The sequence below is a fragment of the Roseateles sp. DB2 genome (assembly GCF_051857535.1).
GTDB lineage: Bacteria > Pseudomonadota > Gammaproteobacteria > Burkholderiales > Burkholderiaceae_C > Roseateles_B.
The window spans coordinates 1-57671 of record NZ_JBPZGY010000010.1; the positions used below are offsets into that span (position 1 = coordinate 1).

General features: G+C 64.4%; 43 protein-coding genes and 4 tRNA genes (1 of these 47 running past the window's edge). 12 read left to right on the forward strand and 35 right to left on the reverse strand.

What is annotated here, in order from left to right; genetic code table 11:
* From ACS5PK_RS15335 to ACS5PK_RS15360, 6 genes are all read right to left on the reverse strand, one after another.
* Positions 1-3936: non-ribosomal peptide synthetase (locus ACS5PK_RS15335; RefSeq protein ID WP_439441131.1), on the reverse strand; the 3936-nt coding region annotated here is incomplete at its 3' end.
* A 1747-nt stretch (positions 3937-5683) separates the two neighbouring features.
* Positions 5684-5760, reverse strand: a tRNA-Arg gene (locus tag ACS5PK_RS15340).
* A gap of 90 nt (positions 5761-5850) precedes the next feature.
* Positions 5851-7836 carry an OPT family oligopeptide transporter gene (locus ACS5PK_RS15345; protein WP_439441132.1) on the reverse strand — a complete coding sequence of 662 codons (1986 nt, stop codon included), beginning with the start codon at positions 7834-7836 and terminating at the stop codon, positions 5851-5853.
* 297 nt (positions 7837-8133) lie between these two features.
* A tRNA-Pro gene (locus tag ACS5PK_RS15350) sits at positions 8134-8210 on the reverse strand.
* A 75-nt stretch (positions 8211-8285) separates the two neighbouring features.
* Positions 8286-11672: a UvrD-helicase domain-containing protein gene (locus ACS5PK_RS15355; RefSeq protein ID WP_439441133.1), complete on the reverse strand. Its 3387-nt coding sequence runs from the start codon at positions 11670-11672 to the stop codon at positions 8286-8288.
* The gene (locus ACS5PK_RS15360) at positions 11672-14347 is read right to left on the reverse strand and encodes a PD-(D/E)XK nuclease family protein (protein WP_439441134.1); all 2676 of its coding nucleotides are present in this window, start codon (positions 14345-14347) and stop codon (positions 11672-11674) included. Before ACS5PK_RS15360 ends, ACS5PK_RS15355 begins: the two co-directional genes overlap by 1 nt.
* Positions 14348-14534: 187 nt before the next feature.
* Here ACS5PK_RS15360 and trxA point away from each other — a divergent pair, with 187 nt between their 5' ends.
* The 4 genes from trxA to ACS5PK_RS15380 all read left to right on the forward strand — a co-directional run bounded on the left by trxA (position 14535) and on the right by ACS5PK_RS15380 (position 18587).
* Positions 14535-14864: a thioredoxin TrxA gene (gene trxA, locus ACS5PK_RS15365; RefSeq protein WP_439441135.1), complete on the forward strand. Its 330-nt coding sequence runs from the start codon at positions 14535-14537 to the stop codon at positions 14862-14864.
* Positions 14865-15087: 223 nt separating this feature from the next.
* Positions 15088-16350 (forward strand): transcription termination factor Rho, encoded by a 1263-nt coding sequence (rho, locus tag ACS5PK_RS15370; protein WP_439441136.1) that lies wholly within the window; start codon positions 15088-15090, stop codon positions 16348-16350.
* Between the two features lie 144 nt (positions 16351-16494).
* Positions 16495-16752, forward strand: a complete 258-nt coding sequence (locus ACS5PK_RS15375) for a type B 50S ribosomal protein L31 (protein ID WP_183104304.1) — start codon at positions 16495-16497, stop codon at positions 16750-16752.
* 173 nt (positions 16753-16925) lie between these two features.
* The gene (locus tag ACS5PK_RS15380; protein ID WP_439441137.1) at positions 16926-18587 is read left to right on the forward strand and encodes a hypothetical protein; all 1662 of its coding nucleotides are present in this window, start codon (positions 16926-16928) and stop codon (positions 18585-18587) included.
* A 142-nt stretch (positions 18588-18729) separates the two neighbouring features.
* On the opposite strand, the gene phoR is transcribed toward ACS5PK_RS15380, so the two are convergent.
* The 7 genes from phoR to pstS form a co-directional block, all read right to left on the reverse strand.
* Complete coding sequence (gene phoR / locus ACS5PK_RS15385; RefSeq protein WP_439441138.1) at positions 18730-20088, reverse strand: phosphate regulon sensor histidine kinase PhoR; 1359 nt, start codon at positions 20086-20088, stop codon at positions 18730-18732.
* A gap of 181 nt (positions 20089-20269) precedes the next feature.
* The gene (gene phoB / locus ACS5PK_RS15390) at positions 20270-20971 is read right to left on the reverse strand and encodes a phosphate regulon transcriptional regulator PhoB (protein WP_439441139.1); all 702 of its coding nucleotides are present in this window, start codon (positions 20969-20971) and stop codon (positions 20270-20272) included.
* A gap of 25 nt (positions 20972-20996) precedes the next feature.
* A complete protein-coding gene (gene phoU, locus ACS5PK_RS15395; protein ID WP_439441140.1) occupies positions 20997-21707 on the reverse strand; it encodes a phosphate signaling complex protein PhoU in 711 nt (236 codons plus the stop codon).
* 98 nt (positions 21708-21805) lie between these two features.
* On the reverse strand, positions 21806-22591 hold the full coding sequence (gene pstB / locus ACS5PK_RS15400) for a phosphate ABC transporter ATP-binding protein PstB (RefSeq protein WP_439441141.1): 786 nt from the start codon (positions 22589-22591) through the stop codon (positions 21806-21808).
* A gap of 12 nt (positions 22592-22603) precedes the next feature.
* Positions 22604-23479, reverse strand: a complete 876-nt coding sequence (pstA, locus tag ACS5PK_RS15405; protein WP_439441142.1) for a phosphate ABC transporter permease PstA — start codon at positions 23477-23479, stop codon at positions 22604-22606.
* On the reverse strand, positions 23476-24483 hold the full coding sequence (pstC, locus tag ACS5PK_RS15410) for a phosphate ABC transporter permease subunit PstC (RefSeq protein WP_439441143.1): 1008 nt from the start codon (positions 24481-24483) through the stop codon (positions 23476-23478). Before pstC ends, pstA begins: the two co-directional genes overlap by 4 nt.
* A 129-nt stretch (positions 24484-24612) precedes the next feature.
* Positions 24613-25653: a phosphate ABC transporter substrate-binding protein PstS gene (gene pstS, locus ACS5PK_RS15415; protein WP_439441144.1), complete on the reverse strand. Its 1041-nt coding sequence runs from the start codon at positions 25651-25653 to the stop codon at positions 24613-24615.
* Between the two features lie 203 nt (positions 25654-25856).
* Between pstS and ACS5PK_RS15420 the strand changes: the two genes are divergently transcribed.
* The gene (locus ACS5PK_RS15420; protein WP_439441145.1) at positions 25857-26339 is read left to right on the forward strand and encodes a fasciclin domain-containing protein; all 483 of its coding nucleotides are present in this window, start codon (positions 25857-25859) and stop codon (positions 26337-26339) included.
* A 105-nt stretch (positions 26340-26444) separates the two neighbouring features.
* Here ACS5PK_RS15420 and glmM read toward each other — a convergent pair whose 3' ends face one another.
* The 4 genes from glmM to ACS5PK_RS15440 form a co-directional block, all read right to left on the reverse strand.
* On the reverse strand, positions 26445-27779 hold the full coding sequence (glmM, locus tag ACS5PK_RS15425; RefSeq protein WP_439441146.1) for a phosphoglucosamine mutase: 1335 nt from the start codon (positions 27777-27779) through the stop codon (positions 26445-26447).
* Entirely contained in the window at positions 27776-28666 is an 891-nt protein-coding gene (gene folP, locus ACS5PK_RS15430; RefSeq protein ID WP_439441147.1) for a dihydropteroate synthase, read from the reverse strand. Before folP ends, glmM begins: the two co-directional genes overlap by 4 nt.
* 90 nt (positions 28667-28756) lie before the next feature.
* Positions 28757-30643, reverse strand: a complete 1887-nt coding sequence (gene ftsH, locus ACS5PK_RS15435) for an ATP-dependent zinc metalloprotease FtsH (protein WP_439441148.1) — start codon at positions 30641-30643, stop codon at positions 28757-28759.
* Positions 30644-30802: 159 nt separating this feature from the next.
* Positions 30803-31471, reverse strand: coding sequence for an RlmE family RNA methyltransferase (locus ACS5PK_RS15440; RefSeq protein ID WP_439441149.1), 669 nt, complete (start codon positions 31469-31471; stop codon positions 30803-30805).
* 31 nt (positions 31472-31502) lie between these two features.
* On the opposite strand from ACS5PK_RS15440, the gene yhbY reads away from it, so the two are divergent.
* On the forward strand, positions 31503-31976 hold the full coding sequence (gene yhbY / locus ACS5PK_RS15445; RefSeq protein WP_439441150.1) for a ribosome assembly RNA-binding protein YhbY: 474 nt from the start codon (positions 31503-31505) through the stop codon (positions 31974-31976).
* A 64-nt stretch (positions 31977-32040) separates the two neighbouring features.
* Here the strand turns inward: yhbY and ACS5PK_RS15450 are convergent, their stop codons facing one another.
* The 5 genes from ACS5PK_RS15450 to ACS5PK_RS15470 form a co-directional block, all read right to left on the reverse strand.
* Positions 32041-32472, reverse strand: a complete 432-nt coding sequence (locus tag ACS5PK_RS15450) for a DUF4149 domain-containing protein (protein ID WP_439441151.1) — start codon at positions 32470-32472, stop codon at positions 32041-32043.
* 82 nt (positions 32473-32554) lie between these two features.
* Positions 32555-33031, reverse strand: a complete 477-nt coding sequence (greA, locus tag ACS5PK_RS15455; RefSeq protein WP_439441152.1) for a transcription elongation factor GreA — start codon at positions 33029-33031, stop codon at positions 32555-32557.
* A gap of 119 nt (positions 33032-33150) precedes the next feature.
* Positions 33151-36417, reverse strand: a complete 3267-nt coding sequence (gene carB / locus ACS5PK_RS15460) for a carbamoyl-phosphate synthase large subunit (protein WP_439441153.1) — start codon at positions 36415-36417, stop codon at positions 33151-33153.
* 35 nt (positions 36418-36452) lie between these two features.
* Complete coding sequence (carA, locus tag ACS5PK_RS15465) at positions 36453-37613, reverse strand: glutamine-hydrolyzing carbamoyl-phosphate synthase small subunit (protein WP_439441154.1); 1161 nt, start codon at positions 37611-37613, stop codon at positions 36453-36455.
* A 292-nt stretch (positions 37614-37905) separates the two neighbouring features.
* Entirely contained in the window at positions 37906-38310 is a 405-nt protein-coding gene (locus ACS5PK_RS15470) for a GlcG/HbpS family heme-binding protein (RefSeq protein WP_439441155.1), read from the reverse strand.
* A 160-nt stretch (positions 38311-38470) separates the two neighbouring features.
* Here ACS5PK_RS15470 and ACS5PK_RS15475 point away from each other — a divergent pair, with 160 nt between their 5' ends.
* On the forward strand, positions 38471-39160 hold the full coding sequence (locus ACS5PK_RS15475) for a Bax inhibitor-1/YccA family protein (protein ID WP_439441156.1): 690 nt from the start codon (positions 38471-38473) through the stop codon (positions 39158-39160).
* 92 nt (positions 39161-39252) lie between these two features.
* Here ACS5PK_RS15475 and rlmD read toward each other — a convergent pair whose 3' ends face one another.
* The 5 genes from rlmD to surE form a co-directional block, all read right to left on the reverse strand.
* Complete coding sequence (rlmD, locus tag ACS5PK_RS15480; RefSeq protein WP_439441157.1) at positions 39253-40617, reverse strand: 23S rRNA (uracil(1939)-C(5))-methyltransferase RlmD; 1365 nt, start codon at positions 40615-40617, stop codon at positions 39253-39255.
* A 56-nt stretch (positions 40618-40673) separates the two neighbouring features.
* The gene (rpoS, locus tag ACS5PK_RS15485; protein ID WP_439441158.1) at positions 40674-41663 is read right to left on the reverse strand and encodes an RNA polymerase sigma factor RpoS; all 990 of its coding nucleotides are present in this window, start codon (positions 41661-41663) and stop codon (positions 40674-40676) included.
* A gap of 25 nt (positions 41664-41688) precedes the next feature.
* Positions 41689-42633, reverse strand: coding sequence for a peptidoglycan DD-metalloendopeptidase family protein (locus ACS5PK_RS15490; RefSeq protein WP_439441259.1), 945 nt, complete (start codon positions 42631-42633; stop codon positions 41689-41691).
* Positions 42634-42742: 109 nt separating this feature from the next.
* Positions 42743-43570: a protein-L-isoaspartate(D-aspartate) O-methyltransferase gene (locus ACS5PK_RS15495; protein ID WP_439441159.1), complete on the reverse strand. Its 828-nt coding sequence runs from the start codon at positions 43568-43570 to the stop codon at positions 42743-42745.
* Entirely contained in the window at positions 43567-44319 is a 753-nt protein-coding gene (gene surE, locus ACS5PK_RS15500; protein WP_439441160.1) for a 5'/3'-nucleotidase SurE, read from the reverse strand. Before surE ends, ACS5PK_RS15495 begins: the two co-directional genes overlap by 4 nt.
* A gap of 181 nt (positions 44320-44500) precedes the next feature.
* Here surE and ACS5PK_RS15505 point away from each other — a divergent pair, with 181 nt between their 5' ends.
* Together ACS5PK_RS15505 and ACS5PK_RS15510 are read left to right on the forward strand one after the other, a co-directional pair.
* Positions 44501-45481 (forward strand): NADPH:quinone oxidoreductase family protein, encoded by a 981-nt coding sequence (locus ACS5PK_RS15505; RefSeq protein ID WP_439441161.1) that lies wholly within the window; start codon positions 44501-44503, stop codon positions 45479-45481.
* A 174-nt stretch (positions 45482-45655) separates the two neighbouring features.
* Positions 45656-46399, forward strand: coding sequence for a LuxR C-terminal-related transcriptional regulator (locus ACS5PK_RS15510; protein ID WP_439441162.1), 744 nt, complete (start codon positions 45656-45658; stop codon positions 46397-46399).
* Positions 46400-46873: 474 nt separating this feature from the next.
* Here ACS5PK_RS15510 and ACS5PK_RS15515 read toward each other — a convergent pair.
* From ACS5PK_RS15515 to uvrC, 7 genes are all read right to left on the reverse strand, one after another.
* Positions 46874-46949: transfer RNA gene (locus ACS5PK_RS15515), tRNA-His, on the reverse strand.
* A 77-nt stretch (positions 46950-47026) separates the two neighbouring features.
* Positions 47027-48940, reverse strand: a complete 1914-nt coding sequence (locus ACS5PK_RS15520; protein WP_439441163.1) for a SurA N-terminal domain-containing protein — start codon at positions 48938-48940, stop codon at positions 47027-47029.
* A gap of 171 nt (positions 48941-49111) precedes the next feature.
* Positions 49112-49187: transfer RNA gene (locus tag ACS5PK_RS15525), tRNA-Val, on the reverse strand.
* Positions 49188-49200: 13 nt separating this feature from the next.
* Complete coding sequence (locus tag ACS5PK_RS15530; protein WP_439441164.1) at positions 49201-49473, reverse strand: HU family DNA-binding protein; 273 nt, start codon at positions 49471-49473, stop codon at positions 49201-49203.
* 255 nt (positions 49474-49728) lie between these two features.
* Positions 49729-50295: a CDP-diacylglycerol--glycerol-3-phosphate 3-phosphatidyltransferase gene (pgsA, locus tag ACS5PK_RS15535; RefSeq protein ID WP_439441165.1), complete on the reverse strand. Its 567-nt coding sequence runs from the start codon at positions 50293-50295 to the stop codon at positions 49729-49731.
* 63 nt (positions 50296-50358) lie between these two features.
* On the reverse strand, positions 50359-50952 hold the full coding sequence (locus ACS5PK_RS15540; protein WP_439441166.1) for a hypothetical protein: 594 nt from the start codon (positions 50950-50952) through the stop codon (positions 50359-50361).
* The gene (gene uvrC, locus ACS5PK_RS15545; protein WP_439441167.1) at positions 50939-53053 is read right to left on the reverse strand and encodes an excinuclease ABC subunit UvrC; all 2115 of its coding nucleotides are present in this window, start codon (positions 53051-53053) and stop codon (positions 50939-50941) included. Before uvrC ends, ACS5PK_RS15540 begins: the two co-directional genes overlap by 14 nt.
* Before the next feature lie 33 nt (positions 53054-53086).
* Here uvrC and earP point away from each other — a divergent pair, with 33 nt between their 5' ends.
* Positions 53087-54172 carry an elongation factor P maturation arginine rhamnosyltransferase EarP gene (earP, locus tag ACS5PK_RS15550; RefSeq protein WP_439441168.1) on the forward strand — a complete coding sequence of 362 codons (1086 nt, stop codon included), beginning with the start codon at positions 53087-53089 and terminating at the stop codon, positions 54170-54172.
* A gap of 204 nt (positions 54173-54376) precedes the next feature.
* Positions 54377-54931, forward strand: coding sequence for an elongation factor P (gene efp, locus ACS5PK_RS15555; protein ID WP_439441169.1), 555 nt, complete (start codon positions 54377-54379; stop codon positions 54929-54931).
* A gap of 222 nt (positions 54932-55153) precedes the next feature.
* Here the strand turns inward: efp and ompA are convergent, their stop codons facing one another.
* Positions 55154-55807: an outer membrane protein OmpA gene (gene ompA / locus ACS5PK_RS15560; protein WP_439441170.1), complete on the reverse strand. Its 654-nt coding sequence runs from the start codon at positions 55805-55807 to the stop codon at positions 55154-55156.
* Positions 55808-56075: 268 nt separating this feature from the next.
* Here ompA and gyrA point away from each other — a divergent pair, with 268 nt between their 5' ends.
* Positions 56076-57671: the 5' portion of a DNA gyrase subunit A gene (gyrA, locus tag ACS5PK_RS15565; protein ID WP_439441171.1), read on the forward strand. Its footprint extends 1071 nt past the window's final position; the window shows 1596 of its 2667 coding nt (coding positions 1-1596); it begins with the start codon at positions 56076-56078; the stop codon falls past the right edge of the window.

Sequence of the window (57671 nt, forward strand, 5' to 3'; positions counted from 1 at the left end):
CGCCGGCCCCTGGGCCTGCTGCGGCTGCTGCCCCAGCTCGCCCAGCTCTCCCAGCGCCGCCGCGCACCCCGCCAGCGTCGGGTGATTGAACACACTGGCCAGCGTCAGCTCTATCCCCAGCGCCGCTCTCAGCCGGCTGATCAGCCGCACCGCCAGCAGCGAGTGCCCGCCCAGCTCGAAGAAGCTGTCGTGCCGACCCACCTGCTCCAGCCCCAGCAGCTCGCCCCAGTGCTGCGCCAGGATCTCCTCCAGCTCCCCCTGGGGCGCCTCGTAGCGCTGGCGCTTGTACGCCTCCCCTTGCGGCACGGGCAGTGCCTTGCGGTCCAGCTTGCCGTTGGCGTTCAGCGGCATCGCCTCCAGGCTCACATACGCCGCCGGCACCATGTACTCCGGCAGCTGGCGCGCCAGGTACGTGCGCAGCTGCGCCGCCAGCTCCCCGGGCTCCTGGGCTGCCCCCTGCCCCGGCTGCATCACCACATAGGCCACCAGGCGCTTGTCCCCGGGCTTGTCCTCGCGAACGATCACCGCCGCCTCGCGCACCTCGGGGTGCTCGGCCAGGCGGCTCTGGATCTCTCCGGGCTCGATGCGGAAGCCTCGGATCTTGACCTGATGGTCATTGCGCCCCAGGAACTCCAGGTTCCCGTCGGGCAGGTAGCGCACCAGATCCCCGGTGCGGTACATCCGGCCTCCGGCCGCCGGGCTGAACGGGTCGGCCAGGAAGCGCTCTGCCGTCAGCTCGGGTCGGTTCAGGTAGCCACGCGCCACGCCGGGCCCCCCCACGCACAACTCGCCCACCGCGCCGCGAGGCAGCAAGCACATGCGGCCGTCCACCACATAGGCCGTCGAGTTCGCGATCGGCTGGCCGATCGGAATCGGCGCATCCGGAGCGATGTCGCGCGGGATCACATAGCAGGTGGAGGCGATGCTGTTCTCGGTCGGACCGTAGCCGTTGACCACGGTCAGGCCGGGATGACGCTCGTACAGCGCCAGCACATCGCGCGCTGAGAAGGCCTCGCCCCCCACACACAGGCACTCCAGCGGCAGATCCCTGTGCGCCGCTTCCTGCACGAAAGCCGGCAGAAAGCCTGCCGACAGGCACATCATGTTCACCTGATGGCGCTCGACGTGATCGAGCAGTTGCGCAACATCCCGGCTCTCGCCCTCGTGCAGTACCAACCGCCCGCCGTTGAGCAGTGGTCCAAGCACCTCCTGGGAGCCCACGTCGAAGGAGATCGACGAATGCTGCAACATGACAGTGTGTGGGCCAGAGGGGCAGTAGTCGGGGTTGCGCACCAGCCTCACCACGCCGCGCTGCTCCACCATCACGCCCTTGGGGCGCCCGGTAGAGCCGGAGGTGTAGATCACGTAGGCCAAGTGGTGCGGCTGCAGCCCCACACGATCCCGTGGTAGCTCGTATCCGGGCTGGTTCGCCAGCACCTTGGCGCCGTCGCTGGCGCGCACGCCAGCGTCAAGGAGGATCACCTCGCCCTCGAAGTCCGGCAGGTTCAGCGCCACGCGCGACTGGCTCAGCAGCAGCGAAATGCCGGAGTCCTGCAGCATCTGGGAAATGCGTTCCCGCGGGTAGGCCGGGTCGATTGGCAGGTAGGCGCCGCCAGCTTTCAGGATGCCGAGCAAGCCGGCCACCATCTCTACCGAGCGCTCCATGAACAGGCCCACCACGGCGTCTGGGCGTACGCCGGTTTCGTGCAGGAAATGCGCGATTTGGTTGGCCCGCGCATTCAGCTGCGCGTAGCTAAGCTGCTGCGAGCCAAAGACGAGCGCCACGCTGTCTGGCGAGCGCGCCACCTGTTCCTCGAACAGGGCTGGCAGGACCTGATCGGCAGGATACGGCATGTCGGTCCTGTTCCAGTCGATGAGCTGGCATCGACGCTCGGCCTCGCCCAGCAGCGCGACCTGCGCAACAGCCTGTCCCTCATCGGCCACCAGGCCGCGCAGCGCCGCCACCAGGTACTCCCGATAGCGCTCTGCCGTCTCTGCATCGAACAGCGTGGAAGCGAAGGTCAATGCGCCTGCCATAGACCCGTCGCCCGTATCAAACAGGTTCAGCCCAAGCACGGGGCTGGCCGGGACACCCGGCATGCCGTCGCCATGGTCCTCCCGCAAAAGCGGCAACTCTGTGCCTTCGCCATGCCACGCCAGCATCACCTGACACAGGGGCGCATGGTCCAGCCGGAGCGGCGGCTTGATGATCTCCAGAACCCGACCGAAGGGCAATTGCCGGTGTGCCCGCGCTGCAAGAACCGTCTCACGCACCTGGCGCAGCAGCTGTGCCACGCTAAGTTCACCTGCCAGTCGAACGCGCAGCGCCAGTGTGTTGGGGGCACCATCATCCAACGGCGCCCCGTCTTGAGCCCCCATGCTCCGGCTAGGCACACCGACGAGCAGATCATCCTGGCCACTCAAACGCCACAGCACCAGCGCCCAAGCCGCCAGCACTGTCATGAAGGGCGTCGCGTCATGCCGCTGGCTTAGTGTCCGGACCTCATCCGCCAGTGCAGCATCAATCCGCACCGGAACCAGTTCACGCGTACAGACATGACCTACTGGGCGCCCCTGATCCGTCGGCAGATTCAGGCGCGGCGGCGCGTCCGCCAGTTGCGCGCGCCAGTATGCTTCCTCACGGCTCAACGCCAGCTCAGAGGCAAACGCCTGGGCCTCTTCTGGAGCAGCGAGCCCAGCGCCCGCATGCGCACAGTCAGAGACCCCAGCAATCAGCGCCAGGCACTTCAAGGACTCCCTCGGGCGGCTCAGTAGCTCGCCCAGTAGCGCTTCAAGCTTGCCAGACAACGCGACGATGACCCGGTGATCCCAGAGGTCAGAAGCGAACTCCCACCGGAGGTCCATGCCGGAGCCCGTCTCAAGTGCCGCGAGTCCGAGTTCTTGCATGCACTCGAGAGGCATCCAATGAAGGGGCTCATCGACGCTCTCTTCAATCGACATGAAGCCAAACATGAACGGCAGCGCCGCTGCAACGGCGGTGCCGGCAGCGGCGCCGTGAGGAGTCTCCCCTTCAAGCACGGAAGACGGCTCACGCAGCCAGTCAAGGAAGGGCAGATTCACAAGCTCCGGCAAGCGGATCACGCTGGAACACACACGCCTCCCCTGCCCTTCGCCATCAAGCTCCAGAGCCCCCAGCATGGCCCCACTGCGCTGCCACTGTGCAGACAACAACAGGCCCAACGCGCCTCGAAGCAACACCGCACGAGAGCAGCCATGCTCCTGCTCAAAGGCCTGCATCCGGGTGCAAATCGACGCAGGCAAGCGACTGATATGCACCGCGGCACGCCGGACTCGAATCGAGCCCTGAGGATGGAGGCCAGGAAGAAAAAGTCCTTCTTCAACGAGCGCAAACTTTCCATCCAAGTCCACCCCTGACTTTTGAGCAGGAGCTGCGTCGCCGAGGAAAAGGCCGTTCAGTCGACCAACAAGCGAGCGCAGCTCTTGAAAGTCAGCTGAACTGCTTCGCTGGATCAGCAGAAGCCATTTTCGATTGGATGACGCGCAGGCGTAGACAGCTGCCACACGATCACCACCTTCACCTTCTGCAGAGGCCCTGCATCGCTGCCGCGCCTGCTCAAGTGCCTGGGCTTCATCTCCACAGCCATTGACCTCAATCAACTCCCACGCGGTAACTTCGGAGCCCCCCACGTCCTCGCGTCGAGGAATCGCACAATCCCTCACCCCGTCAAGCACGTGCCGGATTTCATTGAGCTCCATGCGCCGATCGAGGCGAATGAGCTGATACAGCACACCCTGCGCGCTCGCCTGCGTCTGAGCGCTCCCCCCCTGAAGCATCCGATGCCACCCTTGCAGCAGCTCGCGCTCTTGACCCAATTGCACCCATGTGGACTTCTGAACTGCTACGGATGGAGAATTCATATTCACAAAATAATGATGCAGCTCCAGGCCTAGCATGTCGGCGGAGTTTCTTTAACCAGACAGGGAGACGTGCGCGATCACAAGGCCCAAGGGGCCCAGAGGTATCGGCACAGGTAAATAACATCCACGCGAAGTGGACGATCAAGCCACAGCAGCTTCGATGAGTGGCAGCACAGGGCGTAATCGGCGGAAAGTTCCGAGAGCAGAACACGCCGAAGTACGCCGATGTCGATCAGTCAAGAACCATGACAATCCAGCCCCACGAAAGGACTGGCACAAGGTCGACCTTATTGATTTTTGAAGCAAGCATCCCCTCCAAGAAATAGCTTGACTACCAATCTAACCCGTTAACTGATTGACTAATGCTTTTATGTCAATCAGTTCAGCGCCTTTTTACTTGTCGTGAAGTTCCGCTTCACTTGTGCGCGCGATCGTCATCAGCTCAGACAGGCCTGAGTTCGAGTGCCGAAGATTATTGTTGGCCACCCCCTCACTTCTGACATCGGTGCTAACCCTTTCGTGCATTCGCCAATATGACTGTTTCGCTTCACATATGCCTCGTAAAACCTTGCCTTCAGCACTCATAGCCATGGGCAGAAATTCATCCACACCCCTCCCGTCCTTCAATGCCACTGCCTGAGGATCCCCCTCGAGACATAGACCTGGAAGCGCCTCGCCCACCCAGACGTCTTGCACATGAAAGTTTGCCCAGCAGCTGACTCAAGCCTATTGCTGCACTTGCGAATGGATTTAATAAGGTAGGCACGCACATTGGTGTGCAGCACGCCAACGCCGAGTCAGGATGAGACACCCCGGCCTTCGAGAAGACTCCAGCCCAGACGACTGGAGTCATGTAAAAGCCGCCGCAGTCTCCCCAGAAGTCCAAGAGCGTGTGGCGGGCCTGGTGCTGAAGCTCCATGGCGCGCCTCTCTCGCAGCGGGCGGCCATCGACGCCATCGCCAGCGAGGCTGGAACAAGGAGGCATGCCGTACGCCAACTCAGCCCCACCCTGTGCTCGCTGCCAGCCCCGCGCGGCTAGGCCTGCTGTCGCAGCCAGCACGCGCCTGGCAGGCCAATGCGCAGACCTGCCAAGCCGGAAAGGTCTGACATCAATCCCCCCGAGAAGGCTTTGCAGTAGTGCGCCGCACCGTCGAGCGACCCATGTGCCCACCAGGGATGCAGCAAGTGCCCCGTTTCAAGACGCCGCACATCATCGTGGCCCACCCCAAGGCACCCGATCCGCTTGACCGAGTCAATCGACCGCTCTGCGCGGAGCGACCGCCCTCATGGCGGACCACGGACTGCACCTCAATCTCGACCTGGCAGGACGGAGCCAACGTCGCCTTCATCATCGACGTCCTCGGCCATATGCATCGCAGGCAGGCGCCAGAGCGATCCAATGCACACCGAGCTCGCGCTCGACGCACCAGAGCATGCGCCGGATGAGCGCAGAGCGCCCGAAGACGATGATGACCTGGCGCACCACGCCGGCAGAGGCGCTCCGTGCGCTTTGGCAATCCGCAACGCAAGGATGCGGCGTGCGAAGTCACTGGCATTGAAGACCTGCACATCCACGGCAAGCGGGGCCGCGTCAACGTTGAACCCCTGCGAAGAGCCGACAACAGCATTCGCCAAGCCCAAAAGCGGTCAGACCACAAGAGCAAGGTCCCGCGCCACACCCAGGGAAAGGACCATCAGCGTGTCAAGCTGGCGCGCCAAGACTTAGACAAAACGCTCATACTTAGACGGAGCCTGTCGCGAGGCATCGCTAAGTTGCTGATTTTGGCCTGCCCGGAGGGACTCGAACCCCCGACCTGCTGCTTAGAAGGCAGCTGCTCTATCCAGTTGAGCTACGGGCAGAAGCGTGAACGCCGAGTCTCCCGACTCGGCGTGCATCAGCAAGCTGGAATTGTGCCATGCGTGGCCGGCCTGTGCGCCGACCACGCGTGCTCAGATCAGCACATTGAGCAGGGCATTGCCGATGCCCATCAACGCGGCGCCGGAAATGAGACCGGCACAGATGGGCTCGGCGCCCTCGATCCAGCGGCGATAACCTGCGCTCTTGGGATCGGCTTCGTTGCGCTTGTGCATGATCCAGAACAGCAGCGCGCCCATGAACATGCAGATCACGGCATCCGGCGGCAGCACCACGCCCAGACCGATGGAGACCGAGGACAGCGGGAAGCGACCCCGCGTGCGGATGCGCAGCACCTCGATGACCACAGCCATCACCGCCGCCACGGCCATCGAGATCAGCGCCGACACCGGCAACTGGCTGATGCCCTTGGCGATCAGCTCGGCCACGCCCTTCCACTGCAGGGCCGCGGGGAAGGCGAACTGGTCACTGACGATAGTGGCCGTGCTGCGCACGCCATTGGCATCAGGCGGCAGGAAGAGCAGGAAGAACAGCGGCACGGCAGACAAGGTGCCCGCCAGGATGCCGATGATGTGGCCCACGGCCTGGTGCCGCGGCTTGCCGCCCAGCATGTAGCCGGGCTTGATGTCCGACAGCAGGTTGGAGGCATTGGACGCGATGTCCGAGGTCATGGTGGCAGGCAGCAGGTTGGAGGCCGGATTGCTGCGATCCAAGGCCCCCACGGTGAACTGCGTGATCTTGGACAGCGCTCCGGTCGGCGTCCATGAGGTCAGTGCCATGGCATTGGCGCAGATGACAGTCAGCACCAGGATCAAGGGCAGCGAGATCAGGCCCAGAAGCCACGGCACGCCAAAGAAGCTGTGCGTCAGCCACACACTGAGAGCGCCCAGCACGGGCACACCCACGTAGGAAAGCCACAGCGGCATCTCGATGTCACGCAGCAGGTCGGGCCCCTGTTCGGCCGCATCGACCTTTGACTTGCGCTTGAAGAGGCTGGTGATGAGCTCAGGCTTGGCCAGCAGCCCCACCAGGGCGCCCACCACCATCATGGTCACGGCCCACCACAGCGACCACTGATTGACGATCTCCGTCCGCCCCAGCGGCACGACGCTACCATCCAGCCTCACGCGTGGGGCGATGTCGCCCATCTGGATCATCAGCGGCGCCAACACGCCAAAGTTCAGCAGCGCACCGATCAGGCAACTGCTCGCCACCGCCATGCCCATGAGCCCCCCAACGCCCAGCATGGCCATGTCCACCGTCAGGCGCAGACCCAGCACGCGAAGGTCCGTGCCCAGGATCTTGGGGATGTAGGCCTCGGCCTTGGTGGCCCAGACGTAGTAGTAGTGGTCCAGCTTCTCATGCAGATACCAGGGCTCCTTCATGCCAGCCCACTGGTCCATACGCAGGATCTTGAACTGGATCAACTTCATCCAGCCATCGCTGACCAGCGCCTGGTAGACGGCCGCAAGCCCGGCCACCTTGCCCAGCAGGCGGGCCTTGTACAGGCCTTCGTCGCCATTGCCTGTGTACAGCGAATCCAGCACCACGCCGCAGGCGCGGCCTTCGGGGAAAGGCAGTTGGTCTTCGTTGATGAAGCGGCGCTTCATCGGGAAGGCCACCAGCACGCCCAGTACTGAAACGACGATCAGCCAGACCATCAGCTGCCACCAAGGAATGATGTGGCCCGTCATCATCATGTAGGCCGGCAGGCCTGCGATCAGCGGCATCACCGTGTAGCCAGCCGCCGTGGCGATGGACTGCGTGCAGTTGTTCTCCAGCACGCTGAAATCGCGGGCCAGGCCTGCATTGGACAGGGACTTGAACAGGGCGAAGGCCAGAATCACAGAGGTCAGGCCCACGCCTATGCCCACGCCAGTCTTGGCGCCGATGTACAGCGCCGTGGCCGTTAGCACCAGGCCCAGAAGAAAGCCCGTCAGCGCGGAGCGCGCCGTCAGCTGCGGCATGTCCTTCTGGTAGACGTTGTTGAACCACCAGGCGTCTTTCTCTGCCCGGCTCCAGCTGCGAATCTGCTCGTCGCTGAGATGTTGAATGGCCATGCTGTTCTTGATGATGGACGTCGGCAAGCCGACAGAGCGGCTGCGGGCGCTCGTGGAACCCTGCCGCAAAGGTGCGCGGATTGTGTCAGCCACCTTCAGGCCGCTGTCAGGGGGTTGTCCTGTAGGGGACGGCCCTGGAGACGGCAGGCAGGCTCGAGGAACGCAGGATCCTTGGCCAAAGCCAAAGCCAAAGCCTCAATGCCCACCCGTTAGAAGAAGGTAAATCCGTTAGAAAAACAGCCCGCGAGTTGCCAGGCGGGCTGTTCAGGATTCTTCAACAGAATCAATCACATTGGATGGTCGGGGCGGCGGGATTCGAACTCGCGACCCTCTGCTCCCAAAGCAGATGCGCTACCAGGCTGCGCTACGCCCCGACGAAGCTTTGCATTCTAACCCGGGATTTCTGCCTTTGCGGACAAACCCGAGCAATCATCCTTCACGAGCCCCCTTCACTGCACTTCCACCAAGCGCCCCTGCCCCGTGATGAAGGCCGTGCGCACAGGTTCGCCGGGCTGCAGGGCCTGCACGGCTGCGCGGTACTGCTGCAGCTGCTGCACATACTCGGGCTGGCGCTGCGGCGCCTCGTGCAGCTTGTAATCCAGTACCCACCACTGGGCTTCGACGCCCGGCTGCGGGCAACGAAGCACCAGGCGGTCCAGACGCAAGTCCTGACCCTCATGGCTCACCGGAACCTCGTTGCCCGCCCATTGGAGCTGGGCTGCGTCAAAGAAGGGCGCGCATTCAGGGCTGCCCAGTATGGCGCGCACACAGCGCGCCAGACGCTCACTGCGCCTGGCATCCAGGCCGTACATCTGGGCCGCGGCGCCCAGCAGGGGCTCCAGCACCCCGCCCTGCCCTTGCGGGCCGCTGGCCCACTCCAGCACGCGGTGCATGGCTTCACCCAAGGCAGCCATCTCGTCCAGCTCAGCCGTTCTCACCACCAACTCCGAAGGCTCCACGCGCGCCGGCTCCGTCGACAGCGTCAATGTGGACGGCAAGACCGGCAGCTCCAGCAGGCTGAACTCATGACTAACACCTGCGACTGCAGCCCCGGCAGCGGGCCACCAGGGCTCGGCCAGCTCCTGCAGACGCTGCCACCAACTGCCGGCTCCCCCCCCTCGGGCAGAGAGACTTCGGCTGATGACGAGCCGTGACTTGGCACGCGTCATGGCCACGTAGAGCGCATTGAGCTCCTCGCGCTGGCGTTCCCCCTGCTCGAAGCGCATGAGCGACTCAAGCGCGGGCGGCGGACTCCCCTCCGAGGCAATGAAGGCGACGCGGCGAGGCCCTGGCTGGTCCACCGGCCAGTCGACCAGCAGGGTGGCGTGGTCGGCACGAGCGGGCGCCGCATCACAGTCCATGAGGACCACGACCCGCGCCTCCAGTCCCTTGGCGCCATGCACGGTGAGCAGTTGCACCGCGTCAGACTCACCATGCGCAGGCAGGCTCAGCGCCCGCTGCCGCAGCGCACGCACAAAGCCATAGACGGTGGCATAGCGTCCGCCGTCCAGATCCAGGGCCAGCTTCAGCAGGGACTGCAGCGCATGCAAGCGGCTGCGGCGCTCGCTGGGCGGCACGCAGGTGGCCACGCGCGCAAGCAGGTCTCCCTCCGCGAAGATGCGGTCCAGCAACTCCTGTGGCGTGCTTTGCTGCAGGCGCTTGGCCCAGCCCGCCAGCAGGCTGCGGGCGCGCAGCAGCGCCGGCTCCAGCCCTGAAGGCTCCGACTGCATCAGTGCCTGCCAGAAGCTGAGGCGAACCTTGCCGGCCTCCTCGGCCGCCTCGCCTGCCGCCTCCGCAGTGACGAGCCGCCTCACCGTGCCGGCAGCCAGGGCGAGCTGAAGCAAGGCCGAGTCGCTGACGCCAAACAAGGGACTGCGCAGCGCATGGGCCAGGGAGAGGTCATGCGCAGGCGAGGCCAGCGCGTCCAGCAAGGCCAGCACGTCTCGGACATCGGGCGAATCCAGCAGGGCAAGCTCTTCGGGCGCCACATGGGGAATGCCCTGCGCCTTCAGGGCCTCGGCCAGCACACGCAACGCCTCGCGCCTGCGGGCGAGCACGAAGACGTCGCCGGGCTGCAGCCGGCCTTGGTTCAGCAAGTCAGCCAGGGCTCGGGCAATGCGCTGCGCCTCTGCGCCACGTCGCTGCAGTTCCGGCTCATGGCGGGCCTCGCTGAGACTAGGGCGCCAAGCGAGATCCGCGCCTGCAGCCGCAGAGCCTCCACTTTCATCAGCAGCTTGCGCCTGGGCATCTGCATCAGGTTCGGCATCAAGACGCCACACGCCGGCCAGCTCGTCGTCAGCAGCCGATTCGGTGGTATGCGCACGGAAGCCCTGATACTCGCCCTGCTCCTGAGCCTGCAACAGGGCCGCGTTGACGGCCGCCAGGACCTGCGGCGCATTGCGCCGAGTGTGGTCACAAGCCAGCACGGCGGCGCCGAGGCCACGCTGGAGAAAATCTCGCGCAGCAGCGAATACTCGCGGCTCGGCCCGCCGGAAGCGGTAGATGCTCTGCTTGGGATCCCCCACGATGAAGACGGACAGCGGGCGCTGCCCGCTGCCTCCCCCCCCGGCACCGCCGTAGGATGAAAGCCAGGCATAGAGCGCCTGCCACTGCAGCGGACTGGTGTCCTGAAATTCATCGATGAGCAGATGCCGCAGCTGCGTGTCCAGGCGTTCCTGCACCCAGCCAGCCAGGGCGGCATCCCCCAGAACGGCCAGCGCGCCACGCTCGAGGTCGTTCATGTCGACCAAGCCGCGGCGCTTCTTGAGCTGATCGAAGCTGTCGATCAACTCCAGGCTCAGCCGCGCCAGCCGCTGATGCAGTTGCTGCGCAAGCGCCTGGTCCAAACCCCGCTGGATGAGGATGATCTCGTCGGCCAGCGCCACAGCCAGCGCACTGGTAGACAGGGCCTTCACCGGGGTGCCGGCCTTGGTCAGCAGCCTGCCTCGAAGCACCTCAAACAGCACCGCCGCGGGAACCTGCTCGCTGAGGGCCTGTTCGATGGCCGTCGCAGCCTTTCGCATGGTCTCGTTGCGCCCCTGGCCCAGTTCAAGGGCCAGGTCTTGCCACTGCGAACGCATGGCCTGCACCAGCCCCAGTGGGCTTGTGCAGGCAAAGCGCGGCGACACCGATTCAGCCCCCTCCACGCTGGCCATCAAGACGCCCTGCGCCTGGGCCAGGCGAAGCTCCACCCGTTTGCCGAATCCCGCCTCCAGCCAGCGCAGCACCTTGCTGCGGCCGCATTCGTCGATCAGGGCCTGGTAGTCAGACAAGAGTTCAGGAGCGGCCAGCAGACGAGCGTGGAAGCCGCGCCAGACCTCCGGCATCAGCTCGCTTTCGTCTTCCAGCAGCTGCAGTTCCGGCGCGATGCCCAGCGTCTGCAGCAGGGTCATGGGCGCTGCACGCAGCAGTTGCGAGAACCAGGCATGGAAGGTGCGGATCTCCACAGGACGTCCGCCTTCCAGCAGCCGCTGCTGCAGCCCGCCGAGCAGCGGCGCCGCGCGCTGAGCCACCTCCTCGCTCATGCCACGCTGGACCAGGGCCTGGCAGCGGCCGGCATGGTCAGTTCGGGCGAATTCGGCCAGCCACTGCGCCAGACGCTGGCGCATTTCGCCGGCAGCCTTGCGGGTGAAGGTAATGGCCACGATCTGCTGTGGCTCGGCACCGTCAAGCAAGGCCCTCAGAATGCGCGACACCAGCATCCAGGTCTTGCCTGCTCCGGCGCAGGCCTCCACCACCACGCTGCGGCGCGGATCGCAGGCGACCTGGTAGAACAGCTCTCGCGGAACGACCCGCGCATCGACCGTGTAGGCCGCACTCGCCTGGGGCGACGCCATCAGAGACTCCCCTCCCACCAATCATCCTTGCGACACAGACCACGCACCGGGCACAGCGCGCAGGCGCGCCCCTCGCCCAGCGCAGGCAAGGCGGCGCCGGCCTGGACAGCGGCCAGGTCCTGCTCCATGCCCTGGCGCAGTTGCTCTGCGCTGCGCTGCACGTCCGGGTGCAAGAGCAGTTGCAGGCCCTTGCTGTCGTCCAGCGTCAGGTAGGCGGCTTCCAGTGCGATGCCCGTCTGCGCTGGCTCCTCGCCGCACAGGAGAGCGTAAACGGCCAGTTGGGTGTCCTCGAGCGGACGCTTGAGCTTGTCCTTGAGTGCGTCCGTGGAACCTGTCTTGTAGTCCAGCAGCAGGCGGCGCGGGTCTGGCCCGGTTGATCCATCGAAGCGGTCCAGGCGCCCCTGCAGACGAAGCTCGCGCAAGGCTGGATGCGTCCAGGGCTGGCAATGCCGTGGCACCTCGCCGCCTTCGTACTGCCAGCCTGCTGCCTCGTGCTGGGCCAGCCAGGCCAGGTAACGAGGCAGCAGGCGGCGAAAGCTGGCGAGGTAGGGCAGGAACTCGGCCTCGGACAAGCCCATGCGCTGCCGTTCCCGCTCCGCCACCTCGGACAGGGCCTGCACATCGTCAGCGGCCGGCTGCGCCTTGCGCTGTTCATGGAAACGGTGCAGCACGGCATGCAACCAGTTGCCGTAGTCGCGCTTGTCCAGCTCTTCGCTGAGCTCCTCGTCCTCACGCAAGCCCAGCAACTGCAGACCGAAGAACTGGTAGGGGCAGTTGCGCAGGGCTTCCAGCGCGCTGGCACTGAGCGCCCGGGGCAGCTGGCCTGCCGCGCTGGCCTGCGCCATGTGTGTGGGCAGGGCGCCCAAGGTCCGGCGCGGCCGAGGGTCCTGCCAAGGCGGGATAGGCCCGGCGCCTGCCTGCTCCCGGGCGGCTTCCAGACGTTCCAGCAGGGGACTGCGGGCCAGCGGCTCGCTGCCTGCCCGGTCACAGCGCAACAGAGTCAGGTGCGGTGCCCGCAGAAGCTGCACGAAGCTCGCCGCGAGCTGGGCTCTGCGGCTGGCCTGATCGGGCATGCCCAACTGCCGCAGCAGAGCCTCGGGCAGCAGCACCGGGCCTGAAGCAACTTGGCCCAGCGTCTGCGCGTCAGCTCCAGGCAGCACGACAGCGGCAAAGGGGCGCAGCATGGCTCGCGCCATGGGCGTGACCAGCACCTGCAGATCCACTGGCAACTCCGGCACGAACTGCTGGGCTTCCAGGGTCTCGTTGACCCACTGGACAAAGTCCGCACTGCCCAGCTGCGTACTCTGCAAGGCAAGCTGATGGGCCGAATCAGGCCAGGGCTCCCGCTGCAGCCACAGGGCCAGCAGGAGCTGACGTCCCGCCGCCTGCTCACCCAACCAGCTCAAGGCGCCCAGGCGCTCAAGAAGGCGGCGCAATTGGCCCAGCCACTGCTCCAGGCTTCGCTGGGCCTGCCCTGCGCGCAGGATGGCGATCAGTTCCTGGGCATCCTGCCACAGGCCTATTGCCGGCCCCTTCAGATGCACAAGCTGAACCGCGCCGGCCTGTACCCAGCCCAGTCGGCGGCATTGCGCCTCCAACTGGTCCAACGCGTCGGCAGCACCTCGTTCGCGCAGGCCGCGTGCCAGCTCGCTTTTGAGCCATTGCAAGACTTCGTCGACACTCGCCCTGGGCTGGGCGGCGCGCAGCAATGCCATCAGCTGGGCAGCCTCCGGCGTTGTGGCCAGGGTCCAACCGGTCTCGTCGCCAAGGCGCACGCACTGGCGCTCCAGCAGGGCCCGGACTCGCCGCACCAGCACACGGTCCTGCGCGATCAGGGCCACGGGCACCTCCTGCCGGCGGATGTGCTCCAGCACTGTCGCCGCCGTGCATTGGGCAAGCGACTCGCTGTCCTCGCAACTGGCCTCCCGCAGACGCGCCGGAGGCAGGTCCGTGGCCAGTTGCTCCAGCGTGCTGTCGGCGTCCAGCAGCAGACAGGGGATGCCCTGGGCAGCGGCCTGCTCCAGCAAGGCATCGCACAGGGGGTCGACACCGCCAGCACGCATCAGCACCCAGGCGCTGGGGCTCAGGCTGAAAAGGGCATCGGTCGCAGGCACCCGGGTGTCACTGGCGGCCCATTCAAGCGCCACGAGGGACAAGGCCTGCTCAAGGTCCGCCGGCCCCCCCTGCTGCAGCGCGAGTCGGGCGCGGGGCCAGAAGGCCTGGCGGCCCTGCGGCCCGAGGGCGTGCGCGTGCCGAGCCAGGGCCTGAGCCGCCTCCACCAGTTGTTGCAAAGCCAGTTGCCAGGCGCGCGGATCCTGCTGGCGCAGCGCCTCGGCCCAGCTCTGACCGGCCAGCAGCTGCCGGGCATTGAGCACGTCGATGGCCGCGTCGAAGCTGATCTGAAGCCCCTGGGACAGCGGGCTGGGGCCCAGGGCGGAAGCCAGGCTGTGAGTGGTCTCCATCCGGGGCTGCCAGAGCCCGGTGCTGCGCCAGGCCCGGCGCGCCGAGGCGAGGTGCTGCGCGAAAGGCAACAGCACGACAGCATCCCGGCTCTGCACACCACGCGCCTGCATCCAGGCCGCCATGCGCTGGACGGCGGCGTCCCAGAAGGGTCTAGCCCCGTCGCCAAGGCCTAAGGCCAGGTATTGCGTCTCGATCTGTTGTTCTGCAGTCACGCCGTGCAAGGCTCCATCCGTGGTCCTCAGCCCCCGGCAAGGGCCGGTTCGCCAGCCATGAACCCCAATCGCTTCGGGCTCTTGGCTCTTGTGTCAGAATCATTGTGCCCTGAGTGCTGCCCCCTGGCGGGCTGACAAGAAAGCGACTCGGGCCCCGGCTGCGTGCAGCCTGTCCAAGGACTCATCCATGAGCAGCGAACTGATCAAACACATCTCCGACGCGTCCTTTGACGCCGATGTCCTCCAATCCGCCACGCCCGTGCTGGTGGACTACTGGGCCGAATGGTGCGGCCCCTGCAAGATGATTGCCCCCATCCTGGACGAAGTGGCCAGGGATTACGGCAGCCGCCTGCAGGTCACCAAGATGAACGTCGACGAGAACCGCGAAGTGCCCGCCAAGTTCGGCATCCGCGGCATCCCGACCCTCATGCTCTTCAAGGACGGCCAGTTGGCCGCCACCAAGGTTGGCGCCCTCTCCAAGGCCCAGTTGACGTCCTTCCTCGACGCCAACCTATAATCCCCCCACATGCCCGGCCCCACTCGGCCGGGCTTGAATGGCCAACATGCCCCAGCCAGACCGGCTTCGGGGCATGGACTCGGCGCCCAAGCTCCCGCCCCTTCCTTGTTTGTATTGTCTGCCCTCCTGCGCTGCGCGTGGGCGGCCATGGCGGTGGCGATGGCGACCGAAGATCCTGTCCCGGGTTCCTGGCAGACCCTGGATGACCCAACCGGGTTTCCCCATGCATCTTTCTGAACTGAAAGCGCTTCACGTTTCTGCCCTCATCAAGATGGGCGAGGAGCTGGAGATCGACAACGTCGCCCGCATGCGCAAGCAGGAGCTGATGTTCGCGATCATGAAGAAGCGCGCCAAAGCCGGTGAGCAAGTCTTCGGCGACGGCGTCCTCGAAGTCCTGCCTGACGGCTTCGGCTTCCTGCGTTCGCCGGACACCAGCTACATGGCGTCCACCGACGACATCTACCTCTCCCCGAGCCAGATCCGCCGCTTCAATCTCCACACCGGCGACATGATCGAAGGTGAAGTGCGCGTGCCCAAGGACGGTGAACGTTACTTTGCCCTGGTCAAGGTCGACCGGGTGAACGAGCTCACGCCCGAGGAGAGCAAGCACAAGATCATGTTCGAGAACCTGACGCCCTTGTTCCCCAAGGAGCAGTTCAAGCTCGAGCGCGACATCAAGAGCGACGAAAACATCACCGGCCGCATCATCGACCTCATCGCGCCCATAGGCAAAGGCCAGCGCGCTCTGCTGGTGGCCCAGCCCAAGACCGGCAAGACGATGATGATGCAGCAGCTGGCGCACGCCATCACGGCCAACCACCCGGAAGCACACCTGATCGTGCTGCTGGTGGATGAGCGCCCAGAGGAAGTGACCGAGATGCTGCGCACCGTGCGCGGCGAGGTGATCTCCTCCACCTTCGACGAGCCCGCCGCCCGCCACGTGCAGGTGGCCGAGATGGTGATCGAGCGCGCCAAGCGCCTGGTCGAGCTCAAGAAGGACGTGGTGATCCTGCTGGACTCCATCACCCGCCTGGCCCGCGCCTACAACAACGTCCTACCCTCCTCCGGCAAAGTGCTGACCGGCGGCGTGGACGCCAATGCCCTGCAGCGCCCCAAGCGTTTCTTTGGCGCGGCCCGCAATGTCGAAGAAGGCGGCTCGCTGACCATCATCGGCACCGCGCTGATCGACACTGGCTCGCGCATGGACGAAGTGATCTACGAAGAGTTCAAGGGCACCGGCAACTGCGAAATCCACCTGGATCGCCGTATGGCCGAGAAGCGCGTGTACCCCTCGATCCTGATCAACAAGTCCGGCACCCGCCGAGAGGAGCTGCTGCTCAAGCCTGAAATCCTCCAGAAGAGCTGGATCTTGCGCAAGCTGCTCTACAACATGGACGAGATCGAGGCGATGGAGTTCATCCTCGACAAGATGAAGGCCAGCAAGAACAACCACGACTTCTTCGACATGATGCGAAGAGGCGGGTAACTCAGGCCTTCCAACGCCGCCGCCCGCCCGGGTAGGCGGCGTTTTCATTTGTGGCTATAATCCCAGTTTTTCCGCCGCCAGAAAGTGCGTCACATGGTGTGACGTGGCTCCCGGCACTGAAACAGCTACGGCGAGAGGTTTCCCATGAAAGAAGGCATTCACCCCAACTACCGCGACGTGGTGTTCGTGGACCAGTCCAACGGCTTCCAGTTCGTGACGCGTTCGACCGTCCAGACCAAGGAAACCATCACCGTTGACGGCAAGGAATTCCCGCTGGTCAAGCTGGAAACCACCAGCGAGTCGCACCCCTTCTACACCGGCACTCAAAAGAGCGTCGACAACCTGGGTGGCCGCGTCGAGAAGTTCCGCAACAAGTTCGCTCGCGTCGGCATCAAGAAGTAAGCCCGCGGTCGCGCTTCGAGCGTCGAGCCCCACAAGAAAGGCAGCCCTGGCTGCCTTTTTTCATGTCCATGTCCGGTCTCTGCATACGGCCTGCGCCGCGCGCCGCATGCCGCCGGCTCAGCGTCTGCCCGTAATTGGGGCATGATGCGGCCAACACAGCCCCTGCTGCCTGCGTGAACCAAGCCACCCCTGCCATCGTTGCCGAACGCGGTGCCCAGCGTCTTCCCCGACTGGCCCTGCTGCTCTTCTGTGCTGCCTATGTGATCCCGGGCGTCTTTGGACGCGACCCCTGGCGCAATGCCGACCTCGCGGCCTATGGCTTCATGGCCAAGATCGCCGCCGGCCTGAGCCCCTGGCATCATCCGGAGCTGGGCGGCATCACGACGGACGGCGGCCTGCTGCCTTACTGGGTGGGCGCCCTCTTCATCAAGCTGCTGCCCTTGCTGGATCCAGCCCTTGCGGCGCGCATTCCCTTTGCGCTGATCTTGGTCGCCGTGATTGCCCTGGTCTGGTACAGCAGCTTCCATTTCGCTCGCACCGAGGCTGCACAGCCCGTGGCCTTTGCCTTTGGCGGCGAGGCGCAGGCGGTGGACTATGCACGCGCCCTGGCCGACGGTGCCCTGCTGGCGCTGGTGGCTTCGCTGGGATTGCTGCTGCTGGGCCATGAGACCACGCCCGAGCTGCTGCAGTTGCTGGGCATGGCCTTGTTCGTCTATGGCATGGCGGCGGCCCCCTTTCGTGCAATGAAGGCACGCCTGGCCCTGCTCCTGTCCTTGCCCATCCTGGCGGCATCGGCTGCGCCGGCCGTGGCCCTGATGCTAGGGGCAGGCGGTGCACTGATCTGCTGGCGCTCAGCCTATGAGCCGGTACGTGCCAGCATGCTGTGGGTGCTGGCGGCCACGGCCTTGTCCGCACTGCTGGCCTGGGCCCTGGGCAGTTGGGCCTGGCGCCTACAAGCCGTCGCCAGTGCCGATCTACCCCTGCGCATCAGCACCCTGCTACTGTGGTTTGCTTGGCCGGTCTGGCCGCTGGCGCTGTGGACCCTCTGGCGCTGGCGCGCCTATCTGCAGCGTCGCCACGTCAGCGTACCGCTGCTGGCTGTGCTGGTCTCCCTGCTCAGTTGCCTGAGCATGGGAGGCTCCGACCGTGCACTGATGCTGGGGCTGCCGGCGCTGGCCGTGCTGGCGAGCTTTGCCCTGCCCACGTTCAGCCGCAGCATGAGCGCAATGCTGGATTGGTTCTCCATGTTCTTCTTCAGCGCCATCGCGCTGTTCATCTGGCTCTACTACCTCTCCATGCAGACGGGCTGGCCAGCCCAACCTCTGGCCAATGTGCGCAATCTGGCCAAGGGCTTCGAGCCCAGCTTCCAGCCGCTGGCACTTCTGTTCGCGCTGCTGGGGACGGCCGCCTGGGTATGCCTGCTGCGTTGGCGTACCGCGCGCCATCGGCACGCGCTGTGGAAAAGCATGGTCCTGCCTTCAGGCGGTGTGGCCCTGGCTTGGCTACTGGCCATGACCCTGTGGCTGCCTGTGCTTGACTATGCACGCAGCCACCGGCCCTTGATCGAACGGCTGGCGCGTGTCATGCCCGCCGAGGTAGCTTGCCTGGCAACCCCTGGCCAGGCGCTGTCCCTGGTTGCAGCACTGGAGGTGCAGGGGCATTGGCGGGTGGATGCGCTGCATGCCGCTACAGACACGCAATGCCCCCTGCTACTGGTCCAGTCGGACGACGCCGTCACGACAGCGCCGGCAGCAGGCTGGCAACTGCTCGCGACCGTCAAGAGGCCGACGGACCGCAACCTTTCCTATCGGCTCTACCAGCGCGCCTCGCACTGATGCCGCGGCGCCGACGCCGCGCGCACCCTCCGCCACCGCACCCCTCGGCTTGCCATGGCTTGAGGCCCTGCCTGAGTCTTGCTGCCCGTTCAAGCAACTTCCCTGCAGCCGCTAGGCGGTAGAGAGCCAATCCTGAGTCCGATCAGAGGCTGCCCTCGGGCACGCGTGCCGCCTCGACGCCCAGGGCCTCCACCGAGCGCACACGAGCTGCAGGCAAGGCCACGCGGAAGCGCGACCCCTTGCCCAGCTCGCTGTCGATCTTGAGCTCACCGCCGTGACGCTGGGCCACATGCTTGACGATGGAGAGCCCCAGCCCCGTGCCGCCGGTATCGCGGCTCCGGCTGCCATCGACACGGTAGAACCGTTCAGTCAGCCGCGGCACGTGCTCGCGGGCAATGCCCGGGCCACTATCGCTGACACTGATCTCGCACGAGCCATCTGCCAGCAGACCGAAACTCAACTCGATACGCCCGCCGTCCGGCGTGTAGCGCACGGCATTGTTGGCGAGGTTGGCAACGGCGCTGAGCAGCTCCGCCTCCACCCCTGCGAGCTCGGCTGACGGCCCACTGTCCAGCACCAGCTCGTGCCGGCCGTGGGACAGCGCAGACGCGTCGCTGAGCACACGCTGCAGCAGGGCCTGGGCGCCGACCCAGCGGTCGGCATCCGGCCGCGGGCTGCCTTCCAGCTGCGCCAGCGTCAGCAAATCACTCACCAGGGACTGCATGCGCTGGGTCTGCTGATTCATGAGGCTCAGCACGCGTCTGCGCTCCGGCTCGGTCAAAGGCAGGGAGGCCATGGTCTCGATGAAGCCGGCCAGCACCGTCAGGGGAGTACGGATCTCATGCGAAACATTGGCCACGAAGTCCCGCCGCATGGCCTCGGCGCGTTCGCGCTCGGTGATGTCCTGGGTCAGCACGAGACGCATGCCATCGCCATAGGCACGCACGACCACGGCCAGCGTGAGACGGCCGCGCACATGGGACAACACCAGGGGCTGGCTGTAGTCGCCAGACTGCAGCAGGGCCACAAAGGCCGGAAAGCGCACGAGGTTGGTCACACGCTGATCACGGTCCCGTTGAGGATCCAGCGAGAAATGGTCCGCAGCCACGCGGTTGCACCAACGGATGTGATCCTCGGCATCCAGCATCAACACGCCATTGGGCGAAGCCTCGATGGCAGAGAGGAACTGCAGCAGCTCCTGGCGCTCGCGCTCGATGGCGCGGTCGCGGTCCCGCACGGCACGCTCCATGCGGTAGGCCAGCTCACCCCACAGGCCACGGTCCCGTGGCGCCGCGCCAGCCTGAGCGCCGCGCAACCATTGCATCAGCCGGTGCGCGCGCAGCGAGTCCACCGTGAACAGCGCCGCGACACCGATCAGCGCACCCGTCAGCGGTGGCAGCCAGGGCAACTCCGGCCACCAGCGGCCCAGCAGCCAGGCAAGACCTGCCCCCAGCAGCACAGCCAGCGCCGCCAGCACCACGCGAGGCAACATCCAAGTCATTTCAGATATCCATTCCGCATTCGCTACATCCGCCAAGCGCCGCGCCCGGGCTGTCCGAGCGCAGCGCCGGCTCGCCCCACCGGACACCGGCTGTGGCTTGATGCCATAGGCAGTGCCGTCCCATCGGTGGACTGCGCAGGCTCACTCGTCCGGCAACACGACCTGACAAAGCGCACCCTCCCTATGCCGAAATGGCCGCCACCTGCTGCGTCAACCGGTAGCCCGCGCCCCGCACTGTCTCGATCATGCGCTGGCACTGCACCTTCTCCAGGGCCTCGCGCAGGCGCTTGACATGCACGTCCACCGTGCGTTCCTCGATGAAGACATGGTCGCCCCAGACACGATCCAGCAGCTGCGAACGGCTGTGCACGCGCTCCGGATGGGTCATGAAGAAATGCAGCAGGCGGAACTCGGTCGGACCCAACTTCACCTCCACCCCTTCGCGGCTCACGCGGCGGGTGCCGGGGTCCAGGCTCAGTTGGCCGACCTCCACCACCGAATCCAGGGCTTCGGGCGCCTTGCGGCGCAGCACCGCGCGGATGCGGGCCAGCAGCTCATTGGTAGAGAAGGGTTTGGTGAGGTAGTCGTCAGCGCCAGCATCCAGCCCGGACACCTTGTCGCTCTCTTCGGCACGTGCCGTGAGCATGATGATGGGCAGCTCCTTGGTCCGTGCGGCCGATCGCCACTGGCGCGCCAGGCCGATGCCGGACTGGCCCGGCAGCATCCAGTCCAGCACCACCAGATCGGGCAGGACACGGTCCACTTCCAGCTGGGCCTGGTCGGCGCTGCCAGCCAGGGTCACCTCGAAGCCCGCGTGGCGCAGGTTGATGGAGATCAGTTCGGCGATCGCGGATTCGTCCTCGACGACGAGAATGCGGCTCATGGTTCGTACTCCTTGTCGGTGAGGCTCAGGGCTTGACCATGGTGGCCACGGCATCCGGCGTGTTGTGGCGCACGTCCGTGCCCTTCACCACATAGATGATCACTTCAGCAAGATTCTTTGCGTGGTCACCGACGCGCTCAATGGCCTTGGCCACGAAGATCAGGTCGATGCAAGCGGAGATGGTGCGCGGGTCTTCCATCATGTAGGTGATCAGCTTGCGCATCAGACCGTCGAACTCCTTGTCGATGGCGTCATCTTGCTTCAACACTTCCAAGGCACGATCCACGTCCAGGCGAGCAAAGGCATCCAGCGCCTTGCGCAGTTGGGCGGTGGCAAGCTCGGCCTCGAAGCTCAGGTCGGACATGGGCAGGCGCAGGCGGCCGGACACACCCTCGTTCATCAGGCGTTGAACAGTGCGGGCCACCCGGGCCGCCTCGTCACCCACGCGCTCCAGATTGGCAATGGTCTTGGAGACCGCGATCAGCAAGCGCAGGTCACGGGCCGTGGGCTGGCGGCGGGCGATGATGCTGGAGAGATCACGATCGATCTCGACTTCCATGGCATTCACGCGCTCCTCCGTCTTGAGCACGGCAGCGGCGAGGTCGGCGCTGAAGTTGATCAGGGCCTCGACCGACTGCGCCACCTGGGCCTCGACCAGCCCCCCCATCTCCAGCACACGGGTGGAGATACCACTCAGCTCGGCATCGAACTGCGTGGACAGATGCTTGTCACTCATTCTCTTGCTCCTTGTGATGGCCGGCTCGCAGGGCCTGCCATCCTTTCATTCCTCGGCGCAAACATGGCCTGCGCCCCGACATCCACAGGGCCGCGGCCTCAGCCGAAGCGCCCGGTGATGTAGTCCTCCGTGTCTTTGCGCTTGGGCTTCATGAAGAGCTCGGCCGTGGGCCCGAACTCGATCAGGTCGCCCAGATACATATAGGCCGTGTAGTCCGAGCAGCGGGCCGCCTGCTGCATGTTGTGGGTGACGATGGCCACGGTGTAGTCAGCCTTCAGTTCGTGGATCAGCTCCTCGATCTTGCCCGTGGAAATGGGGTCCAGGGCTGAGCAGGGTTCATCCAGCAGCAGCACCTCAGGCTTGATGGCGATGCCGCGGGCGATGCAAAGGCGCTGTTGCTGGCCGCCCGAGAGGCCGGAACCGCTCTGATTGAGCTTGTCCTTGACCTCGTTCCAGAGCGCAGCTTTCTTCAGCGCCCACTCCACACGCTCGTCCATCTCCACGCGCGGCAGTGTCTCGAAGAGACGAACGCCGAAGGCGATGTTGTCGTAGATGGACATGGGGAACGGTGTGGGCTTCTGGAAGACCATGCCCACCTTGGCGCGGATCAGGGAGACGTCATCGCCGCTGGAAAGAATGTCACTGCCATCCAGCAGGATCTGGCCTTCGGCCCGCTGCTCAGGATAGAGCTCGAACATGCGGTTCAGGGTGCGCAGCAGCGTGGACTTGCCGCAGCCGGACGGCCCGATGAAGGCGGTGACCTTCTTCTCCGGGATGTCCAGGTTGATGTTCTTGAGGGCGTGGAAGTTGCCGTAATAGAAATTCAGGTTGCGCACCGACAGCTTGGCACGCTCCGTAACGGGCATTTCGACCTTGGTATCCATGAGTCTCTCGCTTCAGTGCTTTTTCTTGAACAGGACGCGCGCCAGGATGTTCAGCGCCAGAACGCCCATGGTGATGAGGAAGACACCCGCCCAGGCCAGTTTCTGCCAGTTTTCGTAGGGGCTCATCGCGAACTTGAAGATGGTCACCGGCAGGCTGGCCATGGGCTCGCCCAGGGACGAGGTCCAGAACTGGTTGGACAGGGCCGTGAACAGCAGCGGTGCGGTCTCGCCGGAGATGCGCGCCAGGGCCAGCAGCACGCCGGTGATCACGCCGGCACGGGCCGACTTCAGCGTCACCGAGAGGATGACCTTCCACTTGGGCGTGCCCAGGGCATAGGCCGCCTCGCGCAGGGCATTGGGCACGAGACTCAGCATGTTCTCGGTGGTGCGGATCACCACCGGGATCACGATCAGGGCCAGGGCCAGCACGCCGGCCAGGCCGGAGAAGGTCTTCATGCGCGAGACCACCACGGCATAGACGAAGAGCCCGATCACGATGGACGGTGCCGACAGCAGGATGTCGTTGATGAAGCGCACCGCCGCACCCAGCCGCGTCTTCTGGCCGTACTCCGCCAGGTAGACGCCAGCCATGATGCCGATGGGCGTCCCCAGCAGCGTGGCCAGGCCCACCATGGTGATGGAGCCGAAGATGGCATTGGCCAAGCCGCCGACCTCCGCCTGCGGAGGCGGCGTCATCTCGGTGAAGGTAGCCCAGTTGAGCCCGCCAATGCCCAGGCGAACGGTTTCGAAAAGGATCCAGATCAGCCAGAACACGCCGAAGGCCATGGCCGCCAGGGACAGGGCCAGGGCGATGGCATTGGTGCGCTTGCGGCGAGCGTGGTGGCTCAGACGCTTGGCGTCCATCGATTGGGCGACGGAGGTGTTCATGCGCGGGCTCCTTCGCTCTTCTTCAGGCGGCTCAGCAGGATCTTGGAGAAGCTCAGCACCACGAAAGTGATGAAGAACAGCACCAGGCCCAGGTAGATCAGGGAAGCCTGGTGCAGGCCCTCGCCGGCTTCGGCGAATTCATTGGCCAGGGCCGAGGTGATGCTGTTGGCCGCCTCGAAGATGGAGGGTGAGTTCAGCTGGTTCATGTTGCCGATCACAAAGGTGACGGCCATGGTCTCGCCCAGGGCGCGGCCCAGGCCCAGCATCACGCCGCCAACCACGCCAGTCTTGGTGAAGGGCAGCACGACCTTCCACACCACTTCCCAGGTCGTCGCGCCCAGGCCATAGGCCGACTCCTTCAGCATGGGCGGCGTCACCTCGAAGACGTCGCGCATCACCGAGGCGATGAAGGGAATGATCATGATGGCCAGGATGATGCCGGCCGACAGGATGCCTATGCCCACGGGCGGGCCGGTGAACAGTGCGCCGAGATAGGGAACACCATCGAAGAGCTTCTGCAGCGGCTGCTGCACGAAGGTCGAGAGAATCGGGCCGAAGACCAGCAGGCCCCACATGCCGTAGACGATGGAGGGCACGGCGGCCAGCAGCTCCACCGCGATGCCTAGCGGGCCACGCAGCCAGTTGGGCGACAGCTCGGTCAGGAAAATCGCGATGCCAAAGCTCACCGGCACGGCGATCAGCAGCGCGATGAAGGAGGTCATCAGCGTGCCGTAGATCATCACCAGGCCGCCGAACTTCTCCTGCACGGGGTCCCAGTCCTTGCTGACCAGAAAACCAAGTCCGAACTCGCGGATGGCGGGCATGGCGCCCAGCAGAAGAGACAGCAGGATGCCTGCCAGCAGCGCCAGCGTCAGCCAGGCGGCGCCCTGCGCCAGGCCGGCGAAGAGCGCATCGGCCCAAGGCAGGGTGCGGCGTCGCTCGGGCGGCTGGCCCTGGGGGAGCGACCGCTTCTGGGCGCGATCCCGATCAGAGGTGTCGGTCATAGGGGGAGTCAGTACGGCGGCCATGGAAACCTCCACGATACGGTGCTTGAGCAGTTCAGGCGATACGCACAAGCCCCGGCGCCGGGCTGCAGCGTCGGGGCTTGCATCGCATGGCAGCTGCTTCTGTGCTTACTTGTAGCTGATGGCCTTGCCGGCAGCGTCCTTGATCTGGTCCGCCCATTGCTTGCGGATCAGGTCCTTGACGGAGGCGGGCAGCGGCACGTAGTCGAGGTCATCGGCCATCTTGTCGCCCTGGCTGTAGGCCCATTCGAAGAACTTCAGGCTGGCGGCTGCAGCGGCGGGCTTGTCCTGCACCTTGTGCATCAGGATGAAGGTGGCGCCGGTGATGGGCCAGCTGTCCTTGCCGGCCTGCTCGGTCAGCACCTGGTAGAAGCTCTTGTTCCACTCGGCACCGGCGGCAGCGGCCTTGAAGGCGTCATCGCTGGGCGAGACGTAGTTGCCGGCGGCATTCTTCAGCTGCACGAAGGCCATCTTGTTCTGCTTGGCGTAGGCGTACTCCACATAACCGATGGAGTTGGGCAAGCGCATCACGAAAGCGGACACGCCCTCGTTGCCCTTGCCACCCGTGCCCGTCGGCCAGTTCACGGCCGTGCCCTCGCCCACCTTGCTCTTCCACTCGGCATTGACCTTGGAGAGGTAGTTGGTGAAGAGGAAGCTGGTACCGGAGCCATCGGCGCGGCGCACCGGAGCGATGGCGGCGTCAGGCAGGGCCACGCCGGGGTTCAGCGCGGTGATGGCAGCGTCGTTCCACTTGCTGATCTTGCCCAGGTAGATGTCACCCAGCACGGCGCCGGTGAGCTTCAGTTGGCCAGGGTTCACGCCCTTGATGTTCACCACGGGGACCACGCCGCCGATGACGGTGGGGAACTGCAGCAGCCCATCCTTGGCCAGCTCATCGTCCTTCAGCGGCGCATCGGAGGCACCAAAGTCCACCGTCTTGGCCTTGATCTGACGGATACCGGCACCGGAGCCAACCGACTGGTAGTTGATGCGAGCGCCATTGGCTTTGTGATAAGCGTCAGCCCACTTGGCATAGACAGGCGCCGGGAAGGAGGCGCCAGCGCCCGTGACATCCTGCGCCTGAGCCAGGCCGCAGGCGGCGGCGAATGCAGTCATCAGGAGGCCGGTGCGGATCAGCTTGTTTGTCATTTCAGTCCTATCGCGTTTGGGTTGTTGAGCGATGAACAGGATGCTATGACCACTCTGTGACGAGTGCATGACACAGATGACAGTCACATTCCCCCTGCCGACCGGGGCAGCTGAATTGTCATACCAGCTTCACCGCCTTGTCATGTCACCTGCCTACGCTGCCGGACATTGCCTTTTCTCACAGCCAAGGTGGAGACCCCGACATGACACATCTGACCCGCTTCCTGGCGCTCAGCGCCACCCTGTTCGGCTTGGTGGCCTGTGCCACGGCCCCCGCCCCTGCCCCGCTGGCCGACACCCTGGATCGCGACCCCCAGCTGAGCACTTTCAACCGTCTGGTCGAGCAGGCTGGCCTGAAGGAAGAGCTGCGTGCCGCAGGACCGCTGACCGTGTTCGCCCCATCCAACGAAGCCTTCAAGGCCCTGCCGGCGGCCACACTGGACAAACTCAGCCAGGACAAGGAGCAGCTCAAGGCAGTCCTTCACCTGCACATGCTGGCCAGCAAGCTGCCGGCTGCCGAGGTCAAGAACAGCAGCCCCAAGAGCCTGCAAGGCAGCGCCCTGGCCCTGGCGCGCGCCGGCGAATTCGTGACGGTGGAAGATGCCGTGGTGCAGCGTGCCGACATCGGCGCTACCAATGGCGTGGCCCATGTGATCGACCGCGTGCTGCTGCCGGCCAAGAAGTAAGCCCAATACCGGCTCCTCGGCCGGCACCTCACAAAGACCATGCACCCAATGCAAAGGGCGCCCCCAGCGGGGCGCCCTTTGCCTTTGAGGGAAAGGTTTGGCGAGTCAGGCGCGCACGGTGGCCGCCATGCGTTCGGCACAGGACTGGGCCAGGGCAGCATCGCTGGCCTCGACCATCACGCGCAGCAGCGGCTCAGTCCCCGAGGCCCTGATCAGCACCCGGCCGCGGTCGCCCAACTCGGCCGTCACCTCGGCCTGCACACGGGCCAGCTCGGCATTGCCCTTCCAGTCCTGGCCAGGCTGCATGCGAACGTTGATCAGTGTCTGCGGGAACAGGGTCACGCCCTCCAACTGCTCGACCAGGCTCTTGCCTGTGCGGCAGATGGCGGACAGCACCAGCAGCGCGCTGACCATGCCGTCACCCGTGGTGTGCTTGTCCAGGGCCAGCAGATGGCCCGAGCCCTCGCCGCCCAGTTGCCAGCCGCGGGACACCAGTTCTTCAAGCACATAGCGGTCGCCCACCTTGGCGCGAACGAAGTCGACATCACGCTTCTTCAGGGCCAGCTCAACGGCCATATTGGTCATCAGCGTGCCCACGGCGCCCGGCACGCGCTGGCCTTGCGCCAGCCGATCCGCCACCATCACATAGAGCAGCTCGTCGCCGTTGTAGAGGCGGCCGGCGGCGTCCACGAACTGCAGGCGGTCGGCGTCACCGTCCAGCGCAATGCCATAGTGCGCACCATGTTCCTTGACAGCCTTGACCAGCGCCGCGGGCGAGGTGGCGCCGACGCCATCATTGATGTTGAGGCCGTCCGGACTGCAGCCGATGGAGATGACTTCGGCACCCAGTTCGTGCAGCACATCGGGCGCCACGTGGTAGGCAGCGCCATGGGCGGCATCGACCACCAGCTTGAGGCCACGCAGGCTCAGCTCCTGGCTGAAGGACGCCTTGCAGAACTCGATGTAGCGGCCACGCGCATCCTGGAGCCGACGGGCGCGGCCGAGGTTGGCGGAATCCACCCACGCGGCAGGCTCTTCCAGGGCCTGCTCCACGGCGATCTCCCAGGCGTCGGGCAGCTTCTCGCCCTTGGCAGAGAAGAACTTGATGCCATTGTCCGCAAAGGGGTTGTGCGAGGCCGAGATCACCACCCCCAGGTCCTGGCGCAGAGCGCGGGTCAGGTAGGCGACACCGGGCGTGGGCAAGGGGCCAGTGAGCCACACGTCCACACCGGCAGAGGCAAAACCAGCTTCTAGCGAGGACTCCAGCATGTAGCCGGAGATGCGGGTGTCCTTGCCGATCAGCACGCTGGGGCGCGCAGCGCCGTTGCGGCGCAGCACCTTGCCCACGGCATGGCCCAGGCGCAGCATGAAGTCCGGTGTGATCGGCGATTGGCCGACGGTCCCACGGATACCGTCAGTCCCGAAATAGCTACGGCTCATTGCGAGCTTCCTCCGAATTTTGAATGGCTGGCATTCTCGCCGATGAAGCTGACCGAGCTGCCGGCGCCGCCGCCAGCCCCCCACACCTGCAGGGCGTCCATGGTGGCCGCCACGTCGTGCACCCGCAGGATGCGGGCACCATGGCTCAGGGCCAGCAAGGCTGCCGCCAGGCTGCCGGGCAGACGCTGGTCGACGGCACGGCCCGTAACGACCCCGATGGCAGACTTGCGCGAAAGACCGGCGAGCAAGGGGAAACCCAGCACTTCAAGCTCGGCCTGGCGACGCAGCAACTCGAAGTTCTGTTCGACCGTTTTGGCAAAACCATAGCCAGGGTCCAGCACGATACGCTCAGCCGACACACCTTGGCGGCAAAGACTCTGGGCACGCTCGCTCAGGAATTGAGCCACCTCCAGCACCACGTCGGCATAGTCCGTCAACGATTGCATGCTGCCAGGATCGCCGCGCATATGCATGAGGCAGACGCCGAGCTGCGGATGGGACAGCATCACCGCCTCGGCGCCAGGGTCGCGCAAGGCCAGGATGTCATTGAGGATGTCCGCCCCAAGATCGGCTGCCCGGCGCATCACCTCGGCTTTGCAGGTGTCGATGGAGACGGGCACCCCCAGGCTCAGGGCACCGCGCAGCACGCCTTCGATGCGCCGCCATTCCTCGTCCACGCTGAGCCGCGGCGCGCCGGGGCGGCTGGACTCGCCACCGATGTCGAGGATGTGCGCACCCTCCTTCAGCAGTTGCTCGCAATGGGCCAGCGCTGCGGCGGTGCTGGTGTGCTGGCCGCCGTCGGAGAAGGAATCAGGCGTCGCGTTGACGATGCCCATGACCTGTGGAGTCCGGAGGTCGATGCGAAAGCGAGTGGTCTGCCAGAACATTGGTAGCGAGGCCCAGGCCGGCCCCTCAGGTGCATTGAAATGAAAAAGGCCCGTCTCCGGGAGACAGGCCTCGTACGTCAAAGCGACAGGTCAGGCAGCGGCAGGAGCGCCATCCGTGCTGACCGGCGGCGTGCCCCCATTGCTGGGGCCGCTGCTGGCGCTGGGCGACTCGCCTGGGCCGCGAGGCGGCTTGCCGGCCATGATGTCCAGCACCTGGTCGCGCTCGATGGTCTCCCACTTCATCAGAGCCTCGGTCATGGTCTCGACCTTGTCCCGGTTGTCCTCGAGGATCTTCTGCGCCACGGCGTACTGCTCGTCCAGGATGCGGCGCATCTCGGCATCGACCTTCTGCTGCGTGTTCTCGCTGATGTTGGCGGTCTTGGTCATGCTGCGGCCGAGGAAGACTTCGCCCTCGTTCTCGGCATAGACCATCGGCCCCAGGAGCTCGCTCATGCCGTAGCGGGTGACCATGTCACGGGCGATGCGGGTGGCTCGCTCGTAGTCGTTGGAAGCGCCCGTGGAGATGTCCTTGACGAACAAGTCCTCGGCGATGCGGCCGCCGAAGAGGATGCTGATCTCGTTGAGCATCTGCTTGTAGTAGCGGCTGTACTGGTCACGCTCGGGCAGTTGCCAGGTCACGCCCAGGGCGCGCCCGCGCGGCATGATGGTGACCTTGTGCACCGGGTCCGTACCGGGCAGGCACTCGGCCACGATGGCATGGCCGGACTCGTGATAGGCGGTGGCCCGCTTTTCTTCGTCCGTCATGACCATGCTCTTGCGCTCGGGGCCCATGTAGAGCTTGTCCTTGGCGCGCTCGAAGTCGATCATTTCGACCGTGCGGGCGTTACGGCGGGCAGCGAACAAGGCTGCCTCGTTGACCAGATTGGCCAGGTCCGCACCGCTCATGCCGGGCGTTCCCCGGGCCAGGATGGAGGCATTGACGTCCTGACCGATAGGCACCTTGCGCATGTGCACATTCAGGATCTGCTCGCGGCCACGGATGTCCGGCAGGGTCACATAGACCTGGCGGTCAAAACGCCCCGGGCGCAGCAGGGCTGGGTCCAGGATGTCCGGGCGGTTGGTAGCGGCAATCACGATGACACCCAGATTGGTGTCGAAGCCGTCCATCTCGACCAGCATCTGGTTGAGGGTCTGCTCGCGCTCGTCATTGCCACCGCCAAGGCCGGCGCCACGGTGGCGGCCCACGGCGTCGATTTCGTCGATGAAGATGATGCAGGGTGCGCTCTTCTTGGCCTGCTCGAACATGTCGCGGACACGGGCTGCACCCACGCCCACGAACATCTCGACGAAGTCGGAGCCCGAGATCGTGAAGAACGGCACCTTGGCCTCGCCGGCAATGGACTTGGCCAACAGGGTCTTGCCGGTGCCCGGAGGGCCGACCATCAGGACGCCACGAGGAATGCGGCCACCCAGCTTCTGGAACTTCTGCGGATCCTTGAGGAAGTCCACCAGCTCCTTGACCTCTTCCTTGGCCTCGTCGCAACCGGCGACATCGGCGAAGGTGATGTTGTTGTTGGCCTCATCCAGCATGCGGGCCTTGGACTTGCCGAAGCTGAAAGCACCGCCCTTGCCACCGCCCTGCATCTGGCGCATGAAGTAGATCCACACACCGATGAGCAGGATCATGGGACCCCAGCTGATCAGCAGGGTCTGCAGCACCGAGGGCTCGTCATCAGCCTTGCCGACGACTTGCACGCCGTACTTCATCAGGTCGTCGACCATCCAGATGTGACCTGGCTGCACGATGCTGTAGGGCACACCGTCGTTGGGGGTGACCTTGACCACACGTCCTTGCGTCTCGACCCGCTTGATCTTGCCGGCCTTGGCGTCATCCATGAACTGGGTATAGGTCACGGCATCGACAGGGCGCTGCTTGTCGAACTGCTTGAACACGGTGAACAGCACCAAGGCGATCACCAGCCAAACAGCTACCTTTGAGAACCACTGATTGTTCACCGCGACTCCTTATTCCATTCCACATGCCGCAGGGAGCGGCTGATGCACGGCATATGGGGTTGATTCTATTGCAGTCAAGGGCTGGGCTCTGATTGTCAAATCCTTGCCGCGCGATAGCCAAAAGTCGCGCTGCCGCCCTCTGCGACGATTGGGCTTGATCTACTTCAATCCCATGCCCACCAAAAAGGTCTCGGCGGAGCGGAACCGCGAGGCCTTGGGCTTGACGGCCTTGACCTTCTTGAAGGCCCTCTTGAACAGCTCCACCAGCTGGTTGTAGCCGCTGCCATGGAAGACCTTGGCCACCAGCGCCCCCTCGGGCTTGAGATGCTGCTGTGAGAACTCGATGGCCAGCTCGATGAGGTGTTCGATACGTGCAGCATCGGTAATCTCGATGCCCGAAAGGTTGGGCGCCATGTCCGAGACGACCACGTCCACAGCCTTGCCGTCCAGTGCGGCCTCCAGCTCATGCAGAACGGCCTCCTCGCGGAAGTCACCCTGAATGAAGTGCACACCTTCGACCGGCTCGAACTCCAGCAGGTCCAGCGCAATGATGGTGCCGTTGAGTTCCCCGACTGCCGCGCCCCCTGCCCCAGCCTGCTTGGGCGCGAACTTGCGGCGCAGGTACTGGCTCCAGGCACCCGGCGAGGCGCCCAGATCCACGACGACCTGCCCCGGCCTGATCAGCCGCAACTCCTCGTCGATTTCCTTGAGTTTGTAGGCCGCCCTGGAGCGGTAGCCCTCCTTCTGGGCCTGGCGCACATAGGGGTCGTTGACGTGGTCGTTGAGCCACGCCTTGTTGATCTTCTTGCTTTTGCTGTCGATTTTCATGATTTGGAGCGTCTGGCCCGATAATACGGCCATGCCTGCGATTCAACTGACCCCTGCCCAGCGCAAGGAAAAACGTGCCGACGCCCACCACCTCGACCCCGTCGTGATGATTGGCGCCGATGGACTCACGCCCGCCGTCGTGAAGGAAACTGACAACGCCTTGAAGGCCCATGGCCTGATCAAGGTGCGCGTGATGTCGGATGACCGCGAGATGCGTGGCGCCATTCTCGAGCAGCTTGCTGACGAACTCGACGCTGCCCCCATCCAGCACATCGGCAAGCTGCTGATCCTGTGGCGCCCAATCCCCGAGAAGGAGCGCAACGAGCGCGAGGGCGCCATGCCCGCGCCCAAGGTGGTGAAGATCGTGAAGTTCTCCAAGAACGGCAACAGTCGCCCCACCATCAAGAAGGTCCAGCTGCTGGGCAACCAACGTGTGGCCCAGGGTGGCGAGATCAAGCGTGCCAAGCCCAAGCAGCGCAGCGTGAAGAAGCGCGTCACCGACTGAACACGCTCCCGGCCGAGCATCAGGACCGCCACCTTCGGGCGCCGGTCCTTTTTTCATGCCCTATTCAGGCGCCGCGCCGGCTCGTCCGCCAGGCGAGTGCGAGCACCATCAGCGCCTTGAGCGCAAAGATGCCGGACGAGACGCCGTGCAGCGCACCAAAACTGAGGCGCCCCTGCCCTGCCCGCGCTTCAGCCATCAGGGGCTGCAGCCCGTAATAGCCCAGCACCACGCAGAACAGCGCCCCCAGGGGCAGCAGCAGCTCCGGCGTGGTGATGCGGGAGGATTCGGCATCGCGCTGCGCACGTCGCTCCATCATCACTAGCAGCAGGCCCATTACCAGCCCCAGCTGTGCATCCTGCTCGAACAGCCGGCCCACATAACGCCCCGCGTCTGGCCGTGCCAGCACACCGAACGCCGTCGGCGCCGCCACACCGGCCACGCACAGAAGAAAGCCGCCCCACAGGGCGGCCAGCAAGGCACGAACACGCATCAGCATCGTTTCAGCCTTTCACCCCAGCCCCACCTCTGCTCCACCGATCGAAGCCTGGGGATCCGGCTCTGCCGGCAGGGGGAGGTCCTCAAACATACCGGACGTCAACGATCTCGTAGCGCTTGACGCCACCCGGCGCATGCACTTCGGCCACATCACCGGCCTCCTTGCCGATCAGCGCACGGGCGATCGGCGAGGAGATCGAGATCAGACCCAGCTTCAGGTCGGCCTCGTCATCACCCACGATCTGGTAGGTCACCTCGTTACCCGAGGCTTCCTCTTCCAGGTCCACGGTCGTGCCGAACACCACCTTGCCGCCGGCGTCGACGTCGGCCGGATCGATGACCTGGGCTGCCGCCAGCTTGCCCTCGATCTCAAGGATGCGGCCCTCGATGAAGCCCTGCTTGTCCTTGGCCGCCTCGTACTCGGCGTTCTCGGACAGATCACCCTGGGCACGGGCCTCAGCGATGGCATTGATCACGGCATGACGCTCGACTGTCTTGAGTCGATGCAGTTCTTCCTTCAGCTTTTCAGCGCCGCGCTTGGTCAGAGGGATCGTGGCCATACATAGAACCTTGATAGACAAAACAAGACCGCCGCAGGGACTCGCAAGGAGCCGCAGCGGCGGTTTTTGGGGCCGGACCGGGCTCCCCACCTCGGGGAGCAGTCCGGCATGGCTGCAGTTTAGTGCAGTTCGGTGTGGAGTTCCTGCAGGGATTGCACGAGCAGGCCATCCTTGTGCTTCATGCCCTCCACTGCCGCCTCGCAGCCGGCCATGGTGGTGTAGTAGGTCACGCGGTTGGCCAGCGCGGCCTGGCGGATATGGCGGCTGTCGGCAATGGCGGTACGGGTCTCGTCCACAGTGGTGAAGACGAGCTGGATGTCGCCGCCCTTGATCATGTCCACGATGTGCGGACGGCCATCCTTGACCTTGTTGACCACCTGCACCGGCACGCCGGCTTCGGCGATGGCTGCGGCCGTCCCCTTGGTGGCGACCACACCAAAGCCCAGAGCATGCAGATCACGTGCAACCACGACCGCACGGGCCTTGTCGTTGTTTTTCACCGTGATCAGCACATTGCCCTGGCGCGGCAGGCGGCTGCCAGCGCCTAGCTGGCTCTTGAGCATGGCCTCGCCAAAGGTACGGCCGGCACCCATGACTTCCCCCGTCGAACGCATTTCCGGACTGAGGATGGGATCCACGCCAGGGAACTTGTTGAAGGGGAAGACGGCTTCCTTGACGCTGAAGTAAGGCGGCACCACTTCGTGCGGCACTTCGCCCTTGCGGTCCTTCTGCTGGGACAGCTTCTGACCGGCCATGCAGCGAGCAGCGACCTTGGCCAGTTGCTGGCCCGTGGCCTTCGAGACGAAAGGCACGGTGCGCGAAGCACGTGGGTTCACTTCCAGCACATAGACCTGGTTCTCGGACAGGCCCTTGGTGACGTCGCCCTGGATGGCGAACTGCACATTCATCAGGCCGATGACCTTCAGCGCGCGAGCCATGGCCGCCGTCTGGCGGCGCAGCTCGTCTTGCAGCTCAGCGGACAGCGTGTAGGGCGGCAGCGAGCAGGCGGAGTCGCCCGAGTGGATGCCGGCGGCCTCCACGTGCTCCATGATGCCGCCGATCATCACGCCCTCGCCGTCGGAGATGCAGTCCACATCAACCTCGACGGCATCTTGCAGGAAATGGTCCAGCAGCACGGGGGACTTGTCGGAGACACGCACCGCTTCGCGCATGTAGCGCTCGAGGTCCTTGTCACCGTGCACGATTTCCATCGCGCGGCCACCCAGCACATAGCTCGGGCGCACCACCAGCGGGTAGCCGATCTCCTGGGCCAGCGCAACGGCTTCATCCTCGCTGCGCGCGGTGCGGTTGGGCGGCTGCTTCAGGCCCAGCGTGTGCAGCAACTTCTGGAAGCGCTCGCGGTCCTCGGCGATGTCGATGGAGTCGGGCGTCGTGCCGATGATGGGCACGCCGTTGGCTTCCAGGTCCAGGGCCAGCTTCAGCGGCGTCTGGCCGCCGTACTGCACGATCACACCGACGGGCTTTTCCTTGTCGACGATCTCCAGCACGTCTTCCAGGGTCACCGGCTCGAAGTAAAGGCGGTCCGAGGTGTCGTAGTCAGTGGAGACCGTCTCGGGATTGCAGTTGACCATGATGGTCTCGTAGCCGTCCTCGCGCATGGCAAGGGCGGCGTGGACGCAGCAGTAGTCGAACTCGATGCCCTGCCCGATGCGGTTCGGACCACCGCCCAGCACCATGATCTTCTTCTTGTCCGTCGGCGCGGCCTCGCACTCCTCGTCGTACGTGGAGTACATGTAGGCGGTCTGCGTCTCGAACTCGGCCGCGCAGGTGTCCACACGCTTGTAGACCGGGCGGATGCCCTGCGCATGACGAGCGCGGCGCACCTCATGCTGGTTGGTGCCCAGCAGCCTGGCGATGCGCTTGTCCGAGAAACCCTTTTGCTTCAGGAAGCGCAGTTCATCCTTGCTCAGCGAGGCCAGGGCCCGGCCCTTGATGCTCTGTTCGATCTGGATCAGCTGCTCGATCTGAGCCAGGAACCAGGGGTCCACGGCCGTTTCGTCAAAGACTTCCTGCAGGCTCATGCCGAGGCGGAAGGCGTCAGCCAGGAAGAGGATGCGCTCGGGACCGGGCTCACCGATTTCCTGAACGATTTCTTCACGGTCGGTCGAGCGTTCAGTCAGACCATCGATGCCAGTCTCCAGGCCGCGCAGGGCCTTCTGGAAGGACTCCTGGAAGCTGCGCCCCATGGCCATCACCTCGCCCACCGACTTCATCTGGGTGGTCAGGTGCGAATCGGCCATCGGGAACTTCTCGAAGGCGAAGCGCGGGATCTTGGTGACCACGTAGTCGATGGAGGGCTCGAACGAGGCCGGCGTGGCGCCACCGGTGATGTCGTTCTTCAGCTCATCCAGTGTGTAGCCCACGGCCAGCTTGGCAGCGACCTTGGCGATGGGGAAGCCCGTGGCCTTGGAGGCCAACGCCGAGGAGCGCGACACGCGGGGGTTCATCTCGATCACGATCATGCGACCGTTCTTCGGGTTGATCGAGAACTGCACGTTGGACCCGCCGGTATCCACGCCGATCTCGCGCAGGATGGCGATGGAGGCGTTGCGCAGCAGCTGGAATTCCTTGTCGGTCAGCGTCTGGGCCGGAGCCACGGTGATGGAGTCACCGGTGTGGATGCCCATGGGGTCCAGGTTCTCGATGGAGCACACGATGATGCAGTTGTCCGCCTTGTCGCGGACCACTTCCATCTCGTATTCCTTCCAGCCGATCAGCGATTCCTCGATCAGCAGCTCGTTGGTTGGTGAGAGGTCCAGGCCGCGCTTGCAGATCTCCTCGAACTCCTCGGGGTTGTAGGCGATGCCTCCACCGGTGCCACCCAGGGTGAAGCTGGGGCGGATCACCATGGGGAAGCCGCTGCCGCCGATCTCGGCGTGGATGCGCTTCTGCACCGCCCAGGCTTCTTCCATGGAGTGAGCGATGCCAGACTTTGCCGAGTCCAGTCCGATCTTGGTCATCGCGTCCTTGAACTTCAGGCGGTCCTCAGCCTTCTCGATGGCCTTCTCATTGGCGCCGATCATCTCGACGTTGTACTTGGCCAGCACGCCGTGCTTGTGCAGGTCCAGGGCGCAGTTCAGCGCGGTCTGGCCGCCCATGGTGGGCAGGACGGCATCCGGACGTTCCTTGGCGATGATCTTCTCGACCACCTGCCAGGTGATGGGCTCGATGTAGGTCACGTCGGCCGTGTCCGGGTCGGTCATGATGGTCGCAGGATTGCTGTTGACCAGAATGACCTTGTAGCCCTCTTCGCGCAGGGCCTTGCAGGCCTGGGCGCCTGAATAGTCGAACTCACAGGCCTGGCCGATGATGATGGGGCCGGCGCCGATGATGAGGATGCTCTTGATGTCGCTGCGTTTTGCCATTGTTTGTTCTCCGTCTCTCGGGCGTATCTAGGGCATCAGGCCTTGGCCATCAGACCGATGAACCGGTCGAACAGGTATGCGATGTCATGCGGGCCCGGGCTGGCCTCCGGGTGCCCCTGGAAGCAGAAGGCCGGCTTGTCGGTGCGGGCCAGGCCTTGCAGCGTGCCGTCGAACAGGCTGATGTGCGTCGGGCGCAGATTGGCCGGTAGCGTGGCGGCGTCCACCGCGAAGCCGTGGTTCTGGCTGGTGATGGAGACGCGCTGGTTGTCCAGGTCCTTCACGGGATGGTTGCCGCCGTGGTGGCCGAACTTCATCTTGAACGTCTTGGCGCCGCTGGCCAGGGCCATGATCTGGTGTCCCAGACAGATGCCGAAGGTCGGGATGCCCGCCTCGATCAGTTGGCGAGCCGCCTCGATGGCGTAGTCGCAGGGTTCAGGATCCCCGGGGCCGTTGGACAGGAAAACGCCGTCCGGTTCGAGGTCAAAGACCGCGCTGGCAGGCGTCTGGGCCGGCACGACGGTAATCTTGCAGCCGCGCGAGGCCAGCATGCGCAGGATGTTGCGCTTCACGCCGAAGTCATAGGCCACCACATGGAACTTGGGCGCGGCCTGCTCACCGTAGCCCTTGCCGAGCGTCCATTCAGTCTGCGTCCAGGCCTCTCGCTCGGTGCGGGACACCACCTTGGCCAGGTCCTGGCCAGCCATGCTGGGCGCAGCCTTGGCGCGGGCGATGGCGTCGGCGATGTGGGCGTCAGTGAGGGCTTCGCCAGGCTGGAGCGCCAGGATGCAACCGTTCTGGGCGCCATGGGTACGAAGCACGCGGGTGAGACGACGGGTATCAAGGCCGGCGATCGCCACCGTGCCCTCGTCCTTCAGGTACTGCTGCAGACTGCGCGTCTTGCGGAAGTTGGAATCAAGGACGGGAACTTCCTTGATGATCAGGCCTGCGGCAAAGATCTTCTGGGCCTCGACGTCCTCATCGTTGACGCCGTAGTTGCCGATGTGCGGATACGTCAGGGTGACGATCTGGCGGCAATAGCTGGGGTCGGTGAGGATTTCCTGGTAACCGGTGAGCGAGGTATTGAACACCACTTCGCCAACGGCCTGACCGGCTGCGCCGATCGAGGAGCCCTTGAAGACCGTGCCGTCTGCCAGGGCGAGAATCGCTGAGGGGGAGGAAAGCAGATCGGGCAGCACGGGGTTCTCCGTTATTGTGCACGCCCAGCTCTGCTCTGAAAAAGCCGCCACACACCAAAGGTCTGAGGCGGCTTGTGCGGCCCACGGATGCTGCTGAAGCAACATCAGAAAAGGCCTGAATCCGATGGGGAAACAGTTCGAGTTTCGCTGGGTGCGGGATGGTTGCGGGTAAACCTGCTAAGTATAACCGAGCAGGGTAATTACCAAGCAAGGCGCGGCACAAAAAGTCCCGTTATCAGCGCAAGGGGCATTCGCATGAAACGAACCCTCATGCCGGCACAGAAGGACCAGTTCAGCCCAGGGCCGCAACGCCCGCGCGGGCGATCTGCGCATCCTCGCTGGACTTGACACCACTGACGCCCACGGCACCCAAGCAGAAACCGTCCACCATCACCGGCACCCCGCCTTCAAGCAATCCGGACAGGCCAGGAGCACTGAGGAAGGACACGCGCCCCTGGTTGATCATGTCTTCGTAGACCTTGGACTCGCGGCGCCCCAGCGCGGCCGTGTGAGCCTTGGCCGGTGCAATCTGGGCCGAGATGGCCGCCGCGCCGTCCAGGCGTTGCAGCCACAACAGATGACCGCCATCGTCCACGATGGCGATGCTGACGGCCCAGCTGTTCTTCACCGCTTCGGCTTCCGCAGCGGCGGCGATGCGCTTGACGTCGTCCAGGGTGAGATAAGGCTTTTGCTTCATGAGGAGGTCCCGTGATCTTGAGAATTGCAGACAAGGCCTCACTTTAGCCCTAGGCCACTGCGGGATTCGGCGTGCGGATCGTAAAACAGTCGCGCGCCGCGCCCTAGAATCAGCTGGCCTGCCCATCCAGGGCAGCTTGTCAATGAAACCGGAGAAACTCATGTACGACGTTCAAGGTCAACTCGGCAGCTTTGCCAACGGCCTGGCCGCCGACCGGCAGCGCGTGCTGCGCAATACCTACTGGCTGCTGGCACTGTCCATGGTGCCTACCGTGCTCGGTGCCTGGATCGGCGTGAGCACCGGCATCCTGTCGACGCTTGGCACCGGGGCCAGCTTTATCCTGTTCATGGTGGGAGCCTTCGGCCTCATGTTCCTGGTCGAAAAGACCAAAAACAGCGCGGCCGGGGTAGCCTCGCTCCTGGCCTTCACCTTCTTCATGGGCCTGATGCTTTCGCGCCTGCTGAGCTTCGTGCTGGGCTTCAAGAACGGTCCCTCGCTGATTATGACGGCCTTCGCGGGCACCGGCATCATCTTCCTGGCCATGGCCAGCCTCGCCAGCGTGATCAAGCGTGACCTGTCCGGCATGGGGAAGTTCCTCTTCATCGGCGCCATCATCATGCTTGTGGCAGGCCTCGTGAATGTGTTCCTGCAGTCCTCGGCCCTGATGCTGACGCTGATGGTGCTGTCCATGGCCGTGTTCTCTGCCTTCATGGTGTATGACGTCAAGCGCATCATCGACGGCGGAGAGACCAACTACATCAGCGCCACCCTCGCCATCTATCTGGACATCTACAACGTGTTCCAGAACCTGCTGGCGATGCTGGGCATCTTCGGCGGCGAACGCGACTGACCGTTGACCCGCTGGCACTGAAAAGCCCAGGGTCGCACCAAAGCAAAGGGCTCCGACATCGGAGCCCTTTCTCATGGCGCAGACACCGAAGCTCAGCGTTCGAACATCGCGATGCTCTCCACGTGGGCCGTATGCGGGAACATGTTCACCGCACTCGCCGCCGTGCAGCGGTAGCCGCCGACATTGACCAACAGCCCTGCATCGCGAGCCAGCGTGGCAGGGTTGCAGGACACATAGACAATGCGTTGCGGCGGCTGCCAGCCCGGCGCCAGCGACGGGTCCGCACACAGATCCGCCAGCGCCTTGGCCAGGGCAAACGCACCTTCACGAGGCGGATCCACCAGCCAGCGGTCAGCATGCCCGTCGGCCACCAGCATGGCGGGCGTCATCTCGAACAGATTGCGTACTACGAAGCTCGTCTTGTGTTCCAGCTTGTTGCGACGGGCGTTCTCGCGGGAGCGCTGCACCAGCGCCTCGCTGCCTTCAATGCCCAGGACCTCGCGTGCCTGGGTGGCCAGCGGCAGCGTGAAGTTGCCCAGCCCGCAGAACCAGTCGATCACACGCTCCTGCGGCTGCACCTCCAGTAGGCGCAGGGCGCGCCCTACCAGGACGGTGTTGATGTGATGATTGACCTGGGTGAAGTCCGTGGGCTTGAAGGGCATCACGATGCCGAACTCGGGCAGCGTGTAGGCCAGTTCAATCCCGCCTTCGTCCAGGAGGTGGACGGTGTCCGGCCCCTTGGGTTGCAGCCACCACTGCACATCATGCAGGGCAGCGAAGTCACGCAGGCGCTGCCTGTCGGCCTCGCCCAGCGGCTCGAGGTGTCGCAGTACCAGCGCGGTGATCTGCATCCCGTCCACATCCCCCATGGCCAGCTCGATCTGGGGCAGCCTGTCGCGCTCGTCCATGCTGGCAATCAGGGCGCGCAGGGGCATCAGCAGGTCACTGATCTTCTTCGGCAGGATGCGGCACTGCTGCATGTCAGCGATGTAGCGGCTCTTGCGCTCGTGGAAGCCCACCAGCACCTCGCCCTTCTTCGCGACATAGCGTACCGACAGTCGTGCGCGGTAGCGGTAGCCCCAGGCCGGCCCCTCGATGGGGCGCAGCAAGCGCTCGGCCTTGACCTTGCCCAGGTGCCAGAGATTGTCCTCGACCACCCGCTGCTTCACCGCCACCTGAGCGGACACATGCAGGTGCTGCATCTTGCATCCACCACAGGCCCCGGCATGCAGCCCGAAATGCGGGCAGCCCGGCGACACGCGCTGCGAGCTTTCGCGCCGCAGGGCAACGAGGCTGCCCTGCTCCCAATTGTTCTTCTTGCGGCCGACATGGACCTGGACCTCTTCACCGGGCAGAGCGCCCTCGATGAAGACCACCTTGCCTTCGCTGTTGTGGGCGATGCCCTGCGCCTCGATGTCCAGCGACTCGACCTTGAGCCATTCCGATTGTTGCGTCATGCCCGCGATTATCCCAGGGCTGAGGAAGCTGCCGGGCGCAGCCGTCCCGAAGGACCTCAGAAGATGGCATCGCGGTTGATGCCGTGGCGCATCATGTTGCGCTTGAGCTTGGTGAGGGCCTCGATCTGGATCTGCCTGATGCGCTCACGCGTCAGACCGAGGCGTTGCGCCAGCACGTCCAGCGTTTCGGGCTCCCGGTCAGCGAGACCGTAACGACCGGACAGCACCTCACGCTCGCGCTCGCTGAGCGAAGCCAGGCCGTGAGCCAGCAAGTCCTCGATCTCATGGTTGAGCCGCGACCCCATGGGATCAGGCGACTGCTCGTCGGCCACCAGGTCGACCATGGCCTCGCCCCCCTCGTTTCCACGGTCCACAGGCAGATCCAGGGAACTGGGCAACTCGGCGTAGGCAAGCAGCTCGTTGATCTCACCAACGGGGCGATTGAGCAGGTGGGCGATTTCATCGGCCCGGACCTGCGCCTCGGCCCCCTTCTGGCTGGCCAGGGCCTCGAGCGCGCGCCTCGCCTTGAGTACCTGATTGAGCTCGCGCACGATGTGGACGGGCAGTCGCACCAAGCGCGCCTGGTGCATCAAGGCGCGTTCGATGCCCTGGCGGATCCACCAACTGGCATAAGTTGAGAAACGAAAGCCGCGCTCCGGCTCGAACTTGCCGATGGCGTGCATCAAGCCCAGATTGCCTTCCTCAATGAGGTCACTCATCGGCAGACCGCGGCCCAGGTAGTTCTTGGCGATGCTCACGACCAGGCGCAGGTTGTGCTCAATCATGGCCTGGCGGGCCTCGAAGCTGCCTGCACGCGCCTGCATGGCGGTGTCGAATTCCTGCTGGGGGGTGAGCAGCGGTGTGCGCCGGATGTCCCGCAGATAGGCCTGCAGGGCATTGCCCAGCTCTACTTCGCCCTGAGCCAGGAGTTCGGGCGGCCGTCCCCCTTCGAGGTCCTCGGGGGCAGGCGCGTCGTCGGCCAGCCCAGAGACACCGCCCAGGGGAAGGCGCGGCAGTTCAGGGGCAGATTCCAGAGAGTTCTCCATGATCAGCCCCTTGTGCTAGGCGCGTTCAGCGCGGTGGCAGCACCTTGGCGGGATCCAGGGGCTTGCCACTCTTGCGGACTTCGAAATGAAGCTTGACCTGATCGGCATCGCTTGACCCCATCTCGGCAATTTTCTGACCGCGGTGGACCAGTTGGTCCTCCTTCACGAGCATGGTCTGATTATGCGCATAGACGCTGAGGTAGTCATTCGCATGCTTGACGATGATGGCATTGCCATAGCCGCGCAGCGAGGATCCCACATACATCACGCGACCGCTAGCCGCAGCCAGCACGGCATCACCGGCCTTGCCACTGAGGTCCACCCCCTTGTTGCGGCTGTCGTCAAAGGATTGGATCACCGGACCCGGCACGGGCCAGGCCCAGGCGAGGTCGTCATCAGCATTCTTGGCAGCCGGCACGCTGGCTGCAGCCGTCGCGGAGGACGCAGCAGCGGACGCAGCACTCGCAGGTGCCGACGAGGCGGGAGCGGGCGAGGCAGTGCCGCTCCCGGACGAAGCGGCCGACGCCGCAAGGAGCGGTTTGCTGTCAAGGGGCCGGGTCTCGACCTTGGCCGTGTTCACGGGCTTGGTGCTCACCACCGGATTGGCGCCAGGAGCCACCACCCGCAAGACCTGACCCACTTCGATCAGGTTGGCATTGGGTAGATTGTTCCACTTGACAAGGTCCCGCCAGTTTTGCCCATTGTCCAGCGCGATGCGGATCAGCGTGTCGCCCTGCTTGACCGTGTAGAAGCCAGGCTTACCGGCGTTCTCTGCGCCAGGCAGAAGCTTGGTATCCACGGCAGGCGCCGCTCCCGCATTTGAAGGCGCGGGCGCCGAGGTGGAGGCCTTGTTGGCCGAGCCGACGCTGCGCTCCTCCACCGGCGCACGGTGGGGCGGTACGGCACAAGCTGCCAGCAGGCCCAGCAAGCCCAGGGCTGCGACGCCGCGCAGGCGGCCATCGATCGACATCAACAGTGTCTGCGCCAAAGGCAGCGGGCGGAGTTGGAAAGGCATGTTCTTGCAATCACCCTGAAAGCCCGCCAAGGCGGGACGACATCACAGGGCGAGGCCTTCGCCCTTACATGACGCCGGATTTTAGGGGCACGAAAAGCACTGCCTCATGTTGGGTGCGAACAAATCGTTGACCGCTCGCATCCCGCACGTGATCGACCACCACCAGCACCTGCCCCTTGCCACCCGCCGCCTGCATCGGCGCCACCAGACGACCGCCCGGCGCGAGCTGTGCCAGCCAGGCTGGGGGCAGGTCCTCACCGCCGGCCGCCGCAATGATGGCGTCGTAGGGTGCCGCTGCCGGATCACCCAGGCGGCCATCCCCATGGATGAGCTTCAAACCTGGCACCTGCAGGCGCATGAGCGTCTCCACGGCCTTGTCATGAAGGGACTTCAGTCGCTCGATGCTCACCACCTCATGCGCGAGGCGGGCGAGCACGGCAGCCTGGTAGCCACAACCAGTGCCAATCTCCAGCACTCGACCCAAGCGCCCCTGTTGTCGGGCTCCCTCACCAGCCAGCAGCAGGGCCAGCATGCGCCCTACGACCGAGGGCTTGGAGATGGTCTGCCCATGTCCGATGGGCAGACTGGTGTCCTCATAGGCCTGGATCGCAAGCGCACTGTCGACGAACTCGTGCCGCGGCACATCGGCGAGGGCCTGCAGCACCCGATCGTCCGTCAGTCCTTCGCGCTGCAGCCGCTGCACCATGCGTTGACGCACGCCTGCGGAGTCCAAACCCAGGCCTTGGGGCGCCTGCAGGCGCGCCGCATCTGCGGCGGCCATGTGCAGGTGCGCCTGGGGGCGCAGCACCTCGCGAGCTGGCGTAGATGGGCGGGCCTGGACCTGATCAAGCCCCAGGGGAAAGCGCCTGGGCTTGGGCGTACCTGCGCTCACGGCTGGACTCCAGCCAGCCGCTGGCGCCAGTAAGGCAGCCGCGCATGATCGGTGAGGTCGATTTGCAGCGGCGTGATGGACACCCGGCCGCTGGCGCAGGCGTGGAAATCAGTGCCCTCGCCCGCTTCCCGCGCATCCCCGGCCGGGCCTATCCAGTACATGGATTCACCGCGCGGATTCAGCTGATGAATCAGCGGCTCGCTGGCATGCCGGCGCCCCAGCCGGGTGAGGCTGCGCGGCAGGGCCGCGGCGTCGGGACGATTAGGAATGTTGACGTTCAAAAGAAAGGGCTCGCCCAGACCGCCAGCGATCAGCTCCTCCACCAGCGAGCGCGCCACGGCGGCGGCGGCCGGCAGGTGAGCCCATCCCGACTCGGCCTGGGAAAAGGCCACGGAGGGAATGCCGAAGAGATAGCCCTCCGTCGCCGCAGCCACGGTGCCTGAATACAAGGTGTCATCACCCATATTGGCGCCATTGTTGATGCCGGCGAGCACCAGATCAGGCCTATAGCCCAGCACGCCGGTCAAGGCCAGGTGGACGCAGTCAGAAGGCGTGCCGTTGACGTAGCGAAACCCATTGGCTGCGGCGTAGACCGACAGCGGACGGGAAAGGGTCAAGGCATTGGAAGTGCCGGAAGCATTCTGCTCCGGCGCGATGACGTCGATCTGCCCCAAGCCCTCACAGGCCTTCACCAGGGCCGCCAGGCCAGGAGCCAGGTAGCCGTCATCGTTGGAAATGAGAATCCGCATGGCGCCGATTCTATTGAGCAGCGGCCAGCTTAGGGTCGGGGCTGGCACGGACTTGACTTGCGTCACGCGGGTGACGTCGCAACGTGCGACTTGGCTCTAGCATCCGCCGCATCCCCAGGGCCGACGAGGCTTTGCCCCCCCTGCCGCTTTCGACGCCCCGAACCCGCACCAAGGAGACCCCATGCAAGCCTGGATCAGCCCCGACGCCGCCGGCGTCCAGACCCTTCGCTGGGAGACGCAGCCCACGCCCGAACCAGGTCCCGGCGAGGTCCGGGTCAGGATTCACGCAGCCAGCCTGAACTTCCCAGACTTGCTGATCGTGCAGGGCAAGTACCAGATGCGCCCGCCCCTGCCTTTCGTCCCGGGTGCCGAGTTCTCCGGCATCGTGGACGCCGTGGGCGAAGGCGTGGGGCACCTGAAGCCCGGCGAGCGTGTGGCCGGCTTCAGCGGCACCGGCGCCTTCGCCACGCATGCCTACGTCAACGCCGGGCTGCTGGCACCCTTGCCCGATGCCTTCGAGCTCGACAGCGCAGCCGCATTCATCTGCACCTATGCGACCAGTCAGCACGCATTGATGGATCGCGCCCAGCTGCAGGCTGGCGAGACGGTGCTGGTTCTCGGGGCCGCAGGGGGCGTCGGCACGGCAGCCATCCAACTGGCCAAGGCGGCAGGCGCGCAGGTGATCGCCGCCGCGTCCAGCGCCGCGAAGTGCGAGCGCTGCCTGTCCCTTGGCGCCGATCACGTCATTGATCTCTCCAGGCAGGAGCTGCGAACCTCACTGAAAGAACTGACGAATGGCCGCGGCCCGGACGTCATCTACGACCCCGTGGGCGGGGAGCTCAGCGAGGCCGCGTTTCGCTCCATTGCCTGGCGCGGCCGACATCTGGTGGTGGGCTTTGCGCAAGGCCAGATCCCGACCCTCCCCCTCAATCTCTGCCTGCTCAAGGGCGCGGCTCTGGTCGGCGTCTTCTGGGGCGAGTTCGCCAAGCGCGAACCACAGCGCAACGCCGCCATGATGGGTGAACTCGTGCGCCTGCATCTGGCCGGACGCATCGTCCCGGTGATAGACCAACGCTTTCTCATGCGCGATCTTCCCGCCGCCTTCGAGCGCATGCGGTCACGTCAGGTAACGGGCAAGATCCTGCTGCTCAACGAGCACTGAAGCACGCTTAGGGCGCGCGCGACGCCTGAAGGACGGGAGCGGAATAGGCGCGGCCGCGATCTCACAGCACGTCTTTCGCGAAAGGGAAACAGGTGCTTGTCGACTCCCCGCTTTCAGGGGCTTTGCTAGAGGGGCCAGTGCGCTAGGATGCAGTTCTTCTGAGCCCATCGGACCATGGCCGTCAAAGTACTCATCCTCGAAGACAACCCCGTTGCCCGCAGCTTTCTTTGCCGCGTGGTGAGGGAGAGCTTCAGCGACACCATGGAGCTCGTCGAAGCGGGGGACCTGGAGGGCGCTCGCAAGCAATTGGCTCGTGTGGCCTCGCTGCCACCGGAACAAGGCTTCCGCCTAGTCTTGGTCGATCTGGAATTGCCTGATGGCAACGGCATGGAATTGCTGGCCGAGATCGCCAGCAGCCCCGCCATCAAGATCGTCACCACCCTGTATTCAGATGATGACCACCTCTTCCCTGCACTGCAGTGCGGCGCTGATGGCTATCTGCTGAAGGAAGACCGCTTCGAAGTCCTGGTGGAGGAGCTGCAACGCATCGTGCGCGGACAGCCGCCACTGTCGCCTGCCATCGCGCGGCGCCTGCTGTCGCATTTTCGGCCTGGCGCTAGCGGGGACAGCGGGCCCATGGGACTGAATTCCGGCTTCGGTGCCCTGACCAGTCCGGGTGGCTTCTCCAACAGCCGCAGCGTTGCCCTGGACCCGGCCCCAGAGTGGGAACGCCTGACGCCTCGAGAGAACGAGGTACTCACCTATCTCAGCAAGGGCTTCACCATCAAGGAAATCGCCAATCTCATGGGCATCAAGTGGTTCACCGTCAATGACCACATCAAGTCCATCTACAAGAAGCTGAATGTCTCCAGCCGCGCCGAAGCGGCCGTGCTGGCCAGCAAGCAAGGGTTGGTCTGAGCCTCGAACTGAGGGCCGCTGCGGGCTGCCAGTTGGCACGGCAATGGACGCATGGGCAGCAGAACGACAAGCAGCCCACACGCAAAGCAAAAGGCGCCATAGGCGCCTTTTTCATTTACCGTCATGCGACGCTAGCCTGCGACGCAGCCACGGGCTGCCTGCCCCTTGATCCAGGGCACTGAGCCCCTCATTCATCAAAGCATGCGACCGATCTGGCACTGAATGATCTGTGAGCGCAGCTCTGCACAGGGCAAAAGGAGAGCGCTGCACCCGCGCATGGGCACACACGGAGCACGCATACACAGACACTCATACACGGATGCCCATGGCGGTACACACGGACGTACATGCATGGGATGGACATGGTCACAGACATGTCACGCCCAAACGTGCACCCGGTCGAACCAAGCAACAGGTGCCACAAAGCAAAACGGCGACAAGAACCTGAATTCTTGTCGCCGTTCACTTATCCGGTGGGGTGGCTGATGGGACTCGAACCCACGACAACCAGAATCACAATCTGGGACTCTACCAACTGAGCTACAGCCACCGGTGAAGCCTTAGATTATAAGCAGTATTTCATTTGCTTGGGAAGAGTTTTCTTAAAAACTTTTCCAGACGCCCTGATCAATTCGATGCCGGAGCCGATGCGGCCGTCGCCGAAGCCTTGACCGAGGTCTTGAGCTGAGCCTTCAGGGCCTTGAAATAGGCGTCGGCCTCGGCCGCACTCCAGGCCTGGGCGTATTGCTGCGCTGTGCGCAGTGGATCAGCCACCTGCGCGTCGCGCGGCAGGATCTGTGTCACCGCGGCAATGACATAGCTCCCGTCGCCAGCCTCAACACCCACGACGCTGGGCAGCTTGCCGGCATCGGCCTGCAGAATGGCATTCAGCACCTTGGGCGACAGCTTGCCAGCCTGGATGCGAGACACCGTCTGAGCCGCCTGCAACGACGCCAGGTCACCCGAAGCCTTCAGGGCAGCCAGCTTATCGGCCCCTGCCTTCACGGCCAGGGCAGCCGCTTGCTTGGCAACCAGCAACTGCGTGACCTGCGCCTTGACGTCGTCAAAGGCAGGCATGCGCACCGGCTTGTACTCGACCACATGAGCTGCCACAAGCTGACTGGGGCCGAATTCCACGGCTTCTGTATTGCGCTTGTTCTGCAGCGAGTCGTTGCTGAAGACAGCTTCCAGCAGCTTGGCCGAGGCCAGCGGGCCTTGCGCGTCCGCCGAAGGCTTGCGCTGGACGGTGGCCGTGCGGATGCCGAGCTTGAGCTTCTCGGCGATGGGCTTCAGGCTGTCAGACTGCTCGTAGACCGTATTGCTGAAGGTCTCGGCAAGCTCTGAATAGCGCTTTTGGGCCAGTTGCCTGCGAACGTCGTCCTCGATTTCTGCGCGCACACTCTCGAAGGACTTGGTATCTCCACCACGCACGGCAGTCAGCTGGATGATGTGGAAGCCGAAGTCACTCTCCACCACCTTGCTGATCTCGCCCGGCTTGAGTGCATAGGCCGCCTCCTCGAAAGGTTTGACCATGGCGCCGCGAGGGAAGAAGTCCAGATCCCCGCCTCGGCTGGCAGAACCTTCATCCTGAGAGTTCTGGCGGGCCAGGTCAGCGAAGCTGGCAGGCGCCTTCTGCACTTGGCCCAGCAGTTCCTCGGCGCGGGCGCGTGCCTTGGCCTTCTCGGCTTCAGGAGCAGCCTTGTCGGCCTTGATCAGGATGTGACTGGCACGGCGCTCCTCTGCCACCGTGTAGCGGCTGCGGTTCTGCTCGTAGTAGTCCTTGAGGTCCTTGTCAGCGACAGTGACGCCAGCCTTCAGGGCTTCGACGTCCAGCACCACGTACTCGATCTGGGCCACTTCCGGCAGCTGGAACTTGCTGGCATTGGCGGGATCCTTGAAGTAGGCCTCCACCTCGGCGTCAGCTGGCTTGACCTGTGCAGCGAACTCAGCAGGGTTGACGGTCAGCAGGCGCACTTCGCGACGCTGGAAGAAGGCATCAAAGGCCTGCGCCGACAAGGTACTGCCGCCAATGGCGGAGTTGGTCACGCCACGCAGCACCTGCTCCTGGGCCATGCTGTCGCGCAAGCGGCGCTCGAACATCTTGCCGTTCATGCCCTGCGCCGTCAGGAGGGCCGTGTTCAGAGTGCCATCCGGCTGACGAACAGCTGCGAACTGCGGATCGCTCAGGAAGACATGCTTGAGCTGCTCATCCGACACCTGCCAGTGCTGCTGACGTACGGCAGCCTGCATCACGCGCTCGCGAACGAGGTTGTCCAGCGACTGCTGGCGCGCCTCGGGCGAGTCCAGCAGCTTGGGATCCAGGTTGGGCATCTGCTGGCGCAAGCGCTCGGACTGCTGACGATGTGCAGCATCCCATTCGGCACGCGTGATCTTCTGACCATCGACCTGAGCCACCGCGGCATTGCTGCCGTCCATGAAGTTGCTGTAGCCATTGACCCCCAGGGCCACGAATGACGGCAGGATCAGGACCAGCAGAATCAGCTGGAACAGGCGGTTGTGCTTGCGAACGAAATCAAACATTCAAAACCTCGGAAGGGCCGAAGACGGACACCCCGTACTGGCGGATCACAGGGCCTGGAAAGAGGCCGCATCAATTGCGACAAAGGCGAACCGGAGTTCGCCTTTGCTGCGTGGGATTTTATCCCGCACCTGCCGCACGCGCCGCAAAGCGCAAACCGTGGGTGCAAAGAGTGGTGGGTGCTAACGGGCTCGAACCGCTGACATCTTCCGTGTAAGGGAAGCGCTCTACCAACTGAGCTAAGCACCCTGAAATCAGGTATTCAGTTCACCGCGTCCTTGAGCGCCTTGCCGGGACGGAACTTGGGCACTTTGGCCGACTTGATCTTGATCGTATCGCCAGTGCGAGGGTTGCGTCCGCTACGGGCAGCGCGCTTGGTCACGCTGAAGGTGCCGAAGCCTACCAGAGAAACCGTGCCGTTTTTCTTGAGCGTGGTCTTCACACCGCCGATCAGGGCTTCCAGCGCTCGGGCTGCGGCGGCCTTGGAAATGTCGGCCTGCTTGGCGATGTGTTCGATCAATTCAGACTTGTTCACAAACCTACCCCTCAACAACATGCCTGGACGCGCAGGCGCTCGCAATGGATGCCTCGACCACGACGAGCCGGCGCCGCATGGCAGCAAGCGCCCGTCGGGGAAGCGGATTCTAGACCGAATCAGCCAGCGGCCCGGACGGGTACAAGCCCGAATGTCATGCCGGGCCGCGCTGGGCGGCCCTCATTTGACGGGCATGGCACCCTCCCGGCAGGGGGGGGGCCGGCGGGGGCGCCGGCAGCAGGCCGACAAGGGCGCTCAGCGCGCCTTGGCACGGATCTCAGGCACGGCCTTTTGCAGGTAATAGACCATGGACCAGATCGTGAGCACCACGGCCGCAAGAATCAACCAGGTGCCCCACACCCGCGTGGGGATGAGGCCGAAGAGCCGGCCGTCGTACAGAAGGAAGGGGATGGCGACCATCTGCACCGTCGTCTTGAGCTTGCCCACCATGTGCACCGCGACGCTGCGCGAAGCGCCAATCTGCGCCATCCATTCACGCAGGGCCGAAATGGCGATCTCCCTGCCGATGATGACCAGCGCAACCAGCGCATTGACCCGCCCAAGCTCCAGCAGGATGAGCAGGGCAGCGCAGACCAGGAACTTGTCGGCCACGGGATCCAGGAAGGCACCGAAGGACGAGGTCTGGTTCAGCTTGCGAGCCAGATAGCCGTCGAGCCAGTCGGTCAGAGCAACCAGCACAAAGAGCGAGGTGGCAAACAGGTTCTGGTGCCCCGGCGCGATGTCCAGGTAGAACACGCCGACGATCAGCGGAATCGCGACGATGCGCGCCCAGGTCAGCAAGGTTGGCAGGGTCAGAAACATGGGCGCATTGTGCCCGAGGCGGAACGGCCTTCAGGCCTGTACGTTGTTGCAACGATGCTGCGCTCAGTCATCCAGCGTACGCGGCTTGAATCTGCGCTGGTCGTTGAAGAGAAAGGTCTCGCTGAACACCCAGGGCTTGGGCAGGCCCGAGACGTTGCCGAAGGGCGCCGCACGATGCACGGCATCCATCGCCAACTGCACCGTGTCCAAGGCCTGGCCGGGCTTGCGCAATACCTTGATGTGGCGGACATGACCGTCGACCGCCAACTCCACTTCAAGCACGGGAATGGCTAGCAGCACTTCCGGCACCGTGCCCATGTAGCTGCGCTCGGGGTTGGCCGCGACCAGGCGCTGCGCCGCCTGGCGCCTCAACTCGGCATGGGAGCGGGGCGTCCTGGGCGGGCCCAGCGTCGCGGGTGCGCCGCCGGCCCCCTTGCCCGAGGCGGACGATGGTGAAGCCGCCGCACCCTGACCTGGCAGGGGTGCCGGCGACGCGGCGGGCGCCCTGCTTCCGGCCGGCGTAGAGGGTGGCGAGTTGCTGCACCCGGCCAGCACCAGCAGCAGTGCCAGCCCGGAACCCGCCACGCAGCGGTAGCGCGGCGGCTGCGATGGGGATGCCCGCGCAGGAAGGCCTGGCGGCTTGTCAATGCAGGACACGATAAATCTCCTCTGCCAATTCACGCGAGATGCCCTTGACGCTGGCGATGTCCTCAATGCTGGCCGCTGCCACACCGCGCACACCGCCGAAGCGCTGCAGCAGCTGTGCGCGCTTCTTGGGCCCCACGCCTGGCACGTCCTCCAGGCGCGAGCCGCCGGTGCGCACCGCCGCCCGTTTGGCCCGCATGCCGGTGATGGCGAAGCGGTGGGCCTCATCGCGGATCTGGGCCACGAGCATGAGGGCCGCCGAATCTCGCCCCAGGTAGACCTTCTCCCGGCCGTCGGCGAATACCAGCTCTTCCAGGCCGACCTTGCGACCCTCGCCTTTCTCTACACCGACCAACAGGCCGAGGTCCAAGCCAAGCTCCTCGAACACTTCGCGCGCCATGGAAATCTGCCCCTTGCCACCGTCAACCAGCACCAGGTCTGGCATGCGCCCTGTGCCCAGTTGAACAGCCTCGGCAAGTTTGGCGTAACGGCGCGTAAGCACCTGACGCATGGCGGCATAGTCATCGCCTCCCGTGATGCCCTCGATGTTGTAGCGGCGGTATTCGCTGCTGACCATCTGATGCCCCTGGAAGACGACGCAGGAAGCCTGCGTGGCCTCTCCGGCAGTGTGGCTGATGTCGAAGCACTCGACCCGGAAGGCATCCAGATCGGCCACATTGAGATCCAGCGCCTCTACCAGGGCGCGGGTCCGCGCCTGTTGCGACCCCTCCTCGGACAACAGGCGCGCCAGTGCCAACTCTGCGCCCTTTATGCACATATCCTGCCAAATCCGTCGCTGGCCCCGAGGTTGGGCCTGCACCGTAACCTTGGCACCTTGCTGCGCACTCAGGGCTGCAGACAGGCCCTCGTCCACCGCCTCGCTGACCACGATCAGCGACGGCACTGCAGCCTCCAGGTAGTGCTGAGCCATGAATGCCTCCAGCACCTGCCGCTCGGGACTGGGTCGGTTGTCTGCCGCGCCCTCACCGGCAACATCATCATCCTCCATGAACAGTTGGGTGCCCTCCTCCACATGCTTGGGGAAGAAAGCGCGGTCACCCAGATGGCGCCCGCCGCGCACCATGGCCATGTTGACGCAGGCCCGCCCGCCCTGGACCTTGACGGCCAGCACGTCAACATCGCGGTCCCTGCCGGTGGCACTGCTCTCGTCCACAGCCTGCTGCTGGAGCACCCTGGACAGGGCGCTAATCTGGTTGCGTACCTCGGCCGCCTGCTCGTACTGAAGTGCTTCAGCATGCGCCATCATCTGTGCCTGCAGGCCCTGCATGACCTCATCGGTCTCACCCAGCAGGAAGCGTTCAGCATTGCGCACGTCGCGTGCATAGACCTCGCCCTGGTTCTCAGGTACGCAGGGCCCCGAACAGCGGCGGATCTGGAACAGCAGGCAGGGGCGACTCCGGTTATTGAAGACGGTGTCCTCACAGGTCCGCAGGCGAAACACTTTTTGAATCAGCTGTATCGATTCCTTGACCGCCCATGCACTCGGATACGGCCCGAAGTAGCGATGGCGCCGATCCACGCTGCCTCTGTAGTAGCTCACCCGCGGATAGGCATGCGCGCTGAGGCGCAGGTAGGGGTAGCTCTTGTCATCGCGGAACAGGATGTTGAAGCGAGGGTTCAGCGCCTTGATCAGGTTGTTTTCCAGCAGCAGGGCTTCCGCCTCGGTGCGCACCACCGTGGTCTCTAGCCTGGCGATGCGCGCCACCATGAGACCGATGCGAGTCCCCCCATGGTTCTTCTGGAAGTAGCTGGACACCCGCTTCCTCAGGTTCTTAGCCTTGCCGACATACAACACCTGGTCCTGGGCGTCGAAGTAGCGATAGACCCCCGGCAGTCCCGGCAGGGAGGCAACCTCGGCCAACACCCGCTCGCGCACCGCCAGCGCAGCAGCCTCCACTTCGGCAACCCTTTTCGCCTCGGCGCGCTCCACTGCCTCGCGCTCCTCGGCCCAGGTCGAGATCTGCGCTTCACCCAGGGTCGCGACGCCCGCAGCCGGCATCGCAACCTGCCCGTCGAGTTGCCCTCCGGTGGCGCGTTCCGCCCCTTCAGGCGTTTCATCGCTCGACACTGGCCCCGGCTTCTTCTTGCTCATGGGCGCGATTGTGCCGCCACAGATAATGACCCAATGGATTTGCGAGACTGGGACGTGTTCTGCCGCGTCATCGACAACTACGGCGATGCCGGCGTCTGCTGGCGCCTGTGCAGGGATCTAGCCCGGCGCGGCCATCGAGTCCGGCTATGGATAGACGATGCGCGGCCCCTGCACTGGATGGCCGAGCCCGACGACCTCGACATCGTACGGGTCATGGCCTGGAGCGATGCTCCCCCTCGTTTTGAGGCCCATCCCTCAGGCATCGTGATCGAGGCTTTCGGCTGCGAGCTTCCGGACGCCGTGAAGGCGCGCATGGCGGCTGCGTCCCCCGCCCCCCTGTGGATCAACCTGGAGTATCTCAGCGCCGAGAGCTATGTAGAGCGCAGCCATGGACTGCGCTCGCCTCAATGGCAAGGCCCCGCCGCCGGGCTGGAGAAGTTCTTCTTCTACCCGGGCTTCACGCGTCGTACCGGCGGACTGCTGCGCGAGCGCGGACTGATCGAAACCCTGGAGGCCAGCGACCGCGACCATTGGCTGGGGCAACAGGGCATCACGCGGCAAGCGGATGAACGCCTGGTCAGCCTTTTCTGCTACGACAACCCTGCCCTGCCGCGCCTGCTGCAGTGCCTGGCCGGAACGCCGACCCTGATTCTTGCCTGCCCCGGGCCAGCCAGCCGCATGCTCAGCGCCTTGCAGACGGCAACTGCAATGCCACCAGGGCTGCGGGTCCAGCACCTACCCTTCCTGACACAAGACAACTTTGACCAGTTGCTGCGCGCCTGCGACCTCAATCTGGTTCGTGGCGAAGACTCTTTCGTGCGTGCCCAGTGGGCTGCTCGACCCTTCGTCTGGCACATCTACCCGCAGGAGGATGGCGCCCACGACGCCAAGCTGCAAGCCTTCATGGACAAGGCCTTCGCGGGCATGGAGACCCGCCAAAGCGCCGGCTGGCAGGCCTTGTGGCGCGGCTGGAACGGCCTGGGCCCAGGGGCAGACGCAAGCACCCCGCTGCTCCTGCCCCCCTTGCCAGCAGCCGAAGCCGCCTTCCGGGACTGGCGGTCAGGACTGTTGACGCAGGTCGACCTTGTCACGCAATTGCTGGGTTTCCTGGAGCGATGAGTCGGCTGCATGCCGCGCCGCCCAATCACTTCGGGCTAGAATAGGCAGCTTTGCCGCGTCGACCCCTGCCTTTAGCTTCTTGTCTGGAGTCCCGGGTGCGCGAGCTGCGATGCAAAGCTGAGGCCCAGGCGGCACGGCACCAGCATCGCCCAGAGGTAGCACTCAATACACCGCTCCCATTCAAGACATCAGCAAGACAACACCATGAAACTCGCTCAGGAAATCCGCGCCGGCAACGTGATCATGCAGGGCAAGGACCCGATGGTCGTTCTGAAGACCGAATACAGCCGTGGCGGCCGCGGCGCCGCCACCGTGCGCATGAAGATGAAGAACCTGCTGAATGGCGCAGGTGCTGAAGTCGTCTTCAAGGCCGACGACAAGATGGACCAGATCATCCTGGACAAGAAGGAGTGCACCTACACCTACTTCGCTGACCCGATGTACGTGTTCATGGACACCGAATACAACCAGTTCGAGGTGGAAGCCGAGAACATGGGCGACACCCTGAACTACCTCGACGACAACATGGCCGTCGAAGTGGTGTTCTACGACGGCAAGGCCATCTCCGTCGAACTGCCCACCACCGTGGTTCGCGAGATCGAGACTGAGCCTGCCGTCAAGGGCGACACCTCCGGCAAGGTCATGAAGCCCGCCCGCGTGAAGGGTACCGGCTTCGAGATCCCCGTGCCCCTGTTCGTGGAAAACGGCGACAAGATCGAAATCGATACGCGCACCAACGAATACCGCAAGCGCGTTTGAGCCTCGCTCAATGCCAACCACAAGGGCGCCTCCGGGCGCCTTTTGTTTTGCGCGCCGCCTGCTTGACGCAGGAGCCCCCAGCCCCAGCCATTCTCGACGCCCCTTGCGGCGGCCATCGACAGCCACAAGACCACGAGCAAGCAAACCCGCAGGCGCTGCGCGACGCACAGGCGAAAAAAATCCCCGCCTCAGCGGGGATTTCTTCAAGCATCAGCGAACTGATTACTTCTTGGCGCGGGTACCGACCACTTCGATTTCCACGCGACGATTCTTGGCGCGACCCTCGGTGGTCTTGTTGTCAGCCACAGGCTGCTTCTCGCCCTTGCCTTCGGTGTAGACGCGGTTCTTCTCGATGCCCTTGGACACCAGATAAGCCTTCACAGCTTCAGCGCGACGCACCGACAGCTTCTGGTTGTATTCGTCAGAGCCAACACTGTCGGTATGACCGACGGCAACGATCACTTCCAGGTTGATGCCGGAGGTCTTGGAGACCAGGTCATCCAGCTTGGCCTTGCCTTCGGGCTTCAGCACAGCCTTGTCAAAATCGAAGAAGGCATCGGCGGCGAAGGTGACCTTCTCGCTCTGCACCACAGGCGGCGTCACCGGCGGCTTGACCTCAGCCTTGGGCTCCACCTTGGGCGTATCAGCAACCTTCGGCGGCTCAACCTTCTTGACTTCCGGCTTCAGGGCGCCGTCGCAATCCTTGGCGGCGGTCGCAGGCGTCCAGAAGTTGTTGCGCCAGCAGTATTCGTTGCTGCCGTTCTTCCACACGGTGCCGTCGGTCGAGCGCCAGTTGTCAACGTTCTGGGCGAAAGCGCCAGACGACAGGACAGCAGCCACTGCGAAGAGCGACGCCACACGGTTCAATTTCTTCATGTTTATCCTCTCAAGGAAAGACGCAGTTGCCCTGCGAAATGTCCGGATCTTTGAAATGCCAAGCAGATTCCCCATGGCAAAGCCCAAGGGTTTCCACTAGGGACTCAGCAATTGTGCCATAGCGCCCAGGGCGTTCAGCATTCTGCTGCCTACCTGCCGAAAGCCATGGATCCATGTTGTGCGAGAGCGACATGCCGGCCAGCATAGAATCAACCCTTCCCGTCCGTACCAGATTCGGCGCCGGTTCACACTAGGCGCCGCAACGCGCATGACTCAGTTCGCCAAGGAAACCCTGCCCATCAGCCTCGAAGAGGAAATGCGGCGCTCCTACCTCGACTACGCGATGAGCGTGATCGTAGGTCGAGCCCTCCCCGATGCCCGGGACGGCTTGAAGCCCGTGCATCGCCGGGTGCTGTATGCCATGAACGAGATGGGCAACACCTACAACGCCAAGTACCGCAAGAGTGCTCAGGCGGTGGGTGAGACCATGGGTAAATACCACCCGCACGGCGACTCCGCGATTTACGACACCATCGTGCGCATGGCCCAGCCCTTCAGCCTGCGGCACATGCTGATTGATGGCCAGGGCAATTTCGGCTCCATCGACGGCGACAACGCCGCGGCCATGCGGTACACCGAAATCCGCCTGGACAAAATCGCCCACGAAATGTTGGCGGATATCGACAAGGAAACCGTCGATTTCGGCCCCAACTACGACGGCAGCCATAAAGAGCCCCTGGTCCTGCCCACCCGTTTGCCCAATCTCCTGGTGAATGGATCCGCAGGTATTGCCGTGGGCATGGCGACGAATATCCCGCCGCACAACCTGAACGAAGTCGTCGACGCCTGCCTGCATGCACTGAAGAATCCAGACTGCTCAATCGACGAGCTGATGGAGATCATCCCGGCACCCGATTTCCCGACTGCCGGCATCATCTACGGCCTGGCGGGCGTTCGCGATGGATACCGCACCGGCCGCGGTCGCGTGGTGATGCGGGCCAAGGTGCATTTCGAGGACATCGACAAGGGCAATCGCCAGGCGATCATCGTTGACGAGATCCCCTACCAGGTCAACAAGAAGACGCTGCTGGAGCGCATTGCTGAACTGGTCCACGAAAAGAAGATCGAGGGCATCAGCCACATCCAGGACGAGTCGGACAAGTCCGGCATGCGCGTGGTGATCGAGCTCAAGCGCGGTGAAGTGCCCGAGGTCGTGCTGAACAACCTGTACAAGCAGACGCAACTGCAGGACACCTTCGGCATCAACATGGTGGCCCTGATCGACGGCCAGCCGAAGCTGTGCAACCTGAAGGACCTGGTGACAGTGTTCTTGGAGCACCGCCGCGAGGTGGTGACTCGCCGCACCGTGTTCGAGCTGCGCAAGGCCCGCGAGCGCGGCCACGTGCTGGAAGGCCTGGCCGTCGCGCTGGCCAACATCGACGAGTTCATCGAGACCATCAAGACCTCGCCAACCCCGCCTGTCGCCAAGGCCGCGCTGATGGCCAAGAGCTGGGACTCCTCGCTGGTACGCGAGATGCTGGCCCGCGCTGAAAACGAGACCACCGGCGGCCGCAATGCCTACCGCCCGGAAGGGCTGCCCGCCCAGTACGGCATGCAGCAGGATGGTCTCTACCGCCTCTCTGACGACCAGGCCAGTGAAATCCTGCAGATGCGCCTGCAGCGCCTGACCGGACTGGAGCAGGACAAGATCGTCGGCGAGTACAAGGACGTGATGGCCCAGATCGCCGATCTGCTGCACATCCTGGCCACGCCCTCGCGCGTGACCACCATCATCAGCGAAGAACTGGTGCAACTGCGCCAGGAGTTCGGCCAGACCAAGCTGGGCGCTCGCCGCAGCGTGATC

What these genes read in the sequence shown, in the direction of transcription:
- ACS5PK_RS15345 (WP_439441132.1), bottom strand. Translation starts at nt 7,836, where the DNA reads ATGGCCATTCAACATCTCAGCGACGAGCAGATTCGCAGCTGGAGCCGG.
- ACS5PK_RS15355 (WP_439441133.1), bottom strand. Translation starts at nt 11,672, where the DNA reads ATGGCGTCGCCCCAGGCGAGTGCGGCCTACACGGTCGATGCGCGGGTC.
- trxA (WP_439441135.1), top strand. Translation starts at nt 14,535, where the DNA reads ATGAGCAGCGAACTGATCAAACACATCTCCGACGCGTCCTTTGACGCC.
- rho (WP_439441136.1), top strand. Translation starts at nt 15,088, where the DNA reads ATGCATCTTTCTGAACTGAAAGCGCTTCACGTTTCTGCCCTCATCAAG.
- ACS5PK_RS15375 (WP_183104304.1), top strand. Translation starts at nt 16,495, where the DNA reads ATGAAAGAAGGCATTCACCCCAACTACCGCGACGTGGTGTTCGTGGAC.
- phoR (WP_439441138.1), bottom strand. Translation starts at nt 20,088, where the DNA reads ATGACTTGGATGTTGCCTCGCGTGGTGCTGGCGGCGCTGGCTGTGCTG.
- phoB (WP_439441139.1), bottom strand. Translation starts at nt 20,971, where the DNA reads ATGAGCCGCATTCTCGTCGTCGAGGACGAATCCGCGATCGCCGAACTG.
- phoU (WP_439441140.1), bottom strand. Translation starts at nt 21,707, where the DNA reads ATGAGTGACAAGCATCTGTCCACGCAGTTCGATGCCGAGCTGAGTGGT.
- pstB (WP_439441141.1), bottom strand. Translation starts at nt 22,591, where the DNA reads ATGGATACCAAGGTCGAAATGCCCGTTACGGAGCGTGCCAAGCTGTCG.
- pstA (WP_439441142.1), bottom strand. Translation starts at nt 23,479, where the DNA reads ATGAACACCTCCGTCGCCCAATCGATGGACGCCAAGCGTCTGAGCCAC.
- pstC (WP_439441143.1), bottom strand. Translation starts at nt 24,483, where the DNA reads ATGACCGACACCTCTGATCGGGATCGCGCCCAGAAGCGGTCGCTCCCC.
- pstS (WP_439441144.1), bottom strand. Translation starts at nt 25,653, where the DNA reads ATGACAAACAAGCTGATCCGCACCGGCCTCCTGATGACTGCATTCGCC.
- ACS5PK_RS15420 (WP_439441145.1), top strand. Translation starts at nt 25,857, where the DNA reads ATGACACATCTGACCCGCTTCCTGGCGCTCAGCGCCACCCTGTTCGGC.
- glmM (WP_439441146.1), bottom strand. Translation starts at nt 27,779, where the DNA reads ATGAGCCGTAGCTATTTCGGGACTGACGGTATCCGTGGGACCGTCGGC.
- folP (WP_439441147.1), bottom strand. Translation starts at nt 28,666, where the DNA reads ATGTTCTGGCAGACCACTCGCTTTCGCATCGACCTCCGGACTCCACAG.
- ACS5PK_RS15440 (WP_439441149.1), bottom strand. Translation starts at nt 31,471, where the DNA reads ATGAAAATCGACAGCAAAAGCAAGAAGATCAACAAGGCGTGGCTCAAC.
- yhbY (WP_439441150.1), top strand. Translation starts at nt 31,503, where the DNA reads ATGCCTGCGATTCAACTGACCCCTGCCCAGCGCAAGGAAAAACGTGCC.
- ACS5PK_RS15450 (WP_439441151.1), bottom strand. Translation starts at nt 32,472, where the DNA reads ATGCTGATGCGTGTTCGTGCCTTGCTGGCCGCCCTGTGGGGCGGCTTT.
- greA (WP_439441152.1), bottom strand. Translation starts at nt 33,031, where the DNA reads ATGGCCACGATCCCTCTGACCAAGCGCGGCGCTGAAAAGCTGAAGGAA.
- carB (WP_439441153.1), bottom strand. Translation starts at nt 36,417, where the DNA reads ATGGCAAAACGCAGCGACATCAAGAGCATCCTCATCATCGGCGCCGGC.
- ACS5PK_RS15470 (WP_439441155.1), bottom strand. Translation starts at nt 38,310, where the DNA reads ATGAAGCAAAAGCCTTATCTCACCCTGGACGACGTCAAGCGCATCGCC.
- ACS5PK_RS15475 (WP_439441156.1), top strand. Translation starts at nt 38,471, where the DNA reads ATGTACGACGTTCAAGGTCAACTCGGCAGCTTTGCCAACGGCCTGGCC.
- rlmD (WP_439441157.1), bottom strand. Translation starts at nt 40,617, where the DNA reads ATGACGCAACAATCGGAATGGCTCAAGGTCGAGTCGCTGGACATCGAG.
- rpoS (WP_439441158.1), bottom strand. Translation starts at nt 41,663, where the DNA reads ATGGAGAACTCTCTGGAATCTGCCCCTGAACTGCCGCGCCTTCCCCTG.
- ACS5PK_RS15490 (WP_439441259.1), bottom strand. Translation starts at nt 42,633, where the DNA reads ATGTCGATCGATGGCCGCCTGCGCGGCGTCGCAGCCCTGGGCTTGCTG.
- surE (WP_439441160.1), bottom strand. Translation starts at nt 44,319, where the DNA reads ATGCGGATTCTCATTTCCAACGATGACGGCTACCTGGCTCCTGGCCTG.
- ACS5PK_RS15505 (WP_439441161.1), top strand. Translation starts at nt 44,501, where the DNA reads ATGCAAGCCTGGATCAGCCCCGACGCCGCCGGCGTCCAGACCCTTCGC.
- ACS5PK_RS15510 (WP_439441162.1), top strand. Translation starts at nt 45,656, where the DNA reads ATGGCCGTCAAAGTACTCATCCTCGAAGACAACCCCGTTGCCCGCAGC.
- ACS5PK_RS15520 (WP_439441163.1), bottom strand. Translation starts at nt 48,940, where the DNA reads ATGTTTGATTTCGTTCGCAAGCACAACCGCCTGTTCCAGCTGATTCTG.
- pgsA (WP_439441165.1), bottom strand. Translation starts at nt 50,295, where the DNA reads ATGTTTCTGACCCTGCCAACCTTGCTGACCTGGGCGCGCATCGTCGCG.
- uvrC (WP_439441167.1), bottom strand. Translation starts at nt 53,053, where the DNA reads ATGAGCAAGAAGAAGCCGGGGCCAGTGTCGAGCGATGAAACGCCTGAA.
- earP (WP_439441168.1), top strand. Translation starts at nt 53,087, where the DNA reads ATGGATTTGCGAGACTGGGACGTGTTCTGCCGCGTCATCGACAACTAC.
- efp (WP_439441169.1), top strand. Translation starts at nt 54,377, where the DNA reads ATGAAACTCGCTCAGGAAATCCGCGCCGGCAACGTGATCATGCAGGGC.
- ompA (WP_439441170.1), bottom strand. Translation starts at nt 55,807, where the DNA reads ATGAAGAAATTGAACCGTGTGGCGTCGCTCTTCGCAGTGGCTGCTGTC.